The 56,931-nt window shown below is 65.5% G+C and carries 50 protein-coding genes (1 of these 50 running past the window's edge); 31 read left to right on the top strand and 19 right to left on the bottom strand.

All coding sequences use genetic code 11. From position 1 onward, the window contains the following. The first annotated feature begins 24 nt into the window (after positions 1–24). Positions 25–729 (top strand): hypothetical protein, encoded by a 705-nt coding sequence (locus KBW95_RS24845; protein WP_373888735.1) that lies wholly within the window; start codon positions 25–27, stop codon positions 727–729. A 389-nt stretch (positions 730–1,118) separates the two neighbouring features. On the opposite strand, the gene KBW95_RS01255 is transcribed toward KBW95_RS24845, so the two are convergent. Both KBW95_RS01255 and KBW95_RS01250 read right to left on the bottom strand, forming a co-directional pair. Further along, positions 1,119–2,288: a UxaA family hydrolase gene (locus KBW95_RS01255; RefSeq protein WP_211527305.1), complete on the bottom strand. Its 1,170-nt coding sequence runs from the start codon at positions 2,286–2,288 to the stop codon at positions 1,119–1,121. Positions 2,289–2,348: 60 nt separating this feature from the next. Further along, entirely contained in the window at positions 2,349–2,630 is a 282-nt protein-coding gene (locus tag KBW95_RS01250) for a UxaA family hydrolase (protein ID WP_020653945.1), read from the bottom strand. Between the two features lie 230 nt (positions 2,631–2,860). On the opposite strand from KBW95_RS01250, the gene pyrC reads away from it, so the two are divergent. From pyrC to KBW95_RS01230, 4 genes are read left to right on the top strand one after another with little or no spacing between them, the layout of a single operon-like run. Beyond that, positions 2,861–3,910, top strand: coding sequence for a dihydroorotase (gene pyrC / locus KBW95_RS01245; RefSeq protein WP_211525933.1), 1,050 nt, complete (start codon positions 2,861–2,863; stop codon positions 3,908–3,910). A gap of 7 nt (positions 3,911–3,917) precedes the next feature. Then, a complete protein-coding gene (locus tag KBW95_RS01240; RefSeq protein ID WP_211527304.1) occupies positions 3,918–4,730 on the top strand; it encodes a DUF3025 domain-containing protein in 813 nt (270 codons plus the stop codon). Continuing rightward, on the top strand, positions 4,723–5,715 hold the full coding sequence (locus tag KBW95_RS01235; RefSeq protein WP_211527303.1) for a Gfo/Idh/MocA family protein: 993 nt from the start codon (positions 4,723–4,725) through the stop codon (positions 5,713–5,715). The genes KBW95_RS01240 and KBW95_RS01235 overlap by 8 nt, the downstream gene beginning before the upstream one ends. A gap of 12 nt (positions 5,716–5,727) precedes the next feature. Next, positions 5,728–6,096, top strand: a complete 369-nt coding sequence (locus KBW95_RS01230) for a glyoxalase superfamily protein (protein ID WP_211527302.1) — start codon at positions 5,728–5,730, stop codon at positions 6,094–6,096. A gap of 101 nt (positions 6,097–6,197) precedes the next feature. Here the strand turns inward: KBW95_RS01230 and recG are convergent, their stop codons facing one another. Then, the gene (recG, locus tag KBW95_RS01225) at positions 6,198–8,258 is read right to left on the bottom strand and encodes an ATP-dependent DNA helicase RecG (RefSeq protein ID WP_211527301.1); all 2,061 of its coding nucleotides are present in this window, start codon (positions 8,256–8,258) and stop codon (positions 6,198–6,200) included. A 105-nt stretch (positions 8,259–8,363) separates the two neighbouring features. On the opposite strand from recG, the gene queA reads away from it, so the two are divergent. From queA to secF, 5 genes are all read left to right on the top strand, one after another. Then, positions 8,364–9,386 carry a tRNA preQ1(34) S-adenosylmethionine ribosyltransferase-isomerase QueA gene (gene queA / locus KBW95_RS01220; protein ID WP_211527300.1) on the top strand — a complete coding sequence of 341 codons (1,023 nt, stop codon included), beginning with the start codon at positions 8,364–8,366 and terminating at the stop codon, positions 9,384–9,386. Positions 9,387–9,394: 8 nt separating this feature from the next. After that, positions 9,395–10,534 (top strand): tRNA guanosine(34) transglycosylase Tgt, encoded by a 1,140-nt coding sequence (gene tgt, locus KBW95_RS01215; RefSeq protein WP_211525943.1) that lies wholly within the window; start codon positions 9,395–9,397, stop codon positions 10,532–10,534. A 340-nt stretch (positions 10,535–10,874) separates the two neighbouring features. Beyond that, entirely contained in the window at positions 10,875–11,207 is a 333-nt protein-coding gene (gene yajC / locus KBW95_RS01210) for a preprotein translocase subunit YajC (protein WP_211527299.1), read from the top strand. A gap of 51 nt (positions 11,208–11,258) precedes the next feature. Beyond that, a complete protein-coding gene (gene secD / locus KBW95_RS01205) occupies positions 11,259–13,148 on the top strand; it encodes a protein translocase subunit SecD (protein WP_211527298.1) in 1,890 nt (629 codons plus the stop codon). A 2-nt stretch (positions 13,149–13,150) separates the two neighbouring features. After that, a complete protein-coding gene (secF, locus tag KBW95_RS01200; protein WP_211525946.1) occupies positions 13,151–14,173 on the top strand; it encodes a protein translocase subunit SecF in 1,023 nt (340 codons plus the stop codon). A gap of 588 nt (positions 14,174–14,761) precedes the next feature. On the opposite strand, the gene KBW95_RS01195 is transcribed toward secF, so the two are convergent. From KBW95_RS01195 to KBW95_RS01185, 3 genes are all read right to left on the bottom strand, one after another. Next, positions 14,762–15,595, bottom strand: a complete 834-nt coding sequence (locus KBW95_RS01195) for an HDOD domain-containing protein (RefSeq protein ID WP_211526561.1) — start codon at positions 15,593–15,595, stop codon at positions 14,762–14,764. A 79-nt stretch (positions 15,596–15,674) separates the two neighbouring features. Further along, a complete protein-coding gene (locus tag KBW95_RS01190; protein WP_211526562.1) occupies positions 15,675–15,956 on the bottom strand; it encodes a hypothetical protein in 282 nt (93 codons plus the stop codon). Beyond that, positions 15,953–16,432 (bottom strand): MarR family winged helix-turn-helix transcriptional regulator, encoded by a 480-nt coding sequence (locus tag KBW95_RS01185; protein WP_211526563.1) that lies wholly within the window; start codon positions 16,430–16,432, stop codon positions 15,953–15,955. The genes KBW95_RS01190 and KBW95_RS01185 overlap by 4 nt, the downstream gene beginning before the upstream one ends. Before the next feature lie 136 nt (positions 16,433–16,568). Between KBW95_RS01185 and KBW95_RS01180 the strand changes: the two genes are divergently transcribed. The 10 genes from KBW95_RS01180 to KBW95_RS01135 all read left to right on the top strand — a co-directional run bounded on the left by KBW95_RS01180 (position 16,569) and on the right by KBW95_RS01135 (position 32,197). Beyond that, positions 16,569–17,510 (top strand): GlxA family transcriptional regulator, encoded by a 942-nt coding sequence (locus KBW95_RS01180; protein WP_211526564.1) that lies wholly within the window; start codon positions 16,569–16,571, stop codon positions 17,508–17,510. 356 nt (positions 17,511–17,866) lie between these two features. Next, entirely contained in the window at positions 17,867–19,108 is a 1,242-nt protein-coding gene (astC, locus tag KBW95_RS01175) for an acetylornithine/succinylornithine family transaminase (protein WP_211526565.1), read from the top strand. A 94-nt stretch (positions 19,109–19,202) separates the two neighbouring features. After that, complete coding sequence (locus KBW95_RS01170; RefSeq protein WP_211526566.1) at positions 19,203–20,231, top strand: arginine N-succinyltransferase; 1,029 nt, start codon at positions 19,203–19,205, stop codon at positions 20,229–20,231. Between the two features lie 11 nt (positions 20,232–20,242). Beyond that, on the top strand, positions 20,243–21,277 hold the full coding sequence (gene astA / locus KBW95_RS01165; RefSeq protein ID WP_211526567.1) for an arginine N-succinyltransferase: 1,035 nt from the start codon (positions 20,243–20,245) through the stop codon (positions 21,275–21,277). Continuing rightward, positions 21,270–22,739: a succinylglutamate-semialdehyde dehydrogenase gene (gene astD / locus KBW95_RS01160; RefSeq protein WP_211526568.1), complete on the top strand. Its 1,470-nt coding sequence runs from the start codon at positions 21,270–21,272 to the stop codon at positions 22,737–22,739. Before astA ends, astD begins: the two co-directional genes overlap by 8 nt. A gap of 3 nt (positions 22,740–22,742) precedes the next feature. Next, the gene (gene astB, locus KBW95_RS01155; protein WP_211527297.1) at positions 22,743–24,083 is read left to right on the top strand and encodes an N-succinylarginine dihydrolase; all 1,341 of its coding nucleotides are present in this window, start codon (positions 22,743–22,745) and stop codon (positions 24,081–24,083) included. A 190-nt stretch (positions 24,084–24,273) separates the two neighbouring features. Next, positions 24,274–28,977, top strand: coding sequence for an NAD-glutamate dehydrogenase domain-containing protein (locus KBW95_RS01150; RefSeq protein ID WP_211527296.1), 4,704 nt, complete (start codon positions 24,274–24,276; stop codon positions 28,975–28,977). A 3-nt stretch (positions 28,978–28,980) separates the two neighbouring features. Then, positions 28,981–29,982 (top strand): succinylglutamate desuccinylase, encoded by a 1,002-nt coding sequence (locus tag KBW95_RS01145; RefSeq protein ID WP_211526571.1) that lies wholly within the window; start codon positions 28,981–28,983, stop codon positions 29,980–29,982. Between the two features lie 107 nt (positions 29,983–30,089). Continuing rightward, positions 30,090–31,184: an NADH:flavin oxidoreductase/NADH oxidase gene (locus KBW95_RS01140; protein WP_211527295.1), complete on the top strand. Its 1,095-nt coding sequence runs from the start codon at positions 30,090–30,092 to the stop codon at positions 31,182–31,184. Positions 31,185–31,339: 155 nt separating this feature from the next. Next, a complete protein-coding gene (locus tag KBW95_RS01135; protein ID WP_211527294.1) occupies positions 31,340–32,197 on the top strand; it encodes a head GIN domain-containing protein in 858 nt (285 codons plus the stop codon). 25 nt (positions 32,198–32,222) lie between these two features. Here the strand turns inward: KBW95_RS01135 and KBW95_RS01130 are convergent, their stop codons facing one another. Next, positions 32,223–33,413 (bottom strand): globin domain-containing protein, encoded by a 1,191-nt coding sequence (locus KBW95_RS01130; protein WP_211526574.1) that lies wholly within the window; start codon positions 33,411–33,413, stop codon positions 32,223–32,225. A gap of 224 nt (positions 33,414–33,637) precedes the next feature. Here KBW95_RS01130 and KBW95_RS01125 point away from each other — a divergent pair, with 224 nt between their 5' ends. The 3 genes from KBW95_RS01125 (at position 33,638) to KBW95_RS01115 (ending at position 37,512) form a co-directional block, all read left to right on the top strand. Next, on the top strand, positions 33,638–35,119 hold the full coding sequence (locus KBW95_RS01125) for an amino acid permease (RefSeq protein WP_211526575.1): 1,482 nt from the start codon (positions 33,638–33,640) through the stop codon (positions 35,117–35,119). A 6-nt stretch (positions 35,120–35,125) separates the two neighbouring features. Continuing rightward, a complete protein-coding gene (locus tag KBW95_RS01120) occupies positions 35,126–35,764 on the top strand; it encodes a CatA-like O-acetyltransferase (protein WP_211526576.1) in 639 nt (212 codons plus the stop codon). A gap of 128 nt (positions 35,765–35,892) precedes the next feature. Further along, positions 35,893–37,512, top strand: a complete 1,620-nt coding sequence (locus KBW95_RS01115) for a hypothetical protein (RefSeq protein WP_211526577.1) — start codon at positions 35,893–35,895, stop codon at positions 37,510–37,512. Between the two features lie 79 nt (positions 37,513–37,591). Here KBW95_RS01115 and KBW95_RS01110 read toward each other — a convergent pair whose 3' ends face one another. The 4 genes from KBW95_RS01110 to KBW95_RS01095 form a co-directional block, all read right to left on the bottom strand. Further along, positions 37,592–38,686, bottom strand: coding sequence for an alpha/beta fold hydrolase (locus tag KBW95_RS01110; RefSeq protein WP_211526578.1), 1,095 nt, complete (start codon positions 38,684–38,686; stop codon positions 37,592–37,594). 98 nt (positions 38,687–38,784) lie between these two features. Beyond that, entirely contained in the window at positions 38,785–40,944 is a 2,160-nt protein-coding gene (locus tag KBW95_RS01105) for a S46 family peptidase (protein WP_211527293.1), read from the bottom strand. Between the two features lie 144 nt (positions 40,945–41,088). Then, on the bottom strand, positions 41,089–42,354 hold the full coding sequence (cls, locus tag KBW95_RS01100; RefSeq protein WP_211526580.1) for a cardiolipin synthase: 1,266 nt from the start codon (positions 42,352–42,354) through the stop codon (positions 41,089–41,091). 80 nt (positions 42,355–42,434) lie between these two features. Continuing rightward, the gene (locus tag KBW95_RS01095; RefSeq protein ID WP_211526581.1) at positions 42,435–42,704 is read right to left on the bottom strand and encodes a GlsB/YeaQ/YmgE family stress response membrane protein; all 270 of its coding nucleotides are present in this window, start codon (positions 42,702–42,704) and stop codon (positions 42,435–42,437) included. Between the two features lie 283 nt (positions 42,705–42,987). Here KBW95_RS01095 and KBW95_RS01090 point away from each other — a divergent pair, with 283 nt between their 5' ends. Then, a complete protein-coding gene (locus tag KBW95_RS01090; RefSeq protein ID WP_211527292.1) occupies positions 42,988–44,316 on the top strand; it encodes a hypothetical protein in 1,329 nt (442 codons plus the stop codon). A 73-nt stretch (positions 44,317–44,389) separates the two neighbouring features. Here KBW95_RS01090 and KBW95_RS01085 read toward each other — a convergent pair whose 3' ends face one another. From KBW95_RS01085 to KBW95_RS01075, 3 genes are read right to left on the bottom strand one after another with little or no spacing between them, the layout of a single operon-like run. Beyond that, a complete protein-coding gene (locus tag KBW95_RS01085) occupies positions 44,390–44,968 on the bottom strand; it encodes a YceI family protein (RefSeq protein ID WP_211527165.1) in 579 nt (192 codons plus the stop codon). Between the two features lie 24 nt (positions 44,969–44,992). Then, the gene (locus KBW95_RS01080; RefSeq protein ID WP_211527166.1) at positions 44,993–45,544 is read right to left on the bottom strand and encodes a YceI family protein; all 552 of its coding nucleotides are present in this window, start codon (positions 45,542–45,544) and stop codon (positions 44,993–44,995) included. Between the two features lie 3 nt (positions 45,545–45,547). Continuing rightward, the gene (locus tag KBW95_RS01075) at positions 45,548–46,105 is read right to left on the bottom strand and encodes a cytochrome b (protein WP_211527168.1); all 558 of its coding nucleotides are present in this window, start codon (positions 46,103–46,105) and stop codon (positions 45,548–45,550) included. 207 nt (positions 46,106–46,312) lie between these two features. On the opposite strand from KBW95_RS01075, the gene KBW95_RS01070 reads away from it, so the two are divergent. Beyond that, the gene (locus tag KBW95_RS01070; protein WP_229429465.1) at positions 46,313–48,277 is read left to right on the top strand and encodes a TonB-dependent siderophore receptor; all 1,965 of its coding nucleotides are present in this window, start codon (positions 46,313–46,315) and stop codon (positions 48,275–48,277) included. Between the two features lie 63 nt (positions 48,278–48,340). Here the strand turns inward: KBW95_RS01070 and purB are convergent, their stop codons facing one another. Beyond that, entirely contained in the window at positions 48,341–49,720 is a 1,380-nt protein-coding gene (gene purB / locus KBW95_RS01065; RefSeq protein WP_211525775.1) for an adenylosuccinate lyase, read from the bottom strand. Between the two features lie 147 nt (positions 49,721–49,867). Between purB and KBW95_RS01060 the strand changes: the two genes are divergently transcribed. Beyond that, a complete protein-coding gene (locus KBW95_RS01060) occupies positions 49,868–50,482 on the top strand; it encodes a glutathione S-transferase C-terminal domain-containing protein (RefSeq protein WP_211525774.1) in 615 nt (204 codons plus the stop codon). Next, complete coding sequence (locus tag KBW95_RS01055) at positions 50,482–51,411, top strand: PfkB family carbohydrate kinase (protein WP_211525773.1); 930 nt, start codon at positions 50,482–50,484, stop codon at positions 51,409–51,411. Before KBW95_RS01060 ends, KBW95_RS01055 begins: the two co-directional genes overlap by 1 nt. A gap of 215 nt (positions 51,412–51,626) precedes the next feature. Here the strand turns inward: KBW95_RS01055 and bfr are convergent, their stop codons facing one another. Both bfr and KBW95_RS01045 read right to left on the bottom strand, forming a co-directional pair. Continuing rightward, positions 51,627–52,100 carry a bacterioferritin gene (gene bfr / locus KBW95_RS01050; protein ID WP_211525772.1) on the bottom strand — a complete coding sequence of 158 codons (474 nt, stop codon included), beginning with the start codon at positions 52,098–52,100 and terminating at the stop codon, positions 51,627–51,629. Positions 52,101–52,206: 106 nt separating this feature from the next. Next, positions 52,207–52,416, bottom strand: a complete 210-nt coding sequence (locus KBW95_RS01045; RefSeq protein ID WP_211525771.1) for a bacterioferritin-associated ferredoxin — start codon at positions 52,414–52,416, stop codon at positions 52,207–52,209. Positions 52,417–52,675: 259 nt separating this feature from the next. On the opposite strand from KBW95_RS01045, the gene KBW95_RS01040 reads away from it, so the two are divergent. From KBW95_RS01040 to KBW95_RS01030, 3 genes are read left to right on the top strand one after another with little or no spacing between them, the layout of a single operon-like run. Further along, entirely contained in the window at positions 52,676–52,933 is a 258-nt protein-coding gene (locus tag KBW95_RS01040) for a FeoA family protein (protein WP_211525770.1), read from the top strand. A gap of 3 nt (positions 52,934–52,936) precedes the next feature. Beyond that, positions 52,937–54,814 carry a ferrous iron transporter B gene (locus KBW95_RS01035; protein WP_211525769.1) on the top strand — a complete coding sequence of 626 codons (1,878 nt, stop codon included), beginning with the start codon at positions 52,937–52,939 and terminating at the stop codon, positions 54,812–54,814. Positions 54,815–54,816: 2 nt separating this feature from the next. Further along, positions 54,817–55,065, top strand: a complete 249-nt coding sequence (locus KBW95_RS01030) for a DUF6587 family protein (protein WP_229429464.1) — start codon at positions 54,817–54,819, stop codon at positions 55,063–55,065. Between the two features lie 14 nt (positions 55,066–55,079). On the opposite strand, the gene KBW95_RS01025 is transcribed toward KBW95_RS01030, so the two are convergent. Both KBW95_RS01025 and KBW95_RS01020 read right to left on the bottom strand, forming a co-directional pair. Next, positions 55,080–55,466, bottom strand: coding sequence for a hypothetical protein (locus KBW95_RS01025; RefSeq protein ID WP_211525768.1), 387 nt, complete (start codon positions 55,464–55,466; stop codon positions 55,080–55,082). A gap of 74 nt (positions 55,467–55,540) precedes the next feature. Then, positions 55,541–56,413: a DUF72 domain-containing protein gene (locus KBW95_RS01020; RefSeq protein ID WP_211527291.1), complete on the bottom strand. Its 873-nt coding sequence runs from the start codon at positions 56,411–56,413 to the stop codon at positions 55,541–55,543. A 158-nt stretch (positions 56,414–56,571) separates the two neighbouring features. Between KBW95_RS01020 and KBW95_RS01015 the strand changes: the two genes are divergently transcribed. Next, a protein-coding gene (locus KBW95_RS01015) for a glutathione S-transferase family protein (protein WP_211525766.1) crosses the window boundary here: on the top strand, positions 56,572–56,931 show its 5' portion. The gene runs 312 nt beyond the window's last position; 360 of the gene's 672 nt are visible here — the first part of the coding sequence; it begins with the start codon at positions 56,572–56,574; its stop codon lies off the right edge, out of view.

Genomic DNA, 56,931 nt, shown 5'->3' with positions numbered 1-56,931 from the left:
CGGAAGTTTTGTCGTCGTAAAATAATGTTGGACCGCTGCGCGTTCCTGCAGCCAAGTACTTTCAAGTTAGGCATCATGAACACGTCAAAGCTCTATTCGTACGTGGTGGACCACGATCACGGTTTCGCGCCCAACCCGTCCGGGATGTACTGCACGCTGGTGCATTGCAAATTTGCGAAGCGCGGCCGCAAGCGGAATTTGGTCGAGATGGCCAATGTGGGCGACTGGGTCCTCGGAACCGGGGGACAGAGCTCAGACAGCGCTGGCAACGGACGCATCATTTATTTGATGCGTGTGGACGAGAAGCTGGACTTCGGTCGCTACCTGCGGGATACGCGCTTCGCAGGGAGGTTGGATCATTCTGATGAGGGGCAAGGGAACAAGTTCGCCCTGGTCTCGCGCCATTTTTTCTACTTTGGGCGTGAAGCCGTTGGACTATCCGAGCTTCCCTCGAGCTTGCGCAGTGCTGGCCTGGAGAAGCGCGGTCCCGGATTCCGGTCGGATCTACCGGGCCCTCTTGTGCAAGAACTCGTTAGCTGGTTCGAGAGAACGTTTGAACCTGGAAGACATGGCGAGGCCTGTTCTCCATTGTCACCAGCTTACGTTGAGGCGATTCGCCGGCGGAGTGTTCCCGGTGCCGGGTCTAAGTGCGTGCCCTTGCAGCCGTCCAGAGAAGCTGAATGCATTAGGTCGCGGAAGGCGGCCCTATGCCGCAAGGTGTGCGACTGATGGGTTCAGATGTTGCAGCCTGAATGCGAAGCGAAGGCGAACTTCCGCTTTGGGTCGAAACCTGCCGTAGGCTGGACGGCGGCAATCGACCAAGAGTGGGCATAGGCGCACGAGATGAAACTATGAAAAATACAAGCGTGTTGCGGACGCGCGCCCGGTAGCCAACGACGTCTTGGCGGGCTCGATAGGCATTGAGAGAGGAGCTGACATCCACCAGGGGTTCCTTTCGCTTGCCTCATTCTTCCTCTGTTGGAGGCAAGTCGAAGATCTTGTTGGGCGTCCTTGGGAGGGAAGCATAGCGGCACGCGCGCTGGCAAAATGGAAACGCCGTCCCCGCCGCCGTACGCGGCGAGGACGGTATTCAGTCGCCCTGCAGGAGCAGGCGGACCTTATGCGCTTTCGTACAAGCGGGTCAGCACGAACTCGCGGTGGCCCAGCGCTTCGGCTGCCGTCAGGCGGCCGTTGGCGGTGCGCAGCATGCACTCGAGCAGCTTGTCGCCCGCGCCATCCATGTTGATTTCGCGCTGCAGCAGGCCCGAGGTGTCGACGTCGATGTGCTCTTCCATCACGCGCACCGTTTTCGGGTTGGCGCAGATCTTGATGACGGGGACGATCGGGTTGCCGATCACGTTGCCCTGGCCGGTCGGGAAGAAGTGCACCGCATAGCCCGAGGCTGCGCACAGGGTCACCATCTCGGCGGCGGCCGAGGACGAGTCCATGAACCACAGTCCCGGACCGGTCGGGGTCTCGGCCTTGTCCAGCACCCCGTCGACACGGCATTTCTTGCCGATCTTCTGGATATTACCCAGCGCCTTTTCCTCGATCGTGGTCAGGCCGCCCGCGATATTGCCCTTGGTCGGCTGCGAATCGGACAGGTCCGAGGTCTTGTAGCGGTTGATCATGTCCTGGTAGCGGTTGAACATGGTCATGAACTTTTCCTTGACGTCCGGCGTGGCGCAGCGCGCGGCCACCAGGTGCTCGCCGCCCGTCAGTTCCGAGGTTTCGCCGAACACCAGGGTCGCGCCCAGGCCGTACAGCTTGTCGAAGGCATTGCCCACCGTCGGGTTGGCGCCGCAGCCGGAGGTGGTGTCGGACTCGCCGCACTTGGTCGAGACCCACAGGTCGCTGATCGGGCATTCCTCGCGCTGCTTTTCGGACGCCCACTGCACCATCTGGCGCGCCGCCTTCGAGGCGCGGTAGATCGTGTCGTGGTCGCCATGGCCCTCGATCGCGAAGCCCTGTACCGGCTTGCCGGTCTTGGCGATGCCGTCGACGATGAGCTGGGTCCACTGCGGCTCGATGCCGATCACGATCACGGCCGCCACGTTCGGATTGGCGCCGGTACCGATCATGGTGCGGAAGTGCAGCTCGAGGTCGGCGCCGAACTGCAGGCGGCCGTAGGGGTGGGGCAGGGCCATGGTGCCCTTGATGTTGTTGGCCACGGCCTCGGCGGCGGCGTTGGAAATATCGTCGACCGGCAGCACGATGACGTGGTTGCGCACGCCGACGCGGCCGTTTTCGCGGCGGTAGCCGAGGAAGGTGGTGTCCTGGTTGATCATGGGGTGTCTCCGTTCAATTCGCAGTTCGGTATTCGATGATGGCCGGGAAGGCAATGCGGCTTACCAGCGCTTGGTCTTGACGTTATGGACATGCAGGTGTTCGCCGGCCGCGATCGGGGCCACCACCTTGCCGATGTCGACGCCGTACTTCATCACCGTGTCCCCCGGCTGCAGCGCGTTCAGCGCGATCTTGTGGCCGATCGGGATATCGCTGACGGTGCGCACCTCGACCACCCGGTCCTGCTCCATCACCCAGCCGTTGAGCGTTGCGCCGGACTTCACACCCTCGACCACGACCGTACCGACCGAGTCACCATCTTCGTGCACCACAAAATGAATCATGTCTGTCTCCTTGTTCGTCCATCCAGGTTTGTTGGAACGTGAATCCATGCTAATCCACGAACTCATACGTGTCAACCACATCATCTATATGAATCGAGAAAAAAGTTTTCGGCTTTCCCGGCAAGAAATAGGGGTGTCATTAATGCAATTCACGGCATGGCGCCGCGCAAGCGCGTAACCCGGATGGCCGCTGCGGGTAAAATGTCGGCATCCGCAATCCGAGAACCGCCATGTCCACCATCGATACCCCAGATTCCATCACCATCGTCCGTCCCGACGACTGGCACCTGCACGTGCGCGACGGCGCCGCCATGGCCAGCGTGCTGCCGCACAGCGCGCGCCAGTTCGGCCGCGCGATCATCATGCCGAACCTGAAGCCGCCGGTCACCACGACCGCCGAGGCGCTGGCCTACCGCGAGCGCATCCTGGCCGCGATTCCGGAGGGCGTCCAGTTCGAGCCGCTGATGACCCTGTACCTGACCGACAATACGGACCCGGACGAGATCCGCCGCGCCCAGGACACCGGCTTCATCCACGCGGTCAAGCTCTACCCGGCCGGCGCCACCACCAACTCGGCGGCGGGCGTGACCGACCTGAAGAAGTGCTACAAGACCCTGGAAATGATGCAGGAAGTGGGCATGCCGCTGCTGGTGCACGGCGAAGTCACCGATCCCGAGATCGACATCTTCGACCGCGAAGCCGTGTTCATCGAGCGCGTGATGCGCCCGCTGCGCCGTGACATGCCGACCTTGAGCGTCGTGTTCGAGCACATCACCACCAAGGACGCGGCCCAGTACGTGGCCGAGGCCGAAGGCCCGATCGCGGCGACCATCACCGCCCATCACCTGCTCTACAATCGCAACGAGATCTTCCGCGGCGGCATCCGTCCGCACTATTACTGCCTGCCGGTGCTCAAGCGCGAGGAACACCGCCTGGCGCTGGTGACCGCCGCCACCAGCGGCGACGAGCGCTTCTTCCTCGGCACCGACTCGGCGCCGCACGCCGTGCACACCAAGTACGCCGCCTGCGGCTGCGCCGGCTGCTACACCGCGCTGCACGCGATGGAGATGTACACCGAAGCCTTCGCCCAGGCCGGCGCGCTCGACAAGCTCGAAGCCTTCGCCAGCCTGAACGGCCCGGCCTTCTACGGCCTGCCGCGCAACGAAGGCACCATCACCCTCAAGCGCGAAGCCTGGACCCTGCCGGAAAGCGTGGCGATGGGCGAACACCAGCTGGTGCCGCTGAACGCCGGCGAAACCATCAACTGGAAGATGGTGTAAATCCTTCATGCTGGCGCAGATCGACTGGGCGCGTCCGTGGTACGACGCGGTGCGCCCGGCCTTCGAACGGCTGGCGCTCGAAGGCGAGGACTTTTTGGACGCCTTCAACCGCAATGCGCAGGCGCTCGGCCTGCGCAACCACGCCGGCCTGCCGCTGCGCTTCGTACCCCAGGCCGCGCTCCCCGAAGGCAGCGCCTATGAGGAATTCATCGGCGCCACCGGGCAGGTGCCCTCGCGCGACAACCTGCACGATTTCTTCAACGGGCTGGTGTGGCAGACCTTCCCGCTCATCAAGCGCGAACTGAACGCCCTTCAGGCGGCCCAGATCGCGCAGGACGGCGTCGGCAAGTCGCGCGGTCCCGCGCGCGACGCGGCCACCATCTTCGACGAGAACGCCGCCTTGCTGGTGGTGCGCGAGGACGAAGCCGGACGCGCGCTGGTCGACGACCTGCGCGGCCACCGCTGGCTGGACGCCCTGTTTCACAAGCGCGCCATGTTCGGTCGCGACGCCCAGGTCTGGCTGTTCGGCCACGCGCTGATGGAAAAGCTGGTCGCACCGCGCAAGGCGATCACGGCGCATGTGCGCGTGGTGTTCGCCGATGATGCCTTCTTCGCACTCGGCCATGAGGCGCGGCGCGCCTGGCTGGACGAACATGTGGCTGACCAACTGGTCCGCGAAGGCTTGAGCACCGCCGCCTTCACGCCGCTGCAGGCGCTGGGTGTGCCGGGCTGGTGGCCGGGCCAGGACGCCGAATTTTATCTGGATACGACCGTATTCCGTCCCAAGCGGGCGGATCGACAAGGAGTACACAATGGCTGACGCAGTACGCTGGGGCATACTCGGCACCGGAAAGATCGCCAAGGCCTTCGCCAACGCATTGAAGGACGTGCCGGACGCCGTGCTGGCCGCCGTCGCGTCGCGCAGCCTGGACAAGGCCCAGGCCTTCGCCGGGGAGTTCGGCGCCGCTGCCGCCTTCGGCTCCTACGAGGAACTGGCGGCGGCGGACGGCATCGACCTGGTGTATATCGGCACCCCGCACCCGCAGCACGCGGACAACGCCCTGATGGCCCTGCGCGCCGGCAAGGGCGTGCTGTGCGAAAAGCCGTTCGCCATGAACCTGCGCGAAGCCGAGCAGATGGTCACCCTGGCGCGCTCGAAGCGCCTGTTCATGATGGAAGCGATGTGGACGCGCTACCTGCCGGCCTTCCTGGAGACCAAACGCATCGTCGAATCGGGCGAGATCGGCAAGGTGAGCCAGGTGGTGGCCGACTTCGGCTTCACTGCCAGCTTTGGGCCGGAGCACCGCGTGTTCAACCCCGAGCTGGGCGGCGGCGCGCTGCTCGACCTGGGCATCTACCCGCTGTCGATTGCGGCGGCGCTGCTCGGTCCAGTGGAAGAGATCAAGGCCCAGGCCGTGATGGGACCGACCGGCGTGGACGTACAGACCGGCTTCACGCTCAAGCATGCGGGCGGCGGCATGTCGGTGTGCAGCTGCTCCTTCCTGGCGCGCACGCCTTGCGAGCTGACCGTATCGGGCGAGAAGGGCAGCGTGCGCATGAACACCATGTTCCACCGCGCGAAGACGGTGACCGTTACCCTGGAAGACGGCAGGTCGCGCACCATCGACACGCCTTACCTCGGCAACGGCTACGTGCATGAAGTGATCGAGGCGCAGCGCTGCTGGCGCGAAGGGCTGATCGAAAGCCCGTCGATGAAGATGGAAGAGACCCTGGCGCTGATGGGCGTGATGGACGAGATCCGCCGCCAGATCGGATTGACCTACAAGGCGGACCAGGCACGTTAAAGGAGAGCCGGCATGCAGCTGACGAAGGCTACACCCATCCTGCGTATCTTCGACGAACGCAAGGCGCGCGAGTTCTATGTCGATTTCCTCGGCTTCCAGGTCGACTGGGAGCACCGCTTCGAGCCGGACCTGCCGCTGTACCTGCAGGTGTCGCGCGGCGAACTCGTGCTGCACCTGAGCGAGCATCATGGCGACTGCTGTCCGGGCGCGGCGATGCGCATCGAGACCAGCGACATCGACGCGCTGCACGCCGAGCTGGCGGGCAAGCGCTACGGCTATGCGCGGCCGCAGGTCGAGGAGATGCCCTGGGGCTCGCGCGATATGTCGGTCAAGGATCCTTTCGGCAACCGGCTGACCTTCACCAGCGCGATCAGTACGTAGGGTTGCAGCTTAGGTCGGCGTAGGGTGGACGGGTTTCCCGTCCACGCGTCCAGCGCATACATTCCCACCGGCGCCGGTATCGCCCCATGGGGCCGCCAACCCTACGCCTTCAGGAATTCCTCGCGTCCACCCAGCCAGCGCGTCAGGTGGGCATCCACGATCGCCATGTTCTCCGGCGTCTCGTGCTGCAGCAGATGCTGCGCCACGTCCCGCGCCCGCTCCACCAGCCACTGGTCGGTCTCCAGATCCGCAAAGCGCAGCATCGCCTGGCCCGACTGGCGCGCGCCTAAAAATTCGCCCGGTCCACGGATCTCCAGGTCGCGCCGCGCGATCTCGAAGCCGTCGGTGGTCTCGCGCATGGTCATCAGGCGCTGCTTGGCCACCTGGCCCAGCGGGCTCTGATACAGCAGCAGGCACACCGATGCCGCCGATCCCCGTCCCACACGCCCGCGCAGCTGGTGCAGCTGCGACAGACCGAAGCGCTCCGCATGCTCGATCACCATCAGCGAGGCATTCGGCACGTCCACGCCCACCTCGATCACGGTGGTCGCCACCAGCACGTGCACCTCGCCGGCCGAGAAGGCATCCATCACCACCTGCTTCTCAAGCGGCTTCATGCGCCCATGCACCAGGCCCACCTGCAAATCCGGCAGGGCCTCGGCCAGTGTCTCGTAGGTCTCGGTCGCGGTCTGCAGCTGCAAGGCTTCGGATTCCTCGATCAGCGGGCAGACCCAGTAGACCTGCCGTCCTTCCAGCGCCGCCGCGTGCACGCGCTCGATCACTTCGTCGCGCCGGTTCTGGTCGATGGCGCGCGTGACGATGGGGCTGCGGCCGGGAGGCAGCTCGTCGATCACCGACACTTCCAGGTCGGCGTAATACGTCATCGCCAGGGTGCGCGGGATCGGCGTGGCCGACATCATGAGCTGGTGCGGCACCAGGCCGTCGCTGCCCTTGTTGCGCAGGGTGAGGCGCTGGCCGACGCCGAAGCGGTGCTGCTCGTCGACGATCACCAGGCCCAGTTTCGCGAACTGCACCGTGTCCTGGATCAGCGCGTGGGTGCCGATGACCAGCTGCGCCTCGCCCGATTCGATCAGCTCGTTGGCGGCCGTCTTTTCCTTTTTCTTCAGGCTGCCGGTCAGCCACGCGACCTTCACCCCCAGCGGCTCCATCCACGAGGCGATCTTGCGGAAGTGCTGTTCGGCCAGGATCTCGGTCGGCGCCATCAGCGCCGCCTGGTAGCCGCTGTCGATGGCCTGTGCCGCCGCCAGCGCCGACACCACGGTCTTGCCGCTCCCGACATCGCCCTGCAGCAGGCGCTGCATAGGATAGCCTTCGCGCAGGTCGGCGCGGATTTCCTTGACCACGCGCTGCTGGGCGTTGGTCAGCTTGAAGGGCAGGGCCTGCAAAAAGGCTTCCGACAGGGCGCCCACCGCGCGCAGGTGGGGCGCGCCTTTCTCGCGCCGCGCCTGCTGCGCACGCTTCAGGGACAGCTGCTGGGCCAGCAGCTCGTCGAACTTCATGCGCTCCCAGGCCGGGTGCGAGCGTTCGATCAGGGCGTGTTCGTCGACGTCCTTGGGCGGGTAGTGCAGCAGCTTGACCGCTGGCGCGAAGTCCATCAGGCGCATGCGCGCGCGGATCGCTTCCGGAACGGTGTCGGTCCAGTCGATGCGGCGCATGGCGTCGGCGATGGCGCGCCGCAGGATGGTCTGCGACAGGCCCTCGCCCGAGGGATAGACCGGGGTGAGGGAAGTCGGCAGGGGCGCGCCTTCGTTGACGACCTTGTACGTCGGGTGCACCATTTCGGCGCCGAAGAAACCGTGCTTGAGTTCGCCACGCGCCCGCACCCTCACGCCTTCGGACAATTGCTTGACCTGGCTGCCGTAGAAATTCATGAAGCGCAGCATCAGGTCGCCCGAGTCGTCCTGGATCGTCACCAGCAGCTGGCGGCGCGGCTTGTAGGTAATTTCATTTTTGATCACAATCCCTTCGACCTGCCAGGTTTGCAGGCCGCGCATGCAGGCTTCGCGGATCGTGACGATCTTCGTCTCGTCCTCGTAGCGCATCGGCAGGTGCAGCACCAGGTCCATATCGGTGCGCAGCCCCAGCCGGGCTAGCTTGCTTTCTGTCGTTTTCGGGGCGGAAGGGGTCTTGGAAGCGGGCATATTGCGGCAAATTGGCGTTCGCTGGCGTAAAATAGAGGGTTCGCCGCACGCGCTGTAGCCTATATTGTAAGGCTGGCAGCGTCCATTTTCCCAGAATTGAGAACAATGTACTCGCTTTCCGATTTCGACTTCGACCTGCCGCCCGAGCGCATCGCCCAGCTGCCGCTGCCGGACCGCAGTGCGTCGCGCCTCCTGCAGCTCGATGGCGACCAGATCACCGACCGCCATTTCGCCGACATCGTCGACCAGCTCCAGCCGGGCGACCTGCTGGTGATGAACAATACGCGCGTGCTGAAGGCGCGCTTCTTCGGCGTCAAGGAAACCGGCGGCCAGGTCGAGGTGCTGGTCGAGCGCGTGCTCGACAACCGCACCGTGCTGGCCCAGGTGCGCGCCTCCAAGTCGCCCAAGCCGGGCAACCGCATCCGCCTGGCCGACGCTTTCGACGTCACCACCGGCGAGCGCGCGGGCGAATTCTTCACCCTGCACTTCGAAGGCGACGTGTTCGACCTGATCGAGGCCCATGGCCGCCTGCCGCTGCCGCCCTACATCGAGCACACCGCCGACGAATTCGACGAGCAGCGCTACCAGACCGTGTATTCGAAGGAGCCGGGCGCCGTCGCCGCGCCGACCGCCGGCCTGCACTTCGACCAGCCGCTGCTGGACCGCCTGGCCGCCAAGGGCATCAAGCTGGCCTATGTCACCCTGCACGTGGGCGCGGGCACCTTCCAGCCGGTGCGCGTGGAGAACCTGCAAGAGCACAAGATGCACACCGAGTGGTACACGATCCCGCAAGAGACCGTGGACGCGGTGCGCGCCGCCAGGGCGGCGGGCCGCGACGTGGTGGCGGTGGGCACGACCTCGCTGCGCGCGCTGGAATCGGCCTCGCAGTCCGGCGAACTGGCTGCGGGCAGCGGCGACACGGCGCTGTTCATCACCCCCGGCTATGTGTTCAAGACCGTGACGCGCCTGATCACCAACTTCCACCTGCCCAAGTCGACCCTGATGATGCTGGTGTCGGCCTTCGCCGGCTACCACGAGATCCGCAAGGCCTATGCCCACGCGATCGCCAACGAATACCGTTTCTTCAGCTATGGCGACGCCATGCTGCTGACGACTCACTCCCGTTAAGAATACCGATGCTCGAATTTACCCTCCTGAAGAAAGACACCAGCGGCCTGTCGCACGCGCGCCGCGGCCGCTTGAAGCTCAACCACGGCACCATCGAAACCCCGATCTTCATGCCGGTCGGGACCTACGGCTCGGTCAAGGCGATGTCGCCGGTCGAGCTGAAGGAAGTGGGCTCGCAAATCATCCTCGGTAATACCTTCCACCTGTGGCTGCGCCCGGGCGTGGACGTGATGAACAAATTCGGCGGCCTGCACCAGTTCATGGGCTGGGACAAGCCGATCCTGACCGACTCGGGCGGCTTCCAGGTGTTCTCGCTGGGCGCGATGCGCAAGATCACGGAAGAGGGCGTGAAGTTCGCCTCGCCGATCGACGGCTCGCGCCAGTTCCTGTCGCCGGAGATCTCGATGCAGATCCAGCGCGCGCTGAACTCGGACATCGTGATGCAGTTCGACGAATGCACCCCGTACGAGATCGACGGCCGTCCGGCCACCGCCGAGGAGGCGGCCAAGTCGATGCGCATGTCGCTGCGCTGGGCCCAGCGCTCGATGAACGAATTCAAGGGCGGCGAGAACCCGAACGCGCTGTTCGGCATCGTCCAGGGCGGCATGTACGAGCATCTGCGCGACGAGTCGCTGGCGGGGCTGGAAGACATCGACTTCCCGGGCCTGGCGATCGGCGGCCTGTCGGTGGGCGAGCCGAAGGAAGACATGCAGCGCATCCTGGCCCACGTGGGCCCGCGCCTGCCCGAGAACAAGCCGCACTACCTGATGGGCGTGGGCACGCCGGAAGACCTGGTGGAGGGCGTGGCCAACGGCGTCGACATGTTCGACTGCGTGATGCCGACCCGGAACGCGCGCAACGGCTGGCTGTTTACCCGCTTCGGCGACGTCAAGATCAAGAATGCGCGCTACAAGGACGACAAGGCGCCGCTGGACGAGAGCTGCGACTGCTACTGCTGCAAGAACTTCTCGCGCGCCTACCTGCACCACCTGCACCGCTCGAACGAGATCCTGGGGGCGCGGCTGAATACCATCCACAACCTGCATTTCTACCTGAAGCTGATGCAGGAGATGCGCGACGCGATCGACCAGGACCAGTTCCACGCCTTCCGCCTGAAGTTCGCGGCAGACCGCGCGCGGGGTGTATAAGAGGCAGGCCGCCACCCTTACTCTCCTCACCTAGCCGCAAAACCGTCATCCCGGCGCAGGCCGGGATCCAAGTCCCCAGCAAACCACTGAGCTCAAGCGCAGTGGGTAAGCGAACAAACTTGGATCCCGGCCTTCGCCGGGATGACGTTTTTATACGTACTGGGAGGAGAAAGGGGCGGCGACTTCGGTCAAATGTGTTTACGCGGCACCCAGAAATTAATTTTCCATCAACACTTGCAATTCTTTTTTGCAAGTCCTACATACCTCCAGATTGGCCCGCGCCAGTAAGCCGGTGCTAGAATACACCGCTTATTTTTTTAACTTCACAATCGGAGTTCTTGTGTTCATTTCCAACGCGTACGCGCAAACTGCCACCGCAGCCGACCCTGGCCTGATGGGCAGCCTGACTACCTTCCTGCCGCTGATCCTGATGTTCGTGGTCATGTACTTCCTCATGATCCGTCCTCAGCAGAAGCGCCAGCGCGAACTCAAGGCGATGATGGACGCGCTGACCAAGGGCGACGAAGTCGTGACCGCTGGCGGCATCGTGGGCCGCGTCAACAAGGTCACCGACACCTACGTGGCGATCGAAGTGGCAGCCGGCACCGAGATCATGGTGCAGAAGAACGCAGTAACCACCCTGCTGCCGAAAGGCACCCTGAAAGCCCTGTAAGCCAGCCGTGCGGCCCCGCGCCGCACTGCTCAACATGAATGCCGGAACACTATGAACCGCTATCCCGTCTGGAAATACTTACTGATCGCCATCGCGCTGCTGCTCGGCGCGCTGTACACGGCGCCTAACTACTTCGGCGAATCGCCGGCGTTGCAGGTGACGTCGGGCCGGTCGACCATCAACGTCACCAGCGCCACCACCACCCTGGTCGAGGATGCGCTCAAGCGCGCCGGCATTCCCACCACCGCCACCAGCCTCGAAGGCAGCGGCCACAGCACCTCGGTGCGCGCGCGCTTCGCCGGCACCGACGAGCAGTTCCGCGCCAAGCTCGCGCTCGAACGCGACCTGAACCGCGATCCGGCCAACCCCGATTACATCGTCACCGTCAACCTGGTGAAGAACACCCCGGCCTGGATGCAGAAGATCAACGCGCTGCCGATGAACCTGGGCCTGGACCTGCGCGGCGGCGTGCACTTCCTGCTGCAGGTCGATACCCGCGCCGTGCTCGACACCAAGGTCAAGGGCATCCAGGCCAGCGTACGCAGCCAGCTGCGCGACAACAACGTGCGCCACGCCGGCATCGAACGCGTGGGCAATAACATCGAAGTGCGTTTCCGCGACGCCGAAACCCGCGTCGCCGCGCGCAACGTCCTGGCCAAGCAGACCGACCTGACCCTGGCCGAGGCCGCCGACGGCGCCGACCTCAAGCTGGTCGTCACGCTCAAGCCGGAAGCGCTCAAGCGCACCGTGGAAGAGGGCGTGAAGCAGAACATCGTCACCCTGTCCAAGCGCATCAATGAACTGGGCACCACCGAACCGATCATCCAGCAGCAGGGCGCCGACCGCATCGTGGTCCAGCTGCCGGGCGTGCAGGACGTGGCGCGCGCCAAGGACATCATCGGCCGCACCGCCACCCTCGAGCTGCGCATGGTCGACTCCAGCGTGACCCCGGGCACCGAACTGTCGGCCGCCATCCCCCTGAACTCGGAACTGTTCACCGAAGGCCGCGGCGCCCCGATCGTCGTCTCGAAAGACGTGATCCTGACCGGCGACTACATCTCCAGCGCCGTCGCCAGCTTCGACCAGAACCAGCAGCCGGCCGTGTCGCTCGACCTGAACGGCGACGGCGGCCGCATCATCCGCCAGGCGACCCGCGACAACGTCGGCAAGCGCATGGCCATCCTGCTGAAGGAAAAGGGCAAGTACAGCGTGCTGTCGGCCCCGACCATCCAGAGCGAACTGGGTTCGACCTTCCAGATCACCAACATGGGCACTTCGGAAGACGCGAACGAGCTGGCGCTGCTGCTGCGCTCGGGCGCCCTGTCGGCCCCGATGGAATTCATCGAGGAACGCGTGATCGGCCCGCAGCTGGGCGCCGAGAACATCGAGCGCGGCCTGCACTCGACCGTCTGGGGCTTCGTGGCGATCGCGATCTTCATGATCCTCTACTACCACCTGGTCGGCTTCTTCAGCGCGCTGGCGCTGGCGGCCAACGTGCTGTTCCTGCTGGCGATCCTGTCGATGATGCAGATCACCCTGACCCTGCCGGGTATCGCCGCGATCGCGCTGGCGCTCGGTATGGCGATCGACGCGAACGTGCTGATCAACGAGCGCATCCGCGAGGAACTGCGCGCGGGCCAGCCGCCGCAGGCGGCGATCTCGGCCGGCTTCAAGCACGCCTGGGACACGATCTTCGACTCCAACGTCACCACCCTGATCGTGGGCCTGGCGCTGCTGGTGTTCGGTTCGGGCGCGGTGCGCGGCTTCGCCGTGGTGCACTGCCTGGGCATCCTGACCTCGATGTTCTCGGCGGTGTTCGTGGCGCGCGGCTTCGTCAACGCCTGGTACGGCCGCAAGAAGAAGCTGACCAAGATGTCGATCGGCACCGTGTGGGCGGAAGGCCTGGCCTCGCCTAACAAGAAACAAGCTACTCAGGATTAACGATGGAATTTTTCAAGATCAAACGGGACATCCCGTTCATGCGTCACGCCCTGATCCTCAACGTGATCTCGGCGCTGACCTTCCTGGCGGCGGTGTTCTTCCTGGCGACCAAGGGGCTGCATTACTCGGTGGAGTTCACCGGCGGCACCGTGATGGAGCTGCGTTACCCGCACGCGGCCGACCAGGAGAAGATCCGCACTACGCTGCGCGGCATCGGCTACGAAGCGCCTGAAGTGCAGAGCTTCGGCACCGCCCAGGACATCATGCTGCGCCTGCCGATCGTGCAGGGCGCGCCGGCGGCCGGCACCTCGGCCAAGGTGTTCAACGCGGTCTGCGCCTCCGAGCAGGGTACGCCGAAGCAGTTCCAGACCACCAGCGCCAAGGGCGAGCAGGTCAGCCGCACCAGCTGCGTGGATGCGGCCGGCAAGGAACTGGTCAGCCTGCAGCGCGTGGAATTCGTCGGTCCGCAGGTCGGCGACGAGCTGGCGCAGAACGGCCTGAACGCGCTGCTGATGGTGGTGTTCGGCGTGGTCGCCTACCTCGCGATCCGCTTCGAGTGGAAGTTCGCGGTCGCGGCCATCCTCGCGAACCTGCACGACGTGGTCATCATCCTGGGCTTCTTCGCCTTCTTCCAGTGGGAGTTCTCGCTCACGGTGCTGGCGGCGATCCTGGCGGTGCTGGGCTACTCGGTCAACGAATCGGTCGTGATCTTCGACCGTATCCGCGAGATGTTCCGCAAGCAGCGCAAGATGACGGTGACCCAGGTGATCGACCATGCGATCACCAGCACCATCTCGCGTACCATCATCACCCACGGTTCGACCCAGATGATGGTGCTGTCGATGCTGTTCTTCGGCGGCCATGCGCTGCACTACTTCGCCATCGCGCTGACCATCGGCATCTGCTTCGGTATCTATTCGTCGGTGTTCGTGGCCGCGGCGATCGCCATGTGGCTGGGCGTGAAGCGCGAAGACCTGATCAAGCCGGTCAAGGAAAAGGACGAGACCGACGGCGCCGTGGTCTGATTCCGAACTTTCCTATAGAAAATGCCGCCCAGCTTCGCTGCGGCGGCATTTTTATTGATCCATCCTGGTATGGATGAGAACCTGGGGATTTGTGTGCGACAGCGCACAGATCCCTTGCTAGCCCAAACTTATAGTGGACTCGTCTCTTTCAGGACATCCCTAGTTTTGGACTTTGCCCGCTCCGCAAGAGCGGGCATTTTTTTGTCCGGCGCCTCGACTATTGGCCGAACGCGTCTCCGATATATTCGTTCAGTTTGAAGACAACTATTTGACTGCTGTTGCCCGTAGAAGAGCATTGAGAAGGATGAAAAATAATTCCGCAGTGTGAAACACCGCACGGAGCATTCCCCAAGGGCGACCTATACTGAACTTGTCTCTTTCAGGACATCCCTAGTTTTGGACTTCACCCGCTCCCTCCTCGGAGCGGGTTTTTTTTCGCCTGATTGCGCAGAAGGTAGAAGAAACATACGCAATGTGAAGCAGCGCACGGAACGAAGGCTGTCGAACCCGTAAAGTGGACCTGTCTCTTTCAGGACATCCCTAGTTTTGGACTTTGCCCGCTTTTTAAGCGGGCATTTTTTTTGCTGCTTACATCAGCGCGGCGGTCAGGCTCTGCACTTCCTCGGCCGACTCCTCGAGCACTTGGGCCAGGGTGCCGGCGCCGATGGTGAAATCGATGGTGGCCGCGCTCTCGGGCGTGGTGGCGCCGGGGCGTTCGAGCAGGGGAGAGGCCACGGGCGTCAGGTCCTTGGCCAGCAGCAGGGTATCGCCGAGGGTCTCGGGCGGCAGGGCGCGCATGCCGTTCCACAGCGCTTCGATGGCGCCCATCACGGCCACCGGTACGCCGAGCTTGAGCAGCACGCCGCGGCCGATGGCCACTTCGCCGTGTTCGATCCACTCGTCCGCGCCGCCGTCCAGCAGGCCGGGATAGCTTTCCGCACGCGACAACAGGTAGAAACCGCCCACTTCGTGGACGATTCCGGCGAACATGGCCGTTTCCGGGTCGACGAAGGAGACGCGGCGCGCGATCACCTGGGCCAGCGCCGCCACGTGGGCCGAATGGGTCCACAGCTGGTCGGCCTTGGCGCGCAGGGCGGGGTCCTGGATCTCGCTGGCCAGCTGGCGCACGATGACGGAGGCCGCCAGCGCGCCCAGGGTGCGGAAACCGACGCGCTGGACGGCCGCGCGCACATTGGTGACATCGTTGCCGGAGCGGTTGTAGGCGACGGAATTGGCGATGGCGACGGTACGCGCCGCCAGCAGCGGCTCGGCCTGGACCAGGCGCGCCGCGTCGTCGATGTGGAAGTCGGGCTCGCCCAGCGCGCGCTGCAGCTTGAGCGTCGCGTTGACGCTGGTGGGGAAGCTCAGTTCGCCGCGCCCGGCCTCGGCGGCGATGCTCTTGAGTGCGGAGAGTCTGTCCATCGAAAAATTATACCCCTATCGCCATGGAAGACTGCCGAAAATTTTCCCTGCGGCATCTTTTTGCCACAGGGAAGGAGCATCAGGGTTCGCTGAAGATGGCGTCGCAGCCGTCCTTCGGCTCTTCGGTGTCCTGGAGTTCGTCGACCAGGCCCAGGTCGAACAATTCCTCGACCGCGTTCATGAAGCTGTTCAGCTTGGTCGCGCCGATGAGGCGGTAGATCTCGCCGGTCTCGTTGCGCACGCCGATCAGCATCTTTTCCTGTTTGACTTCATCCAGCGGGGCGACGTCGAGCAGCAGGTTGCCGATGATGTGCTTGTCGAAATGGGCAGGCTTCTTGCCTTCGATCAGGGAAGTTTTCAAGGGGAGTCCTTTAGTTGGGAAGGTAAGAGGGGCAGGCCGTCGGCATGGCTGCCCTGCGCGATGCTGGCGCGCAGGGTCGAGAGCGCCGCATCGAGGGCGTCGAAGTCGGCTTCGCTATAGGCCGAGAATAATTGTTTTCCATGGGCGACCACCTTGGGGAACACTTCGCAGAATACCCGATCCCCGGCTGGCGTGAGCCGTACGAAAAAGGAACGCTTGTCGTCCGTGCTGCGTTCGCGCATCACCAAGCCTTTGTGTTCGAGGCGTTCGATGACGCCGGTCAAGGTGCCCTTGGTGATCAGGGTCCGTTCGCCCAGCTCCTTGTAGCTCATGCCGGTGGTGTTGCCGAGCGTGGCGATGATGTCGAACTGGGCATGGGTCAGGCCGTGACGGCGTACCGATTCGCCCGAAAAGCGTTCGAAGCCCTGCATGCACTCGGCCAGCAGCCGGACGCTCTTTAAGTATCGTTCCCCCATGGAGAAGATTATAGCCGCCCGACCATGGTTTGCTTGCCAGGTTGTCACCGCCGGGGCCGCTACGGTGATCTCCGGTATGATAGTGGACTACGTTTTGTTTGCCCGGTTTTCTTCATGACACCGCCGACCCACCCCGATGCAGCCTGTTGACCTGTCCCGCCTGGCACAGGAGCGCCCCTTGCGCGTCCTGCTGGTCAATGCCGGCGAGCCGGATGCGCTGACCTGGTCGGCGCTGGTCCAGCCGCTGCGCCTGGCCGCCAAGGCGATGGGGCCGGAGCGGCTGCACGTCGACGTGCGCAGTCCCGACAAGTTCGTCGGCGACGCCCAGCGCCACTGGCACCTGGTGCTGCTGGTGGCGGACGAGTCCGAGGCGGCGCTCAAGCCCGCCAACTGCCGCGCCCTGATCGAACGCTGCCGCGCCGCGCCGTTCTGGGGCGGGGTGGGGGCGGGCGTGCTGTGGCTGGCCGACGCCGGCGCCTTGCACGGCGTGCGCACCGCGCTGCCTTGGGCGCTCTACCCGGACGTGAATGCGCTGGCCGAGCAGGCGCTGTTCACCCCCCATCTCTACGAGTTCGACGCCAACCGCCTGACCTGCTGCGGCGGGGCGGCCAGCCTCGACTTCGCGCTGACCCTGGTGGAGCTGCTGTGCGGCGCCACGGTGCAGGCCCAGGTCAAGGAAAGCCTGTGCGTGGACCGGGTGCGCGGGCCGGACGAGCGCCAGCGCGTGGCCTTGCAGGCGCGCTTCGGCGCCTTGCAGCCCAAGCTGACCGAGGCGGTGGCGCTGATGGAGGCGAATATCGAAGAGCCGCTGTCGACCGACGAGATCGCGCAGCTGTCGGGGATTTCGCGCAGGCAGCTGGAGAGGCTGTTCAAGCAGTACCTGGGTAGCTTGCCGTCGCGGTATTACCTCGAACTACGCTTGAAGCGGGCCAGGCAGCTGCTGCTGGATACCAATCACTCGATCGTTCAGGTGGGGCTGATGTGCGGGTTTTCGTCGGGCTCGCATTTTTCGACGGCGTTTGGGGCGCTGTTTGGGAATACGCCGCGGGAAGAGCGGCAGCGCAAGTTGGGGCAGTAAGTACTTCCTAACCGCGAAACTTGCATAGTTGCAGCATTTCACCCGCCTCTAGCCTAAAAACCGTCATCCCGGCGAAGGCCGGGACCCAAGTTCGCCCGCGTACCGGTCACGCGTGCATTCTCACTGTGCAAGGGAATTGGATCCCGGCCTACGCCGGGATGACGGTTTATAGGCCAGCAATTGTCGGGAAGCTAACGCTTTTCTCCCAGCGACGGCCCCCCATGTTGCTCCCCGACCAAAAATGAAAATCCCCGTCGCACTTCTGCAAGAACTTGTCAGACTGCGTTTCTATAATGGCTCGAACCTGCGGGATCCTGCCCGCGCTAACCCTTACATGATTGGATGAGGAAGAAGCCATGAACGCAAAGCTTGATTCGGGTGTCACCACGCGGCCTGTCACTCGGCAGACCTTCGACGAAGTCCTCGTCCCGACCTACGCCCCGGCCGCGATGGTGCCGGTGCGCGCTGCGGGCCTGGACGTGTGGGACCAGGAAGGCAAGCAATACCTGGACTTCACCTCCGGCATCGCCGTCTCGAGCCTCGGCCACGCCAACCCGGCCCTGGTCGACGCCCTGACCAAGCAGATCAACACCCTCTGGCACCTCGGCAACGGCTACACCAACGAGCCGGTGCTGCGCCTGGCCACGGCCCTGACCGAAGCCACCTTCGCCGACCGCGCCTTCTTCTGCAACTCGGGCGCCGAAGCCAATGAAGCGGCCCTGAAGCTGGCCCGCAAGTACGCGCACACCAAGTTCGGCCCGCACAAGTCGCGCATCGTGTCCTGCCTGTCGTCCTTCCACGGCCGCACCCTGTTCACCGTCTCGGTGGGCGGCCAGCCGAAGTACACCGAAGGCTTCGAGCCGCTGCCGCAGGACATCAACCACATCCCCTACAACGACATCGAAGCCGCACGCGCCGCCATCACCGACGACGTGGCCGCCGTGATCGTCGAGCCGATCCAGGGCGAGGGCGGCGTCATCCCGGGCAATCCGGAATACCTGAAGGCCCTGCGCGAGTTCTGCGACAAGACCGGTGCGCTGCTGGTGTTCGACGAAGTCCAGTCGGGCGTGGGCCGCACCGGCTCGCTGTACGCCTACATGCAGGTCGGCGTCACCCCGGACATCCTGACCTCGGCCAAGGCCCTGGGCAACGGCTACCCGATCGGCGCCATGCTGACCACCAACGAGATCGCCCAGCACTTCGGCGTCGGCTCGCACGGCACCACCTACGGCGGCAATCCGCTGGCGGCCACCGTCGGCCTGAAGGTCGTCGAGACCATCGGCCAGCCGGCCTTCCTGGAGCGCGTCAAGGAAGCCACCGCCAAGATCATGGGCAACCTGGAAAAGCTGGCTGCCGACTATCCGCAGCTGTTCGGCAAGGCGCGCGGCATGGGCCTGCTGATCGGCCTGCCGATGGCGGAAGGCTACAAGGGCCGCGCCAAGGACTACACCAAGGCCGCCGAGAAGCTCGGCCTGATGCTGCTGATCGCAGGCCCGGACGTGGTGCGCCTGGCGCCGGCCCTGGTCGTCTCCGACGCCCAGATCGCGGAAGCGGACCGCATCATGCGCGAAGCCGCCGACGCCTTCATCGCAGGCTAAGCCGCCGCCCGGTTCCGGCCGGCCCGCCTGTCCAAGGGCGCGCCGGCCGGTGCATGTTTCTGGCATCTCCACTGCACCTGGTTAGGGAGTTCACATGTATGTTGTCCGTCCGGTAGAAGTCGCGGATATCGGCGCCCTCGAGGCGATGGCCGCGGCCTCGATGCCCGGCGTGCACACGCTGCCGCGCACGCGCGAAGGCATCCATGCCTTCGTCGAGCGTTCCATCGCCTCGTTCGCCGCCCACGTCGACATTCCGAGCGAGGAGTCCTACCTGTTCGTGCTCGAAGACCTGCGCACGCGCGAGGTCGTCGGCACCGCCGCCATCCATGCGTCGGCAGGCTCGAACGGCACCTATTTCGCGTTCCGCAACGACGTCATCCAGCAGGTCTCGCGCGACCTGAATATCAGCCACAGCGTGCATGCGCTGACCCTGTGCTCGGAGCTGACCGCCTATTCCCAGCTGTCCGGCTTCTACCTGCGCGACCGCGACAACGCGGGCATCGAGGCCGCGCTACTGTCGCGCGCCCGCCTGCTGTACGCGGTGCTGGCGCCGCACCGCTTCGGCGACCGCTTCTTCGTGCCGCTGGCCGGCCGCACCGATCCTGACGGCCAGTCGGCCTTCTGGAACGCCCTGGGCCGCAAGTTCTTCAAGATGGACTTCCTGGACGCCGAGCGCGTCATCGGCGGCGCCCGCAACCGCACCCTGATCGTCGAGCTGATGCCGCACTATCCGGTCTATGTGCCGCTGCTGCCGGGCGACGCCCAGGCCGCGATGGGCCAGATCCACCCGAGCGGCCAGCTGGCCTTCAACTTGCTGACGCAGGAAGGCTTCGAGGCCGACGAATACATCGACATCTTCGACGGCGGCCCGATCCTGCAGGCGCACAAGGGCTCGCTGCGCTCCTTCAGCGGCTCGCAGGTCCGGCGCGTGGAAACCGCCGGTCCGGCCGCCGCGCCGGAATCGCTGGTGAACTACGCCGTGGCCAGCACCGAACAGCACTTCCGCGCCGTCACCGTGGCCTGCCCGCCGGCCGAGACCAGCCAGGTCGTGTGCCTGCCGCGCGAAGCCCAGCAGGCGCTCGGCGTGACGCAGGGCGACAACGTCATCTGCGTGCGCATCTAGGAGACCCACCCATGCTCGTAATCCGTTCCGCCAAGATGTCGGACCTGGACGCCCTGATCGTGATGGCGCGCCTGGCCGGCAGCGGCATGACCACGCTCAAGCCGGACCCGGACATGCTGGGCAAGCGCCTGCGCACCGCCGAGGCCTCGTTCGCCGAAACCATCCCGCCCGAAGAGCGCGACTACATGTTCGTGCTCGAGCACACCGAGGACAACAGCATCGCGGGCGTGTGCGCGATCAAGGGCGCGGTCGGCCTGACCGAACCCTTCTACAACTACCGCATCGGCACCCTGGTGCACTGCAGCCGCGAGCTGGACGTGTTCACCCGGATGGAAACCCTGTACCTGTCGAACGACCTGACCGGTTCCAGCGAACTGTGCTCGCTGTTCCTGCTGCCGCAGTACCGCGCGGGCTTCAACGGCAAGTGGCTGTCCAAGAGCCGCTTCCTGTTCATCGCCCAGTTCCAGCACCTGTTCACCGAAAAGATCATCGCCGAGATGCGCGGCTACCAGGACGAGAAGGGCGATTCGCCCTTCTACGAAGGCCTGGGCCGCCACTTCTTCAAGATGGACTTCGACCACGTCGACGGCCTGACCGCGCTGGGCAAGAAGTCCTTCATCGCCGAGCTGATGCCGCGCCAGCCGCTGTACGTCGACTACCTGCCGGATTCGGCGCGCGAGGTGATCGGCATGGTGCACACTTCGACCCAGCCGGCGCGCCGCCTGCTGGAGCAGGAAGGCATGCACTACGAAGGCTATGTCGACATCTTCGACGCCGGCCCGGTGCTGCAGGGCCGCGTGTCCGACCTGCGCGCGGTGCGCGAAAGCGTGCTGGCGGTGGCCGATGAAGGCGCGCCGGAAGGCGATACCGAACACATGCTGGTGTCGAACACCCAGCTCGACAATTTCCGCATGATCCTGACCCGCGCCGTGCCCGGCTCGGGCCGCGTGCTGCTGAGCGCCCAGGAGATGGCGCAGCTGCACCTGCGCGCCGGCGACACGGTGCGTACCCTGACCCTCACTCCAAGGAAAAACGTCAATGGCTAAGCTCTCGAATTACATCAACGGCGAATGGCTCGCCGGCAGTGGCGCCGAACTCGCTACCATCGACCCCTCGACCGGCCGCCAGACCTGGACCTCGAACCAGTCGACCGCGGACGACGTGGCGCGCGCCGCCCAGGCCGCACACGCCAGGTTCGAAGCATGGGCGTTGACGCCGCTGGAAGAACGCATCGCCGTCTGCACCCGTTTCCGCGACCTGCTCAAGGAGCACAGCGAGGAACTGGCCGCCATCATCGCCGAGGAGGTGGGCAAGCCGCTGTGGGAAGCGCGCACCGAAGTCGCGACCATGGCCAACAAGATCGACATCTCGGTCCAGTCCTACGGCGCGCGGACCGGCGAGACCGCCGCCAAGGTCGCCGACGGCAACGCCGTGCTGCGCCACCGCCCGCACGGCGTGTTCGCCGTCTACGGCCCCTACAACTTCCCCGGCCACCTGCCGAACGGCCATATCGTGCCGGCCCTGATCGCCGGTAACACGGTGGTGTTCAAGCCGAGCGAATATGCGCCGCGCACCGCGGTCAAGACCGTGCAGCTGTGGGAGCAGGCGGGCCTGCCGGCCGGCGTGCTGAACCTGGTCAACGGCGGCCGCGACACCGGCGTGGCCCTGGGCCAGAACCCGCTGATCGACGGCATCCTGTTCACCGGCAGCAGCCAGACCGGCGCCGCCCTGCACAAGCAGTTCGGCGGCCAGCCGGGCAAGATGCTGGCGCTGGAAATGGGCGGCAATAATCCGCTGGTGGTCTGGGATATCAAGGACATCGACGCCGCCGTGCACCACGCCGTGATGTCGGCCTTCATCTCGGCCGGCCAGCGCTGCACCTGCGCGCGCCGCCTCATCATCCAGGACAACGCGCAAGGCCAGGCCTTCCTCGACCGCCTGGTGGAAGTCGCGGCCAAGCTGCAGGTCGGCCCGTCGAACGCCGATCCGCAGCCCTTCATGGGCCCGGTCGTATCAAGCGCGGTCGCCGCGCGCCTGGTGCAGGCCCAGGCCGAAATGGCGGCCAAGGGCGGCAAGGTGCTGCTGCAGATGAAACAGCTCGATCCGAACGCGGGCTTCGTCACCGCCGGCATCGTCGACACCACCGACGCCCAGGGCATCGCGGACGAAGAGTGGTTCGGCCCGCTGCTGCAGGTGATCCGCGTGAAGGACTTCGACGCAGCCCTGCGCGCGGCCAACGCCACCGAATTCGGCCTGGCCGCGGCGCTGCTGTCGCCATCGGAAGAGCTGTGGAAGCGCTTCGCGGTGCGCGCCCGCGCCGGCATCGTCAACTGGAACCGTCCGACCACCGGCGCGGCCAGCTCGGCCCCGTTCGGCGGCGTGGGCAAGTCGGGCAACCATCGCCCGAGCGCCTACTACGCGGCGGACTACTGCGCCTATCCGGTCGCCTCGATCGAGACGGCCGAACTCGAAATGCCGGCCAAGCTGTCGCCGGGACTGGTGTTCTAAATCATGCGCATCGCACGCGAATTCAACTTCGACGGCCTGGTCGGGCCGTCGCACAACTACGCCGGCCTCTCGTTCGGCAACGTGGCCTCGTTCAACAACGTCCGCAGCGCCTCCAATCCGCGCCAGGCCGCCCTGCAGGGCCTGGCCAAGATGCGCGAGCTGGCCGCGCGCGGCTATGCGCAGGCGGTCATGCCGCCCCAGGGCCGCCCCAACTTCCGCCTGCTGCGCCGCCTGGGCTTCTCGGGCACCGATGCCGACGTGCTGGCGCGCGCCTACCGTGAAGCGCCGGTGATCCTGGCCTGCGCCTACTCGGCCGCGCCGATGTGGACCGCCAACGCCGCCACCGTCAGCCCTTCGGCCGACTCGCAGGACGGCCGCGTGCACTTCACCGCCGCCAACCTGAACAACAAGCTGCACCGCTCGGAAGAGCATGTCCAGGCGACCCGCACCCTGCGCGCGATCTTCAAGGACAGCAGCCGCTTCATGGTGCACGATCCGCTGCCGCCGGTGCCGGCCTTCGGCGACGAGGGCGCGGCCAACCACACGCGCTTCGCCAGCAGCCATGGCGCCGCCGGCGTCGAGTTCTTCGTCTACGGCCGCGTCGAGTTCGACCCGTCGGCCCCGGCGCCCAAGAAATACCCGGCGCGCCAGACCCTGGAAGCCTCGCAGGCCGTCGCGCGCCTGCATGGCCTGGACCCGGCGCGCACCGTGTTCGCCTCGCAGAACCCGGACGTGATCGACCAGGGCGTGTTCCATAACGACGTGATCGCGGTCGGCAACGGCAACGTGCTGTTCTACCATGAGCAGGCCTTCGCCGACGAAGCGGGCACCCTGGACGCGCTGCGCCGCGCCCTGGCCGGCGTCGGCAGCGACCTGGTGCCGGTGCGCGTGGCGGCCGCACAGGTGCCGGTGGCCGACGCGGTGGCCAGCTATCTGTTCAACAGCCAGCTCCTGACCCGCGCCGACGGCAAGATGGCCCTGGTGGTGCCGCACGAATGCCGCGAAAACGCTGCCGTGTCGTCCTACCTGGGCGGCGTGGTGGGCCGCGGCGGTCCGATCGACGAGCTGATCGAGTTCGACCTGCGCCAGAGCATGCGCAACGGCGGCGGCCCCGCCTGCCTGCGCCTGCGCGTGGCGCTGACCGACGAGGAAGCGGCGGCCATGCACCAGGGCGTGATCATGACCGAGACCCTGTATGCGCAGCTGGTGGCCTGGGTCGAGAAGCACTATCGCGACCGCGTCGAGCCGAAGGACCTGGCCGACCCGCAGCTGGCGATCGAATGCACCGCGGCGCTCGAAGAGCTGACCCGCATCCTCGGCTTGCCGGGCTTGTACGACCTGTAAAGACATACAACAGCGGCCATGCGGGAGGGATGACCCGGCCCGTACGGCATGTTCTAATAATGGATTGACGAGTCTGCGGAAAGACGGACCGCCAACGGAATTCGGACGGGACACCCCCGTCCCATACAGCAGGGCGATGCAAGAGCCACAAGCCGGAGCGCGCCGGGCACACAAACTTTGGAGAAGTAAGATGAATGACATGTCGAAAGACCTGCGTAACCAGACGCTCTCGCTGGTCAACGCAAACCACGCAGCCGCCGCCACCGGACAGGTGGGCGCACTGATCGGCGCGTGGCTCGGATCGCTGGATGACGAAGACCTGGCCGGCACCGCGCCCGCGAGCCTGGCGCCCGTGCTGTGGGAAGGATTCTCGCAGCTGGCCCAGCGCACCGGCCCCGGCTGCCAGATCGCCACGATGGGCTATTCCGACGGCCGTGGCGGCAAGGCGACCGCCCTGCTGATCCTGAATGACGACATGCCTTACCTGGTCGACTCGTTTGTGATCGCCCTGCGCAAGGAGCGCCAGACCGCCGCCGGCGTGATGAACGCCGTGCTGCCGGTGCGCCGCGACGCCAATGGCGCCGCCGTCTCGGTCGGCGAAGCCGGCGCGCCGCTGGAATCGATCGTCCTGATCCTGATGAGCGACGAACTCGAATTCGGCGAACTGGACGCGCTGACCGCGCGCATCCGCATGGTCGCCAACGACGCCGCCGTCGTGCACCGCGACGCCCTGGCGCTGGGCGACCGCCTGACCGCCGTGGCTGCCGCCGCCGCATCCGCCGGTACCCCGGAAGGCCAGGAAGTGGCCGCCTTCCTGGAATGGGCCAAGAACGAAGGCTTCGAGCCCTTCGGCTACGCCTACTACGTGGTCAAGCCGGACGCGCGCGAACTCGAGCGCGACATCCCGAGCCGCATCGGCGTCCTGAAGGATACCGCGCACCCGGTCTACGGCAGCTGCCTGGCCAACATCCCGGGCGACTTCGAGACCCTGTCGCGCCGCGCCGACACCCTGTCGATCGTCAAGGCCGACGTCGAAGGCACCCTGCACCGCGACCAGCCGCTGGACTTCATCGGCGTGCGCGACACCGACGCCCAGGGCAAGATCCTCGGCGAGCACTGCTTCATCGGCCTGTTCACCCGCGCCGCCACCCTGACCCCGCTGGCGCGCCTGCCGTTCGCGCGCGGCCGCGTCGCCAAGGTGCTGTCGATCGCCGGCGTGCGCCAGGAAGGCTTCCGCGCCGAGAAGTTCGTCGAGATCCTCGAATCGCTGCCGCGCACCGAAGCCCTGGAAGCCGAGCCGGAATGGCTGGCCCAGGTGTGCAGCTCGGTCGTGTCGCTGTACAAGCAGCCGCGCCCGAAGGTCTTCGCGCGCCGCGACGTCTACCGCCGCCATTTGAACGTGCTGGTCTACCTGCCGCGCGAGCGCTACAGCGCCGCCGTGGGTTCGAGCCTGGCCCAGGCGTTGCAGGAAAGCTCGGGCGCGGTTGAGGTGCGCGTGCAGCCGCTGATCGCCGACGGCCCGCTGGCCCGGGTCTACCTGATCGCCCACGCCGCCCGCTATCCGCTGGACCTGGAAACCGACATCCAGCAGCCGCTGCTGAACGTGCTGGACGGCTGGCATGACCGCTTCGCGGCCCTGACCAACGGCATGGACGACAACGCCCAGCGCAGCACCCTGCGCAAGCTCGGCGCCAACCTGCCGGTCAGCTTCGTCACAGCCACCGCGCCGGAAACCGCCTTCCGCGACCTGCAGGCCGTGCTGAAGAACGGCCACGCCGGCCGCGTCACCGTGCGCATCGAAACCGGCGGCGGCAACGGCGAAGACGCCTCGATCCGCCTGTACTCGAGCGACGACGTGCCTTCGCTGTCGCGCATCCTGCCGGCCCTGCAGAACGCCGGCATCGCGGTCGACCGCGAACAGACCTGGGCGATCAAGACCGCCGACGGCGCCCGCCACAACGTGACCGCGCTGGCCGTGGACGACGAAAGCGGCGCCAAGCTGATCAAGCCGGGCATCGTGGAAGTGGCCGAAGAGCTGTTCACCGCGCTGTTCAACAACGAAGCCGAAGACGGCCGCATGAACGGCCTGACCATCGAAGGCGGCCTGTCGCTGCGCGAAGTGCAGCTGGTGCGCGCCTACATCAGCTACTGGCGCCAGCTGGGCTCCAAGTTCTCGGTGCGCTACATGGCCGAGACCCTGCGCACCCAGCCGGCCCTGGTGAAGGAATTCGTCACCGGCTTCCTGCTGCGCTTCGATCCGAAGCTGGGCGAGTCCGAGCGCGCCGCGGGCACCGCCAAGCTGGCCGCGCTGAAGGCCGGCCTGTCGAGCGTGAACCACGCCGACACCGAAGAGATCATGGCTGCCCTGGTCGACCTGTGCATGGCGACCGTGCGCACCAACTACTTCCAGAACGACGGTGAGAAGATCATCTTCAAGGTCGACACCAGCAACCTGGCGCTGGCGCCGGAACCGCGTCCGTACCGCGAGATCTACGTGTTCTCGCGCCGCTTCGAAGGCGTGCACCTGCGCGGCGGCCCGGTCGCCCGCGGCGGCCTGCGCTGGTCGGACCGCATGGAAGACTACCGCACCGAGGTGCTGGGCCTGGTGAAGGCGCAGATGGTCAAGAACGCCGTCATCGTGCCGGCCGGCTCGAAGGGCGGCTTCGTCTGCAAGCAGATGCCGCAAGGCGCCCCGCGTGAAGTGGTGGCGGCCGAAGGCGAAGCAGTCTACCGCCTGTTCATCGCCAGCCTGCTGGAAGTGACCGACAACCGCGTGCGCGGCGCCATCGTGCCGCCGGAGAACACCGTGCGCTTCGACCAGGACGATCCTTACCTGGTGGTGGCGGCCGACAAGGGCACCGCGACCTTCTCCGACATCGCCAACAGCATCGCCGTGCAGCGCGGCTTCTGGCTGGGCGATGCCTTCGCGTCGGGCGGCTCGAACGGCTACGACCACAAGAAGATGGGCATCACCGCCAAGGGCGCGTTCGAAGCCGTCAAGCGCCACTTCTACGAACTGGGCCACGACATGAACACCACCCCGATCACCGTGGTCGGCGTGGGCGACATGTCGGGCGACGTGTTCGGCAACGGCGTGCTGCTGTCGCGCCAGCTGAAGCTGGTGGCCGCTTTCGATCACCGCCACATCTTCCTGGATCCGGCACCGGACGTCGAAGTCTCGTTCAAGGAACGCCAGCGCATGTTCGCGCTGCCGCGCTCCTCGTGGGAAGACTACGACAAGGGCCTGATCTCGAAGGGCGGCGGCGTGTTCCCGCGCTCGGCCCGTTCGATCGAGCTCTCGCCCGAGATCCGTGCCGTCCTCGATATCGAGGAAAGCTCGCTGGCGCCTGAAGAACTGATGCACCGCATCCTGAAGGCCCCGGTCGACCTGTTCTACAACGGCGGCATCGGCACCTACATCAAGTCGTCGAACGAGACCCACGCGCAAGTGAAGGACCGCGCCAACGACCGCATCCGCGTCAGCGGCAACGAACTGCGCTGCAAGGTGGTGGCCGAAGGCGGCAACCTGGGCGCGACCCAGGCCGGCCGCATCGAGTTCGCGCTCAGCGGCGGCCGCATCTTCACCGATGCGATCGACAACTCGGCCGGCGTGGACTGCTCGGACCACGAGGTGAACATCAAGATCTGGCTGGACACCGAAGTCAATGCAGGCAAGCTGCCGGAAGCCGACCGCAACCGCGTGCTGAACGAGATGACCGGCGCCGTGGAAGACCTGGTCCTGCGCGACAACACGCTGCAGACCCACCTGCTGACCCGCGAAGCGCAGGCCCAGGCCAGCGCCTCGGTGGTGGACGGCTACGCCGCCCTGATCACCAACCTGGAGTCGGAAGGCGCGGTCAACCGCGACCTGGAGCAGCTGCCGAGCGACGCCGAACTGCAGCGCCGCAAGGCCCTGGGCCAGGGCCTCACCGCGCCGGAACTGGCGGTGGTGGTGGCGAACGTGAAGAACCGCTTCAAGCGCACCCTGTCGGCGCTCGACCTGACCTCCGAGTCCTGGGCCGATTCCCTGCTGCGTCCTTACTTCCCGGCGCAGCTGGTCGCCACCCGCGACCCGCTGGATCACCCGCTGGCCAACGCCATCCTGGCGACCGTGCTGGCCAACGAAGCGGTCAACCGCTGCGGTCCGCTGATGCTGCGCGACCTGGCCGCCGAGCACCGTGTCGACGAGACCGACGTGGTGAAGGCCTGGGCCCGCGCCTGGTCCTCGCTGCACCTGGCGCCGGTGTTCGACGCCCTGGACGCCGACGCGCTGAACGTGCCGCGTGACGTCTCGGTGGCGGTCGACAGCCGCACCCGCGGCCTGATGCGCGCCGTGATCGAAGGCGTGCTGTCCCTGCCGGCAGGCGCCGACGGCATGTCGGAACTGTCGTCGCTGTTCGGCCAGGCCGACCAGCTGCGCAGCCTGACCCCGCAGCGTTCGGAAGCCGACGGCCACACCGGCCTGCCGGCCCCGTTCACCGCGGCCTGGAAGGCGGTCGAGACCATCGAGTCGCTGGCGACTTTCCTCTTCGCGGCGGTGTCGGTGCAGCGTCCGGGCGGCATGAGCCTGGCCCAGTTCCTGCAGGTCGGCATGGCGCTGCGCCAGCAGGCCGGCATCGACACGCTGGAACGCGGCCTCAAGCTGCCGGCGCAGACCAAGTCGCAGGAGCAGCTGCGCAACTACGCGATGCAGTCGCTGCGCCGCGCCCAGCAGCGCCTGCTGCTGCAGGTGATCGAACGTGCCGGCAAGGGTGGCGACGCCCTGGCGGCAGTCGGCGAAGTCACCCGCGAGCACGGCCTGACGGGCTACGCCCAGCCGCTCGACCTCGAGCAGGCGATGCTGGACGTGTGGGCGCTGTCGGAAGGCTCGAATCCCGAGCGCCTGGCTGCCTGAGCGATGAGCACAGCAGGCATTCCTGCGCTGCCGGAAGCGGTGCGCGCCCTGGCCGAAGCGGATTTCGGCCCGGTCGCGCAGCGCTTCTCGGAAGCCGGTTTCCAGGTCGGCTTGCCGGCGCCCGGCATCCTCACGGTGAAGGGCGCCGCGGCTGACGCGGCGCGCCCCAGCGTGCTGGTGTCGGTCGGCGTGCATGGCGACGAGACCGGGCCGATCGAAATGACGGCCTATGTCATCGAAGCGCTGTCGCGCGCGCCGCGCGAGCTGGCGGTGGACCTGATGCTGTGCGTCGGGAACATCGACGCGATCGCGGCGGGCAAGCGTTTCATCGATGCGGACCTCAACCGCATGTTCCGTACCGAGCGCGGTTCGCTGGCCGGTACCGCGGAAGCAGGGCGGGCCGATGTGCTGATCGCCGCCACGGTCGCCTTCTTCGAAGGGGCGGGGCCGCAGCGCTGGCACCTGGACCTGCACACGGCGATTCGTCCCTCGCACTATCCGATGTTCGCGATCGTGCCCGAGCTGATCGCGGACGAGCCGCGCAATGCGCTGATCGAGTGGCTGGGCGAGGCGGGGATCGAGGCTGTCATCATGAACCCGAAGTCTGCCGGCACCTACAGCTACTACACCTCGGAGCACCACGGCGCGGCCGGCAGCACGGTCGAGCTGGGACGGGTGGGCACCTTGGGCAGCAACGACCTGTCGCAGTTCGCCGATGCGTCGGCGGCGCTGGAACGCCTGCTGCGCGGACAGCCTGCTGGTCCGACGCAGCGCTCGCCGCGTGTGTTCAAGCAGGTGCAGGAAGTGGTCAAGCTGTCGGACCAGTTCAGCATGAATGTCGGGCGCGAGACATGGAATTTCACCGCGCTCAAGAAGGGTGATGTAATTGCGGCCGATGGCGACACCGTGTACACCGTGAAGCATGACGAGGAGCTGGTCGTGTTTCCCAATCCGGACGTGCGAGTAGGGCTGCGCGCTGGATTGATGGTGGTGCAGGTGGACTGACCAAAGCCGTAATACTCACTAAGCCCACGCAACAAAACGACGTCGTCCCCGCCTGCGCGGGGATGACGTTTTAGGGCTAGACTGGTGCCTTTGCCTCCGGAGCCACCATGAGCAAGCTGTTCTCCCCCACCGCACTCGGCCCCCTGCAACTCTCCAACCGCATCGCTATCGCCCCGATGTGCCAGTACTCCGCCATCGAAGGCATGGCCACCGACTGGCACATGATCCACCTCGGCAGCCTGGCCTTGTCCGGCGCGGCGCTGCTCATCATCGAAGCCACCGCCGTCGTCCCCGAAGGCCGCATCTCGCCCGACGACCTGGGCCTGTGGTCCGACGCCCATGCCGAGGCCCTCGACCCCGTCGTCTGCGCGATGCGCCGCCATTCGCCGATCAAGATCGCGATCCAGCTCGCCCACGCGGGCCGCAAGGCCTCGAGCCAGGTTCCTTGGGAGGGAGGCGCCAACATTCCCCCTGACCAGCCGCGCGGCTGGAAAACCGTGGCCCCGTCGAGCGTGCCGCACGCCGAAGGCGAACCGGCGCCGCTCGAACTGGACGACGAAGGCCTGGCGCGCATCCGCGACGGCTTCGTGTCCGCCGCCAAACGCGCCCATGCGCTGGGCCTGGACGCTATCGAACTGCACGGCGCCCATGGCTACCTGCTGCACCAATTCCTCTCGCCCCTGTCCAACCTGCGCCAGGACCAGTACGGCGGCTCGCTGGACAACCGCATGCGCTTCCCGCTCGAGATCTTCGACGCCGTGCGCGCCGCCGTCCCACGCAAGATGGCGGTCGGCATGCGCATCTCGGCCACCGACTGGGTCGAGGGCGGCTGGGAGATCGGGCAGAGCCTGCGCTTCGCCCAGGAGCTCAAAGCGCGCGGCTGCGATTTCATCCACGTCTCCACCGGAGGCCTGTCGCCAGCCCAGAAAATCGCCCTGGAACCGGGCTACCAGATCGCCTATGCGCAGCGCATCAAGCGCGAGACCGGGATGCCGACCATCGGCGTGGGCCTGATCACGGAATCCGAGCACGCCGAGCAGATCCTGCAGAACGGGGAAGCCGACGTCATCGGCCTGGCGCGCGCCATGCTGTACGACCCGCGCTGGCCCTGGCACGCGGCGGCGAAGCTGGGCGACCAGGTTGTCGCGCCGCCCCAGTACTGGCGTTCGCAGCCGCGCGAGCACATGTCCTTGTTTGGCTGAGCATCGGCTGAACGTTCGCGTCGCAGCGCCGCAGTTCAACCCGCGTTTTTTGCAGCCTGTCGCATCCAGGCCGCGGGGGAAGGGATGGGTTGCTAGAGTGGCATGGTTGGCGCTTCGCGCCGGAAGAACGACAACCATACCCACAAAGGATAGCCATGCGTAAGCTTCTTGCCCTCGCCGTACTTGCCACCCTCGGCGGCTGCGCCATCATCGTCACGCCCAACGAGGGGACCCATGTCCAGACCATGTGGAGCAAGGGCGCCGAGAACGGCAATGGCATCGCCGCGCGCGACCAGCGCGCCGTGGCGGCGCTCCCCGGCCTGGACGTGAGCGGCTCGCTGCCGGTCGAAGTGCGCGTTGGCCCGGCGGCCTCGCTGCTGGTGGAGGCGGACAGCAACCTGCTGCCCCTGATCCGCACCGAACCGAATGGCCATACCCTGCGCGTCTGGACCGAACAGGAGCTGCGCAGCAAGACCCCGATCCGCATCGTCTATACCACGCCGCGCCTGAGCGAAGTGCGCGCCTCCGGCTCGAGCCGGGTAGAGGTAAGCGACCTGAATGGCGCGCCGCTGGACGTGCGCAAGAGCGGTTCCGGCGAAGTGCGCCTGGCGGGGAGGGTGGAGAGCCTGAACGCGCGCGCCAGCGGCTCCGGCGTCATCGACGCCGCCCAGCTGCACAGCGCCAGCGCCGACCTGGACCTCTCGGGGTCGGGCCGCATGACGGTGGGGGACGTGCACGGCGACTATGCGCGCGTGAACGTGAGCGGTTCTGGAAGGCTGGAAGCGAGCGGCGCGGTGCGCTCGCTGAATGCGCGCGTGAGCGGTTCGGCCAGCGTCGACCTGGCTGGCCTGAACACGCAGGACGCCGACCTGGGCACCAGCGGTTCGGGCGGTATCCGCGCCACGGTGAAGCAGTCGCTGATCGCCCGCACCAGCGGCTCGGGCGGCATCCGCGTCTATGGCCAGCCGGCCCAGCGCAGCCTCAGCGGAGACAGGATCCACCTGCTCGATTGAGAACCGCGAAGGCCGGCCTTGAGGATTACAGCAGGTTGTCCAGCAGGTCCGGCCCGAACACTTCGCGGTGCAGGCGGCTTGCCGGTGCGCCGGCGGCCAGCAGCGCGTTCCACTGCGCCTGCATGAAGGGCAGCGGGCCGCACAGGTAGACGTCGGTCTCGCCCTTCGGCCACGACGGCAGGCGCGCCAGCTCCATCTTGCCCGGCAGCGCCTCGCCGGCGGCGCCGTCTTCATAGAAATTCACCACGTGCAGGTAAGGCATGCGCGCCGCAGCAAGCGCGATGTCGGCCTGGTGCGCATGATGCTGCGCGTTGCGCGCGGCATGCGCGAAGATCACGCGGCGCTCCGGGTTGACCTGGGCGATGCGGTTCAGGGTGGCGATCATCGGGGTGATGCCCACGCCCGCGGACAGCAGCACCACCGGTTCGTTCGACTCGGTATCCGGCTGGAAGTCGCCGAACGGGTGGCTCACGTTCAGCACGTCGCCCACCTTCACGTTCTGGTGCAGCCAGGTCGACACCGCGCCGGCCGGCGTCGCGCCTTCCGCATCTTCGCGCTTGACCGAGATGCGCAGGCTGTCCTTGCCGAAGGTATCGGACAGGCTGTACTGGCGCAGCTGGCGGCGGCCATCCTCGAACACCACTTCCACGCTCACGTACTGACCGGCCTTGAACGCGGGCAGGACCATGCCTTCCTGCGGCGCCAGGCGGATCGCAATGACGTTGTCGCTCTCGCGCGACACCTCGGTGACGCGCATGGCGCTCAGCTGGCCCGGCTCGATGCCTGCGTCCGCATACATCTTGGCTTCCGCGTCGATCAGCACGCGCGCCAGCGAGCCGTAGGCTTCTTCCCAGGCCTTGAGCAGCGGTTCGGTGGCGGCGTCGCCCAGCACGGTCTTGATCGCGCCCAGCAGGTGGAAACCGACGATCGGATAGTGGTCGGCGCGGATACCGACTGCCGCATGCTTGTGCACGATGCGGCTGACCACCGGGCCCAGGGCCGCGGCGTTGTCGATGTTGGCCGCGTAGGCGAAGACCGCCGAGGCCAGGGATTGCTGCTGCACGCCGCTCGCCTGGTTGCCCATATTGAAGAGGTTGGTCAGTTCCGGGTGCGCCGCGAACATGCTGGCGTAGAAGGTGCGGGTGATGGTCAGGCCATGCTCGCGCAGGACAGGGACGGACGCGTCGATGTAGGGACGGGAAGCGGCGGAGATCATGTTTTTTCCTTATTGATGCATGCTCAATGCATATTTAGGTTCTAAAAAATGCGCCTTGAATGGCGACGGCAGAGATCAGACGGGATCATTCTAACAAAGATGCACTTTCAGTGCATCATTTAAGAAAACAATTTTATTGCTGCGTTGCAGACTCCCCTATAATCCCTGCTTTTACACCCGCGGCTGCCGAGCCGCTCCATGCCTCAAGCACCAAAGGACACGCCGTGAATCTGACCCTGGGCCAAAAGCTGTTCCGTACCAAATCGGCAGAACGCCATACTGAAAGCCATAGCGGCGCCGAGGTGGGCCTGCAACGCTCCCTGGGCCTGTTCCCGCTGACGATGATCGGCGTCGGCGCCACCATCGGCACCGGCATCTTCTTCACCATGGTGGAAGCGGTGCCCAAGGCCGGTCCCGCCGTGGTGCTGTCTTTCCTGATCGCGGCCATCACGGCCGGCCTGACCGCGCTGTGCTACGCCGAGCTGGCGGGCCGCGTGCCGGCCGCCGGTTCCTCGTATTCCTTCGCCTACGCCACCGTGGGCGAGTTCGCCGCCTTCGTGGTGGCGGCCTGCCTGCTGCTCGAATACGGCCTGGCGGCCAGCGCGACGGCGATCGGGTGGTCCGACTACCTCAATAACTTCCTGCAGAACGCCTTCGGCTGGCAGATTCCGCCGGAGCTGCGTTCGCCGATGTTCGTGTCGGACCATAACAACGTCCATTTCAACCCCGGCCACTTCAACCTGCCGCCGGTGCTGCTGGTGATCATGTGCTGCATCCTGCTGGTGCGCGGCACCAAGGAATCGGCCACCACCAACGCCATCATGGTGCTGGTGAAGCTGGCGATCCTGGTGTTCTTCGCGGTGATCGCCTTCAGCGGCTTCGACGCCGCCAACTTCCAGCCTTTCTTCAATACGGACAACAGCAAGGGCTTCGCCGGCATGGCCGGCGTGACCGCCGCCGCCGGCACCGTGTTCTTCTCCTTCATCGGCCTGGACACCATCGCCACCGCCGGCGAGGAAGTGCGCGACCCGCGCCGCAACGTCCCGATCGGCATCCTGGCCGCGCTCCTGATCGTCACGGCCTTCTATTTGATGGTCGCTTTCGCCGCCATGGGCGCCCAGCCGGCCCACCTGTTCGAAGGCCAGCAGGCCGGCCTGTCGGTGATCCTGCAGAACGTCACCGGCAAGGCCTGGCCGGCGCTGGTGCTGTCGGCCGGCGCGGTGGTGTCGGTGTTCTCGGTGACCCTGGTGACCATCTACGGCCAGACCCGCATCCTGTACGCCATCAGCCGCGACGGCCTGATCCCGAAGACCTTCCAGAAGGTCAGCCCGCGCACCCAGGCGCCGGTCAGCAATACCGTGATCGTGTCGATCGCCGTGGGCCTGGTGGCCGGCCTGGTCGACTCCACCTTCCTGTGGGACATGGTGAGCATGGGTACCCTGACCGCCTTCATCGTGGTGTCGATCGCCGTCCCGGTGATCCGCGCCAAGCAGGGCGACGCGCCGCCGGCTGACGGGTCGAAGCGGGGCTTCCGCGTGCCTTTCGGTCCTTACCTGATTCCGGGCCTGTCGATCTTCGCCTGCCTGTACATCATGAAGGACTTATCAAGCACCACCTTCCGCGTGTTCGCGATCTGGATGGCGGTGGCCGTCGCCACCTACTTCCTTTACAGCGTGCGCCACAGCCGCCTGAACAAGGCGCAGTAAAGCAGCATGGAGAAGTTCGAGCTGCGGCGCGACCGCTTCGCGCTGTTCGACAGCATGGACAGCCCGGCGGTCAACATCTGCTTCAGCCTGGACTTGCCGGACTTCCGGCCCTGGTGCAAGGAGCAAGGCCTGGCGCCCTTCCACGTGCTGCTGTGCGCGGTGCTGCGCTCGATCCTGAAGATCGAGCATTTCCGCTACCGGATCCTTGACGGCGAAGTATTCCGCATCGATCGCCTGACGCCGTCATTCACCGTGATCAACCAGCACCAGGACCTGAACTTCGCCCAGTTCGCGTGGACGGACGACCTGCGCGAATTCGTCGCCCGCGGCCTCGCGGCGCGCGAGGAAGCCAGCAGCATGGCGGAACTGAACGACAAGTACCGCAGCATGTCGCCGCGCGAGGCCAAGGAGCAGGTCTTCATCACCTGCATTCCCTGGCTCGACTTCACCTCGATCCAGCACCCGACCGCCAAGCTCGGTTCGCCCGATATTCCGGCGCTGGCCTGGGGACGCTTCCGCGACGCGCCGAACGGCCGCCTGCAGCTGCCCTTTGCGGTGCAGGGACATCACGGTTTCATCGACGGCTTCCACATCCATCAGCTGGCGCAGCAGATCGAGGCCGAGCTGTCGGACATGATGCGCTGACAGGCGGACGCAGCCTGATTTAACGCCAGCGACCGCTCGCCCCCTCGTTTCTGCAGCCTGTCGCAATCGGCGCGGCATGCCATCCGTCGCCCGTTAGGATCTTCCGGACAGCATACGGGGAGTACATCATGTGGAAATGGATCATGGCGGCGGCCCTCCTGGCGGCCGGCGCCGCAGCCCAGGCGCAGCCGCGCGAACTGAGTCCGCAGCAGTGGCATGAAGACCTGCGGGTGCTGGCCGAGAGCATGCCGGCGCGTCACCGTAATCTTTACCATACGATGACGCGCGAGCAATTCGCCGCCGCCGTCGCCAGCCTCGACGCCCGCATCGACACCCTGCCGCGCCACAAGATCATCGTCGAGATGGCGCGTATCGCCGCCATGGCGGGCGACGGCCATACCAATGTCGCGCCCACGCGCGATCCGCAGATCGGCTTCCGCGCCTTCCCGCTGGCGCTGTATTTCTTCGAGGACGGCCTGTACGTGCGCGCGGCGGCGCAGCAGTACCGCGACCTGGTCGGCGCCAGAGTGGTCGGCATCGGTCCGTACTCCACGGCCCAGGCCTATGCGGGGGTGCGCGAGATCATCGGCCGCGACAACGAGCAGAACGCTCTGTTTTTCGCGCCCCACCTGCTGGTGATGCCGGAAATCCTGGATGCGCTCGGGATGGGCGAAGGCCCGGACCGCGCGCGCCTGATTGTCGAGCAGGACGGCAAGCGCCGGGTAGCCGACTTGCGCGATCCGCTGCCCGCCGAGATGATGCCGCCCGATACCGACCTGAGTTTCATGCCGCGCCAGGGATGGACCGATGCGCGCGCGACGACGCCGCTATGGCTGCGCGACGCCCGCAGCAAGTTCCGGATGGAGCATCTCGCTGCCGGGAAGATCCTGTACGTGCAGCTCAACCAGGTGGGCGACGAAAAGAACGACACCCTGGCGGCGTTCGCGCGCCGCATCGAGGATGCGGCGGCCAGGCACAAGGACGCAAAGATCGTGCTCGACCTGCGCCTGGACCGCGGCGGCAACGGTGCACTGGTACCGCCCCTGATCGCGAGCCTGGTCCGGGCCACGCCGCCGGGCGGCGAACCGCGCCTGTTCGCGATCACGGGCCGCGCCACCTTCTCGGCGGCGCAGTTCGTGGTCAACGACCTGGAACGCTACACGGATGCGGTGCTGGTCGGCGAGCCGACCGGCGGCAAGGCGAATTCGTACAGCGATTCGCGCAAGATCGTGCTGCCGCACAGCGGGATCACGGTGCGCGTGTCGACCGTGTGGTGGCAGGTGGACGAGCGTGACCGGCGCGAGTGGTCGGCGCCGGTGCTGTCGGTGGCCCAGAGTTTCGAGGATTATCGCAAGGGTGTCGATCCGGCGCTGGCGGCGATCCAGGCTTATCGTCCAGGACCGCCGCTGGCGGGCATCCTGTCGAAGGCGGAGACGGCGGCGGCGGTGCGCTCTGGCTACTCCGGCTGGCGCGCCCAGCCTGCCAACCGCTATGCCGATGCGCAGGCCGCTTTCCAGGAGGCGGGCTACGCGCTCCTCAAGCAGGGGAAGGCGGATGCGGCGCTGGCGGTCTTCGAGCTGTGGACGACGGCGCATCCGGCTGTGGGCTGGGGTTACGAAGGGCAGGGGGCGGCTTATCTTGCCAAGGGAGATCGGGAGCGGGCGGTCGAGGCTTACCGGCGTGCGTTGAAGCTCGAGCCGAGTTCGGGGGCGTCCGCCGACGCGCTGGCGAAATTGCAGGCCCGCTAAAGCACCGTCGTTCCGGCCTTCGCCGGAAGTCGTAGCTGCCAGTGGCAGCTACGACGGTTTTGGGGCTAACAAAACACCGTTATTTTGCCAACGGCCTTACATACTCTAGCAGGCTGACCAGCGTCTTGCCCGGCTCCTCCCACGGCATCATGTGCGCCGAGCGCTCGAACCACACCGCCCGCTTGGACGGCGCCTTCACCTGCTTCAGCCAGGCCTCGGTCGGCGCGGTCGGCGTGGTGTAGTCGTGCCGTCCCAGGAACATCACGACCGGGATCGGAAAGCGCGTCACCCTCGAATAGTCCACCTGGACGAATTCCGGCAGCAGCCGTCCCAGGGTCAGTATGCTGCCCTGGTCGATCGCCTTGACCTGCTCCAGGTTGTATTCGGGCGACAGCAGCGGCCCCTTGAAGAAGTAATCGGACTGGCTGCGGAAGGCGCTCAGGCCGCCGTAGTGCTGCGGCCATTTGCGGGCCAGGACAATGCGCTCGCGCGTGATCGGCTGGTCGCCAGGATAAGGTGCGATCGACTGCAGCTCGCGCAGCGCTTCCTCGTTCTTGTGCAGCTTCGCCTGCTCCAGCGCGTATTCAAAGCTGATGCGCTCGTTCTCGCGCGTGCTGATCACCTGGCCGATACCCACATAGGCGTGGAACAGGTCCGGCCGCTTGAGCGAGGCGGCCATCGAGGGAATCGTGCCCCAGCTGTGCGCCATCAGGATCAGCTTGCGCTTGCCATAGCGCCGGCGCAGGTGTTCCGCCACTTCGATCAGGTCCTCGGTGTAGCGCTCGATGCGGATGGTCTCGCCCACGATTGCCGGATCGGTCTCGCCATAGGTCTTGCCGGCGCCGCGCTGGTCGTAGTTCGCCACCGTGAAGTATTCCTCGATGGGGCGCTGGAACTGCCACATGGTCGGCGTGATGGGCGAAGCCGGGCCGCCGTGCACGAACAGGATGATCGGATTCGCGCGGTCCTGGCCGCGCACGCTGATCCACTGCTCGATGCCGCCGATCCTGGTCTTGTACGAGTCCTGCACCCCGCCGGGTGCGACGATGCGCTCGAGGTCTTCGACGGCCAGGCGCGCGCGGGCATAGGCCCTGGTGTCGGGATGTTCCTGGGCCTGGGCGCCTGCGAAGGCCAGCGCCAGCACGACGGCGCTCCACTTGCTGCGGTTCTTCATGCGGTCTCCTCCTGTTGTGCCAAAAGTGTACAACGGACGGGACGAAAAAAAGCCACGCGGCCCGGAGGCGGCGTGGCTCCATGAAGGAATGGGCGCGATTACAGCGCGTTCATTTCCTTCAGCAGGTTGTCGGCCTTGTCGACGTGCTGCATGTTCCACAGGATGTAGCGGATGTCGACCTGGATGTCGCGGGTCATGGCCTTGTTGAAGTCCCAGTCCGAGATGATCGAATCCAGGGTGCCGTCGAAGGCCAGGCCGATCAGCTCGGCCTTCGAGTTCAGCGCGGCCGAACCCGAGTTACCACCGGTGATGTCCAGGGTCGCCAGGTAGTTGACCGGCACGGTCTTCAGCTTCGGATCGACGTACTTGCCGAAGTCCTTCTTGCGGATCGCTTCCAGCTGGGCCGCCGGGGCGTTGAATTCGCCTTCGCCGGTGTGCTTGGCGACCACGCCGTTCACCGTGGTGAAGGCGGTCCAGCCGGTGGTGCCGTCGGCGCCGACCGGACGGCCGGCGATCTTGCCGAAGGTGGCGCGCAGGGTGCCGTTGGCGTCCGGGTAGACGGCCTGGCCCTTGCTGTTCATGTAGGCGATCTTGGCCTTCATGTAGTTGCCGTAGGCTTGCTGGATCTTGCCGCCCAGTTCCTCTTCCTTGGCTTCATCGCGCATGCCCGCGTCGTACATCGCGACGGCGGCCTTGATGAAGCTGTCGTTCGAGGCCTGGAACTCCTGCGGCGACTTGTTCAGCCATGCCAGGCGCTCTTCCTTGTTGGCCAGCTTCGAACCCGCGTAGATGCGGTCCAGCGCGGCCTTCAGCTCGGCCTCGCCCATGCCCGGCTTGATGCCCAGGGCGGCGTCGAAGGCGGCGTCGTGCTCGGCGGCTGGCTGCGCGTTGTACTTGGTCAGGAAGTTCAGCACCAGCGCCTTGTCGACCTTTTCGTCGTAGGTACGGTCCTGGCCGGTGATGACCGAGGTCAGTCGCGGCATGTCGCGTTCCTGGTAGCCGGCCTTGCGCTCGGCGTCCGGCTTGGTGCGCTCGTTGGCCAGGCGGTACAGGGCGCGCGCCGAGCTCAGGAACTTCGGCTGCGAGTAGCTCAGGAAGAAGCTCTTCCTGGTGCCGGCGTCGCGCTCGGCGATCAGCTTCTCGGCCGCTTCGATGTCGGCGGCGAACTGGGCCTTGCGGGCCGGGTTGGCGTTGACCCAGGCCTTCAGGGCGTTGTGCTCGGCGGTCTTGCGCTGCAGGAAGTCGCTGTTCTGGTAGGAAGTCAGCATCCCCTTGCGGTTCTTGTAGTAGTTGTTGACGCTGGCGATCTGGCCGGCGTACTTCAGCTTGGCGGCCGGGTCGTTCTTGGTCTCGCGCTCGATGATCGCCAGGGTCTCGCCCGAGGCCTGGACGAAGGCCGGGTAGTTCCAGTCGAAGGTGAAGGCGACTTCCGACGGCAGGCGGTGGCGGTTGGTGCGGCCCGGATAGCCCAGGACCATGATGAAGTCGCCTTCCTTCGAGCCTTCCTTGGCGATCTTCAGGTGGTGCTTCGGCTGGTAGGGGACGTTATCCTTCGAGAACTCGGCGGCCTTGCCGTCCTTGCTCACGTAAGCGCGGTAGAAGCCGTAGTCGCCGGTGTGGCGCGGCCACATCCAGTTGTCGGTGTCGCCGCCGAACTTGCCCACGCCGGCAGGCGGCGCGTGCACCAGGCGCACGTCGCGGATCTCGAGCTGCTTGAGGCGATAGAACTCCAGGCCGCCGTAGTAGCTGGCCACGGTGCAGCGGTAGCCGGCGTCTTTTTCGCACTCGGCCTGCAGCGTCTTCTGGTTCTTTTCGATGGCGTCCAGGCGCGCCTTGCCGCTCAGCTTGGCGACTTCCGGGGTGATGATCTTGTCGGTGACATTGGCCACTTCCTCGGTCACGTAGACGCGGCTGCCCGGCGCGGCCGGCAGTTCCTCGCCCAGCGTCTTGGCCAGGAAACCGTTGGCCAGCAGGTCGCGTTCAGGGGTCGAGTTGACCGCCACGCTGTTGTACACGCAGTGGTGGTTGGTCACGACCAGGCCCTGCGGCGAGACGAAGGACGCCGAGCAACCGCCCAGGCTCACGATCGCGCCCATCGGGAATTCGGTCAGTTTGGTCAGGGTCGCCGGGTCCAGCTTGAGGCCGGCGGCTTTCAGTTGCTTGGCTACTTGTGGCAGCTGCTGCGGCATCCACATGCCTTCGTCGGCGTGTGCGGCGAAGCTGCTCAGGATGGCGAGCGAGAGGAGGGTTTTTTTCATTCGCGTCAGTCTTGGGTGGGTAAGAAACAATGTCTCCGTGGAGCACCCAAGAGTATCTGTATGTGACGTGTGAACGTCAACCAATATTTCGACGCGTGAATGAGCACCTCAGCAAAACCTTTTCTGCTGGAAACTCCTCCGTCATTACAATTGTTTGCCGACCAAGGACACCGCCCAGGTGGCGAAACGCTGGTACCAGGGCCGCTTGGCGAACTTGTGCTGGGACACCGGCGTGGCGCGCGCCCAGTCGGCTTCGAAGATGGCGATGTGCTTGCGCGCGAATTCCTCGTCCATCACGTTCAGGTTGGCTTCGTCGTTGATGCTGAACGAGCGGTTGTCGAAGTTGGTGGAACCGACCGACACCAGGAGCGAATCCACCACCAGCGACTTCACATGGAACATGGTCGGGTCGTACTCGGAAATCTGCACCCCGGCCGCCAGCAGTTCTGGCCAGCGTTCGCGCGAGGCCGCTTTCACCAGGTCGGAGTCGATGATCTTGCCTGGCGTAATCAAGCGCACGCGCACGCCGCGCTTGGCGGCCGCGATCAGGGTGCGGATGGTCAGGTCGTCCGGCACGAAATAGGAGGCCGACAGGTCGATGGTCTTGCGCGCGGCGGTAATGGCCATCAGGTACATCAGGTGCATCGACTCGCTGCCGCCGGTAGGCGAGCTGGCGAACATCTGGGCCGGCTGCGTGCCTTTCGGCTCCAGCGCAGGGAAATAGTCCGGGCCGTCGAGGACCATGCCGGTGGCCTTGGTCCAGTTGTCGATGAACACCGCCTGGATCTGGCCGACCACGGGGCCTTCGACGCGGTAATGGTTATCGCGCCAGTGCTTCTCGTCCTCGGCATTGCCGCGCCACTGGTCGGCGATGCCGACGCCGCCGGTGAAGCCGACTTTGCCGTCGACCACCAGCAGCTTGCGGTGGGTGCGGTTGTTCATGCGCGCCAGCTTCCACCAGACCGGCTTGTGGTAGCGCTGCACCTGCACGCCGGCATCCTTCATTTCCTGCAGCAGCTCGTCGTTCATCTTGATGCTGCCCATGAAGTCGAGCATCAGGTGGACTTTGACGCCGGCGCGCGCTCGCTCGGACAGCGCGTCGGAAAATTCGCGGCCGATCGATTCGGCCCAATAAATATAGGTTTCGAGGGTGATGGTTTCCTTGGCGCCGCGAATCGCTTCCAGCATCGCGGGGAAGATCTCGTTGCCGTTGACAAGTACCTCGATCTTGTTGCCTTCGAGAATAGGGGGACCCAGCAGCACGCCGAGGGAACGGCGGAACTGCGGGTCGTGCGTATCGTATTGGCGGGTCAGTTGTCGCTCGATCTGCTTTTCGCTCGGCATGAAATTCAGCGCGAGGAAGCCGGCGATCAGCGTGACCACGCACGTGATCAAGACTGTCCAGAACATTTTTGAGCTCATCAGTCGAACCGCAGGGACAAAAAAACCAACGCGCGCGGCGTTGGTTTATAAGGCGCTACTCACTGTTATTAGCGTACACGGCCACGGCGCAGCAGATTCACGATGGCCAGCAGGATCACGGCGCCCAGGAACGAAACCAGGAGCGACGAGACACTGAAGTCATCCGAATTGATGGTGCCGGAACCAAACAGCGGGGAAAGCAGCCAACCGCCCAGGAAGGCGCCGACGATGCCGACCACGATATTGAGAATCATGCCTTGCTCAGCGTCAGTTTTCATGACCATGCTGGCCAGCCAGCCCAAGATACCACCGACAACGATCCAGATAATGAATAACATGTTGATTCCTCCTCGTAGTGGAAAAACATACCCCAGGCCACAGCTGCGGCCATGGAACAAAGTCTATTGACCTGCACCCCATCAGGTCGGTGCGGCAACGAACGTTAGATGCCGATTTTGCGGGGCTGTTCGCTCATCTGTAAAAAGTCCGGTGCAGGGTGCGTCAGCGAACAGAAGGGGGCATGGACGAGGCATAAGGTTTCAGAACTTGCAACACATTCTTGCAACCTGCCTTTGCTGCAGTACCAACGCTTCGGCACCATCACCTAGAAAGGGATTTTCCATGAGCAGCTACGATACGACGAATCAGAATTCGAATTCGCGCATGGTGACCGGTCTGTTCCCGGACCGTGCCAGCGCCGAGCGCGCCTACGGCTCGATCTCTGACCGCGGCTATGGCCGCGACGACGTCAACCTGATGATGTCGGATTCCACCCGCAAGACCCACTTCTCCGATACCGATACCGAGCTGGGCAGCAAAGCAGCCGAAGGCGCCGGCATCGGCGCCGGCATCGGCGGCACCATCGGCGCCGTCCTGGCAGGCATTGCCGCCGTCGGCACCACCCTGGTCCTGCCGGGCCTGGGCGTGGTCGTGGCCGGCCCGCTGGCGGCAGCCCTGGCCGGCGCCGGCGCAGGCGGCATCACCGGCGGCCTGATCGGTGCACTGATCGGCGCCGGCATTCCGGAAGAGCGCGCCAAGCACTATGAGGAAGGCATCAAGAGCGGCGGCATCGTGATGGGCGTGAACGCCCGCTCGCAAGAGGATGCGGCTCACTTCGAGCGCAGCTTCACCGAGCACGGCGCTTCGCACGTGATCGGCACCGGCCTGGGCGCCGCCGGCGGCGCCGCGCTGGGCGCAGGCATCGGCGCGGCAGCCGGCCCGGTGGGCATGGCGGCTGGCGCTGCGATCGGCGGCATTGCGGGCGGCATCGCCGGCAAGGGCGCGGCCGAAGTCGTGAACCCGAAAGCGGGCGACGACCTGCCCGAACACCACCTGGCCAAGGGCGTGGGCGCCGGCACCGGCGCGGCGCTGGGCGCGGCGGCTGGTACCGCGGCCGGCCCGATCGGCATGGCGGCGGGCGCGATCGTCGGCGGCCTGGCTGGCGGCGCAGCCGGCAAGGGCGCGGGCGAAGTCGTGAACCCGAAACCGGGCGACGAACTGCACGACCATAACCTGGCCAAGGGCGTGGGCGCGGCAGGCGGCGCAGTGGCCGGCGGCGCGACCATCGGCGCGGCGATCGGCGGCCCGGTCGGCATGGTGGCCGGCGCAGGCATCGGCGCTGCTGTCGGCGGCATGGCAGGCAAGGGCGTGGGCGGCATGGTCAACCCGCAGGCGGAAAACGAGCACTGGCGCAATTCGTACCAGACTCAGCCGTACTACACCCCGGGCTACACCTATGACGACTACGAGCCGGCCTATGCGCTGGGCTACAACAGCTACGGCAAGTATCCGGGCGACTACGACGCCAACGAGGCTCACCTGGCCGGCGAATGGGACCGTGTGAAGGGCAATTCGCGCCTGAGCTGGGACCAGGCCAAGTCGGCTTCGCGCGCCGCATGGCACAAGGTCGAGCGCGCCATTCCAGGCGACGCCGACCGCGACGGCCGCTGATCCTTACCCGACAGCAGTCAAACAAAAAGCCCCGCTGCTCGCGCAGCGGGGCTTTTTCTTGGGAACGGCAGGTTTACTGCTTGACCGCTTCCACCTGAATCGCCAGCTTCACTTCCGGCGAGAAGCGCGGCAGGCCGGCGTTGATGCCAAAATCGCTGCGCTGGAACTGGCCGGTCACGTCCGCGCCGCAGACTTCGCGCTTGTGCATCGGATGGACGATGCACTTGAACTTGTTGATGGTCAGGGTCAGCGGCTTGGTCACGCCGCGCAGGGTCAGCTCGCCATCGACCGAGGTCGGCACATCGCCGGTGAAGTTGACCCTGGTCGACTTGAAAGTCGCGGTCGGGAATTTCGCGGCGTCGAAGATGTCTTCCTTCTTGGCGTGCTCGTTCATCTTCTCGTGGCCGAAGTCGATGCTGTTGATGTCCACCACGATGTCGAGCGAGCCGGCCTTGGCGGCCGGATCCAGCACAATGGTGCCGTCGCTCTTGTTGAACTTGCCGCGCCATACCGAGATGCCCATGTGGTCGGCTTCGAAGCTCGGGTAGGTGTGGTTCGGATCGATCTTGTAGGTGTTGGCTGCGAAGGCTGCGCTGGTGCCGAGGGCGGCCAGGGCCGCACTCAGCGACATGAACATAAGCTTCATTTTCATCTGCAAAATCCCTTGTTGATGTTATTACGGAGCCGCGGTGACGCGGAATTTGATGACGACTTCATCGGCGACCATGCTCGTGTCTTTCCACTCGCCTTCGCCAATGTTGAAGGCCAGGCGCCGGATTGGCAACTGTCCCTCGAACACCTGTTTGCCGCCCTCGGTCTTCACCGTCAGGGGGAAGCTCACGTTGGCGGCCTTGCCCTTGATGCTCAGCTTGCCCGCGACATTGAACTTGCCCGCGCCGGCAGGGGTGATGCTGGAAGATACGAAGCTTGCCTTCGGGAATTGGGCCGCGTTGAACCATTCTTTCTTGGCGACTTCCTTGTTCATGTCCGGATCGCCCACGTCCAGGCTGGCGGTCACGATGTCGACACTGGCTTTCGACGCAGCCGGCTTGGCCGGGTCGTAGTCGATCTGGGCGGTAAATTGCTTGAACGGCGCCTCGACCGGCACGTTCATCTGCTTGAACACGGCTGACACGCTGCTCTTGGCAGGATCGGTCTTGAGCGGGGCGGCGCCCACGATGGCGCTGGCGAACAGGCTGGCCAGCAGCAGGCCTTTGATCGGTTTCATTCTTTACTCCTGGGAGGTGCGGGAAGAGAGAAAAATACGAGGAAGCATGCGCTGCATCACGCCGTCGCGGTCGACGAGCAAATGCTTGAACGCGGCCAGCACGTGCAGGCCGACGAGGGCGGCCAGCAGCATGTTGAGCCAGTAATGCGTGCCCTTGAGGACGGCCTTCAGCGCGGGATCGGGGCCGATCAGCACCGGCAGCTCCACGACACCAAAGTAGACGACAGGGATGCCGGACGCAAGGCTGTAGAAGTAGCCCGACAGCGGCACGGCGAACATCAGGAGGTAGAGCAGCCAGTGCAGGCCGTGGGCGGCGCCGCGCTGCCAGTTGGGCATGGCGTCGGCGTAGGCGGGCGGGTGGTTCGCCAGGCGCCACAGCAAGCGCAGCATGGCCAGGCCGAGCACCGTCACGCCGGCCCACTTGTGCCAGGAGTAGTACTTGAGCTTGGTCGGCGTCAGGCCGGGAATGTCGGTCATCACCAGGCCCATGGTGAAAGCGCCGATGATCAGGATGGCCAGCAGCCAGTGCAGCACGATGGCCGGGGTGGTGTAACGTTGCATAATGTTTCTTATTGGAAATCTGTCCGCGTTAGAACCAACTATACCGGAAAACGTTTTTCGCTGCCTGTGGGCTGCATTTTTTGCCAGGACACACTAGCACGGTATTGCACAGAACGCACGGCAAGGCGGGGTGGAATGTAAAATCGGAGTAAAGCATAATGAATTAATATTTATTGAAGACCACTAATGTTGGCCAAGGGTAAAAAGATGAATGATATGAGCCGGCCTTGCTGGAAGAATGCGCCGCGCCTGCTGGCGGCCTGCCTGGCCGTGGGACTGGCGCTGCCGGCCTGGGCGGCCGACGTCGAGCGGGTGGTGGTGCAGCCGGACGAACTGGCCGACCTGTCGATCGAGGAACTGGCCAATATCCAGGTGACCTCGGTCTCCAAGCGTCCCGAGCGCCTGCAGAACGCGGCCGCCTCGGTGTTCCTGATCACCGCCGACGACATCCGCCGCTCCGGCGCCGATTCCCTGCCCGAAGTGCTGCGCCTGGCGCCCAATCTCTACGTCGCACGCACCAGCAGCTACGGCTATTCGATCAGTGCGCGCGGCATGAACACCAGTGGCAACAGCGTTTCGAACAAGCTGCTGGTCCTGATCGACGGGCGAAGCGTATATTCGCCCCTGTTCGCCGGCGTGTTCTGGGATGCGCAGGACATCGTGCTGGGCGATATCGAACGCATCGAAGTGATCAGCGGCCCGGGCGGCGTGCTGTGGGGCCTGAACGCCGTCAATGCCGTCATCAACATCAGCACCCGTTCGGCGCGCGAGACCGGCGGCACCCGGGCCACCTTGCGCGCCGCCACCGATGGCGCCGGCGCGATGCTGCGCCACGGCGAGGCCGGCGGAGCGCTCTCCTGGCGCGCCTTTGCCCGGGTCAGCGGACGCAAGGACAGCGAGTTGGCGAGCGGCGCGCCCGTCAATGACAGCTACCGCCGTTGGCTGGCTGGCTTCCGGGCCGACTGGGAAGGGGGCGCCGATCGCGTGACAGTGCTGGGCAATCTGTTGCGAGCGCGGCTCGACCAGCCTGAGCCGGGTGCACTCACGGTGTCGGGCTTCGATCCCGACCTGGGAAGAGTACGTTCCGACGGCGCCAACCTGTCGGTGCGCTGGGATCGCCGGCTCGAAGGCGGCGGCGGTATCGGCGTGCAGGCCTATTTCGACCATACCTTGCGCGACGTTAAGCCTCTGTACGGCGAGCGACTGTACACCACCGACCTGCAGTTCCAGCACACGCTGCCCGCCAGCGGTGCGCACAGCATTGTCTGGGGCGCCAGCTATCGCCACAGCCGCGACCGCATCACCAATGGCGAGGTGGTCGCCTTCCTGCCCGAGCGCGTCACCCAGCAATGGGGCAGCCTGTTCATGCAGGACGAGATCGCCCTGCGCGACGACTGGCGCCTGACCCTGGGCAACCGCTTCGAGTACAACGAATACACGAAGGTCGAATGGCTGCCGAGCGCTCGTCTTGCCTGGCGCCTGTCGCCGCGCCACGCCGTCTGGACTGGATTATCGCGTACGGTGCGCGCGCCTTCGCGCCTGGACGTGGACACCTACATCCCGGCGCGCCCGCCGCACCTCCTGCGCGGCGGCCCGCAAGTGCGTGGCGAAGTGTCGAATGTGTTCGAACTGGGCTACCGCGGCCAGCCGGTGCCGTCACTTTCCTACTCGGTCACCCTGTTCCACCACGACTACGACGATTTGCGCACCCAGGAAGTCGACCCGAGCGGCACTTTCCTGACATTCGCCAGCATGATGGAAGGACGCTCGACCGGGATCGAGGCCTGGGGCAACTGGCAGGCGGCGCGCAACTGGCGCCTGTCGGCGGGCTGGACCGCGATGCACCAGCACCTGCGTCTTAAGCCGGGCAGCAACGACATCAACGGGCCGCGAATGGCCGAGCGCGATCCGCGCAACACCTGGCAGCTGCGCTCGGGCTATGCCTTCGACGACAGGCGCGAGTTGGACCTGATGCTCCGCCACGTCGGCGCGACTTCGGATGTGCCGTCCTATACGGCCTTCGATGCGCGCCTTGGCTGGCGCCTGCGGCCGGGGCTGGAAGTGTCGGTGTTCGGCGAGAACCTGAATGGCGGACACCCAGAGTACGGCTCAGTGCAATATCGGGCCGAGGTGGAACGCCGGATTGGGGTGAAGGCGGTGTGGGAGTATTGAGGCATCATTCACCGCTGTGTGCGAATGAATGTAGGGTGGGCGGCTACGCCGTCCACCCTACGATTAGATCGCCGCAGCCAGCTGCGCAGCCAGGCCGGTGTAGTTCGCCGGCGTCATTTGCAGCAGCAGATCCTTGGCTTCCTGCGGAATCGCCAGCTTGCCGATGAACTCCTGCAGCGCTTCGCGGGTGATGCCCTTGCCGCGGGTGAGTTCCTTCAGCTGCTCGTACGGATTCTCGATGCCGTAGCGGCGCATCACGGTCTGCACCGGCTCGGCCAGTACTTCCCAGCTCGCGTCCAGGTCCTGCTCCAGGCGCGCCGCGTTCACTTCCAGCTTGTTCAGGCCGCGCAGGCAGCTGTCGTAGGCCAGCAGCGCGTAGCCGAAGCCGACGCCGATGTTGCGCAGCACGGTCGAATCGGTCAGGTCGCGCTGCATGCGCGAGACCGGCAGCTTCTCGGCCATGTGGCGCAGCACCGCGTTGGCCAGGCCCAGGTTGCCTTCCGAATTCTCGAAATCGATCGGGTTGACCTTGTGCGGCATGGTCGACGAACCGATTTCGCCGGCCTTCAGCTTCTGCTTGAAGTAGCCCAGCGAGACATAGGTCCAGATGTCGCGGTTCAGGTCCAGCAGGATGGTGTTGGTGCGCGCGATCGCGTCGAACAGCTCGGCCATGTAGTCGTGCGGTTCGATCTGGATGGTGTAGGGGTTGAAGGTGAGGCCCAGGCGCTGCTCGATCACGTCCTTCGAGAACGACTGCCAGTCGAAGCCCGGGTAGGCCGACAGGTGGGCGTTGTAGTTGCCGACCGCGCCGTTCATCTTGCCCAGGATTTCCACGTCCGCGATGCGCTTGACGGCGCGCTGCAGGCGCGCGACCACGTTGGCGAATTCCTTGCCCAAGGTGGTCGGGCTGGCGGTCTGGCCGTGGGTGCGCGACAGCATCGGCAGGTTCGCGTTGGTGTGCGCGATCTCGGTCAGCTTGGCGATGATGGTCTGCAGCGAGGGCAGCAGCACGCCGTCGCGCGCGGCCTTCAGCATCATGCCGTGCGAGGTGTTGTTGATGTCTTCCGAGGTGCAGCCGAAGTGGATGAACTCGCTGGCCGCGACCAGTTCCGGCACGTCCTTGACCTGTTCCTTCAGCCAGTACTCGACCGCCTTGACGTCGTGGTTGGTGACCGCTTCGATTTCCTTGATGCGGGCGGCATCAGCCTCGCCGAACTGCGCGGCCATCTTGTCGAGGTGAGCGTTCGCTTCCGCGGAGAACGGCTTGATCTCGGCGAAGCCGGCCTGCGACAGGGCCTGCAGCCAGGCGATCTCGACCTTCACGCGGTGGTGCATGAAGCCCGCTTCCGACAGAATCGGGCGCAGCTTGTCGGTTTTGGAAGCGTAACGCCCGTCCAGGGGGGACAAGGCCGACAGGGTAGGGGAGAGGGAGGTAGAGGTCATGGCGGCGGGGGAGTGTGCAAAAACGCGGATTTTACCACCGGCCGCCTGTCAATACCTTGTGGCGGGTGCATCTGCCATGCGGCGGGGCGCAGGGTTTTCGCCGGAGGGCGATGCTATACTGTTTCCTCTCCCATTCTCTGAGCGTGTATGAAACTCATCGGTTCTGTCACCAGCCCCTTTGTCCGCAAAGTCCGTGTCGTGATGGCGGAGAAGAAGCTCGACTTCACCTTTGTCCAGGAAAACGTCTGGGCGCCGGACACCACCATCCAGCAGACCAATCCGCTGGGCAAGGTGCCGTGCCTGGTGATGGAAGACGGCAGCACGATCTACGATTCGCGCGTGATCGCCGAATACCTGGATACGCTCACACCCGTGTGCAAGCTGCTGCCGCCGAACGGCCGCGAGCGCGCCGAGGTCAAGGTCTGGGAAGCGCTGGCCGACGGCGTGCTCGATGCCGCCGTGCTGGTGCGCCTGGAAAAGACCCTGCGTCCCGAGCAGCAGCAGAGCCAGGACTGGATCGACCGCCAGTGGGCCAAGGTGCACGCCGGCCTGCGCGCGATGTCCGAGGGCCTGGGCGAAGCGCCTTTCTGCATGGGCAACCACTACAGCCTGGCCGACGTCGCCGTCGGCTGCGCCCTGGGCTGGATCGCCTTCCGCTTCCCTGAAGTGGCGTGGCGCGGCGACTATCCGAACCTGGCGCGCCTGTTCGACAAGCTCTCCGAGCGCCCGTCCTTCAAGGACACCATTCCTTTCCTCGCATAATGGCTGCGCCGGTCACCGTCGTCTTTGGCGAGGCGCTGGTCGACGACTTCAGCACCGAGCAGGTGGTCGGCGGCGCCCCCTTCAACGTGGCGCGCCACCTGGCCGCCTTCATGGCGCCGCAGCTGATGGTCACCCGCATCGGCAACGACCGCCTGGGGCAGCTGGTGCGCGCCGAGTTCGAACGCTTCGCCATGAGCGAGGCCGGCCTGCAGGTCGATGCGATGGAAGAGACCGGCCGCGTGCTGGTCGAGCGCGGCGCACGCGGCGGCCACCGCTTCACCATCCTGCCGAACCAGGCCTACGATTTCATCGACCGCCAGCAGGCCGTGGCGGCCGTGGAAAGCGCCCAGCCCGGCATCCTATATTTCGGCACCCTGGCCCAGCGCAACGAGCACTCGCGCGCGACGCTCACGGCGGTGCTGGAAGCCAGCCCGGCGCTGCGCTTCCTCGACCTCAACCTGCGCGACGGCCAGGTGGAAGAGCGCTGCGTGACGCGCTCGCTGCAGGCGGCGCATGTCGCCAAGGTCAACGAAGAGGAACTGCAGGCGCTGTTCCAGTGGTATTTCCAGATTCGTCCGGAAGATCCGCCGCTGTCGGCCGAAGAGGTGCATGCCTCCTGCCAGGCGCTGCTGCAGATGTTCTCGCTGGACGCGCTGATCGTCACCCTGGGACACCGCGGGTCGGTGTACTTCGGGTCGGATGGGCAGGTGATCAACCACCGCGACAATCCGGCGCCGCCTTTCGTCATCGATACGGTGGGGGCGGGGGATGCGTTTTCGGCGATTTTCCTCCTGGGGAAGATGCGGGGATGGGAGCTGGAACAGACCCTGGCGCGGGCGAACGAGTTTGCCGGGGCGATCTGCGCGGTGCCGGGGGCGGTGCCGAGGGATTTGGGGTTTTACGATAAGTGGATGACGCGCTGGAGGTAGCGGTCATTCATGCAAACTTGGGTTCCGGCCGAGGGGGACGCCGAGTCCCGGAACGACGTGCTTAGGCAGGCTGAGTACGAGACACGCTAACACTGTTCTCAGTGTTAGCCTAAAAACCGTCATACGCGCCACTGGCGCCTATGACTCCCGGCGAAGGCCGGGATCCAAGTCCGTCGCGCCGCCACGGGCATCAGCCGTAGCGGCAATCAGAACACTTACTCCGCGTTCATCTGGCTCTGCAGATAATTCTGAATCCCGATCTTCACGATCAGATCCAGCTGCGTCTCCAGCCACTCGATATGCTCCTCGGTATCCTCCAGGATCTCCAGCAGCAGATCACGCGATACGTAATCCTGCGCTGCCTCGGCCGCGGCGATGCCTTCCTTGACCGTGACTTGCGCGCCACGCTCCAGCTTGAGGTCGCACTCGAGCATTTCCTGGGTCGACTCGCCGATCAGGAGCTTGTGCAGCGCCTGCAGGTTGGGCAGGCCGTCGAGCATCAGGATGCGGTCGATCAGCTTGTCCGCATGCTTCATCTCGCCGATCGACTCGTCGTATTCCTTCTTCGCCAGGCGCTCGAAGCCCCAGTGGCGGTACATGCGCGCATGCAGGAAATACTGGTTGATCGCGGTCAGTTCGTTGGTCAGCTGTGCGTTCAGCAGACGGATGATGTTGGGATCGCCCTTCATGGAATGCCTTTGTTGATGTGATGTTCACATCATAGCAAACCGTCAGGGCAGGGCGGCGAAAAAAAGCCCCGTGGGGAACGGGGCGAGGAGAGAGATCAGTTCAGTTTCAGGCGGCTTGCGCCACGCGGCGCAGCTCGGTCACAACCGTCTTGCTTTCCAGATGTTCGTTCAGCACTTCGCGCGCATAGCTCACGCACTTGCCGCACATGGTGCCCACACCCAGTTCGCGGTGCAGTTCGGCAACCGACGAGATGCCCAGGTCCACAGCCTGGCGGATTTCACGGTCGGAGATGTTGTTGCAGACACAGACGATCATGGCGGTTCGGTTCCTGGCGGTGTGGGTGAAAATGCTTCTTGAAAATTCGTCTACAAAATACGAATCATTCTCATTTGCGTTGCCATTCTCCGTAAACTCGACCGCCAACGCAAGCAAAATCTGCAGGGTGTGGCTGTTGTGTTGCTGCCTTTCTTTTACGCAATATCAGTCTGCAAATAGAAATAATTCGCATTTAGGTTTATGATGCTAGTATCTGTCTCATCAGCGCTACGTATATATACCCGCACCGGACGCGACCATGACCCTTGTTCCCACCCTCACCACGCTCGACTCGCTGAAAGCCGGCCAGAGCGCCACCGTGATCCACCTGGCTCCGCATGCGCAGCAGGGCGGGGTCGACGTCCAGCGCCGCCTGATGGAACTCGGCTTCGTGCCGGGCGAGCGCATCCGCGTGCTCAAGCGCGTGCTGGGCGGTCCGCTGGCCGTCAAGGTCGGCCAGTCCACCTTCGCGCTGCGCCGCTTCGAAGCGGCCCTGGTGTCGATCCAGCCGGAATAAACGATGGGTGTCATGGAACAACAGGTGGCGTCGCGCACGCCCCTGATCGCATTGCTCGGCAATCCCAACTGCGGCAAGACCGCCCTGTTCAACCGCCTCACCGGCTCGCGCCAGAAGGTCGCCAACTACGCGGGCGTGACCATCGAACGCAAGGAAGGCAGCTTCACTTCGCCCCAGGGCCGGCCTTTTCGTGTGCTCGACCTGCCGGGCGCCTACAGCCTGAACGCCCAGACCCCTGACGAAGTCATCACCCGCGACGTGGTGGGCGGCCTGCGCGCCGGCGAACAGACTCCCGACGCCATCCTGTGCGTCGTCAACGCGACAAATTTGCGCCTGAACCTGCGCCTGGTGCTGGAACTGCGCCGCCTCGGCCTGCCGATGGTGCTGGCGCTGAACATGGTGGACGTCGCCAAGAAGCGCGGCATCGCCATCGACACCGCCAGGCTCTCGCAGGAACTGGGCATGCCCGTGGTCGAGACCGTGGCCGTGCAGGCCGGCGGCGAGCAGAACCTGCTGGCAGCGCTCGACAAGATGCCATTCGACACCGCGGTCACGCCCAATCCGCTGTCCGCCATCGACGAAGTGCCGGTCGAGCAGACCCAGCGCGAAGTGCGCCGCATCCTCGACCTGACGGTCTCGGAAGCCCACGACAAGGGCAACTTCACCGAACAGATCGACCACGTGGTGCTGCACCCGGTCGCCGGCCCGGCGATCCTGGCCCTCTTGATGTTCCTGGTGTTCCAGGCCGTGTTCACCTGGGCCGCCGCGCCGATGGACATGATCGACGCCGGCGTCGCCTCGCTCGGCCAGACGGTGGGCGGCTGGATGAGCGAAGGCCCGCTGCGCAGCCTGCTGGTGGACGGCGTCATCGCCGGCGCCGGCAGCGTGCTGGTGTTCCTGCCGCAGATCCTGATCCTGTTCTTCTTCATCCTGATCCTGGAAGACTGCGGCTACCTGCCGCGCGCGGCCTTCCTGCTCGACCGCCTGATGGGCAGCGTCGGCCTGTCGGGACGCGCCTTCATTCCGCTGCTGTCGTCCTTCGCCTGCGCGATTCCGGGCGTGATGGCGGCGCGCACCATCCAGAACCCGCGCGACCGCCTGACCACGATCATGATCGCGCCGCTGATGACCTGCTCGGCGCGCCTGCCGGTGTATGCCCTCCTGATCGCGGCCTTCATTCCGGACCGCGAAGTGGCCGGTTTCCTGAACCTGCAGGGCCTGGTGCTGTTCGTGCTGTACTTCGCCGGCATCGTGAGCGCGATGGCGGTGGCCTGGTTCCTCAAGCGCCGCAGCAGCTATACCCAGCAGCCGCTGATGATGGAATTGCCGTCCTACCACTGGCCGCACCTGGGCACCCTGGCGATCGGCCTGTGGGAACGCGCCAAGATCTTCCTGATGCGCGTTGGCACCGTGATCCTGACCATGATGGTCCTGCTCTGGTTCCTGTCGAGCTTCCCGGGCGCGCCGGACAACGCCACCCATCCGCCGATCTACTACAGCGTGGCCGGCATGCTGGGCCGTGCGCTGTCGGTGATCCTGGAGCCGATCGGCTTCGGCTGGGAAATCGCGATCGCCCTGATCCCGGGCATGGCCGCGCGCGAAGTCGCGGTGGCCGCGCTGGGCACCGTGTACGCCCTGTCGGGCGGCGACGAAGTGGGCGACACCCTGGCGCCGATGATCAAGCAGGCCTGGTCGCTGGCCACCGGCCTGTCGCTGCTGGCCTGGTACGTGTATGCGCCGCAGTGCATCGCCACCCTGGCCACGGTGCGCCGCGAAACCGGCAGCCGCCGCTACGCCTTCATCATGGCGGGCTACATGTTCGCGCTGGCCTACGCGGCCTCCTTCATCACCTACCGCGTGGCCCTGGCCCTGGGAGGCTGAGCATGCAGGAACTCCTTGTGGGGATCATCGTTCTGCTGGCCGCGCTCTACCTGGGCGCGCGCTACCTGCCGGCGACCTGGCGCCGCTGGCTGGTGCAGCGCCTGACGCGCGGCGGCATGAAGCGCTCCAGGCTGGCGGGCTGGCTCGACACCTCGGGCAGCTGTGGCGGCTGCAACACCTGCGAGACTTCCGCTCCCCAGCCGCCGGCCGGCAACAAGCACCGCGTCATCAAGCTGCACGAGCGCCGCTGAACGGCGCCTTCTCCTTATTTCGTCTTGGCATCGGTAACGACGTGCCAGACGCCGCCGACACCGTCTCCGGTACGGTCACCTTCCTTCTTGTCCTTGATAAAGGTGTATAGCGGTTTGCCGTCGTGTGCGAGCTGTTTGCTGCCGTCATCGCGCGTGATTGCGGAATAGGGCGGATCCAGGCGCATGTCGCCGGCCACGACCGGCGGCCAGTTCCTGGCGCACATCTCGACGCAGGCGCTCTTGCCGCTGGCAGCAGTGTCCTTGTCGTAGGTGTAGACGGTCATTCCCTTGGCGTCGACCAGCACGCCGTTTGCCTTGCGCAGGGGCGTTCCATCTTCCGCCAGCACGGGGCCGGCCAACAGCAGGGAAAGCAGGGCAGTACCAATTTGCACGGTCTTCATCGCAAGCTCCTAGAGTTGGAAAGGACAGCCGATCCATTCTAGCGCGCTGCGCGCCGATTGGATGCCCCGCTTGACTATTCTGCAACAGCCTCGATCAGGCGCCGTGCGTCGTAGGGGGCGTGGACCTTGATGTCGTTGTCGAAGTAGCAGTAGACGTCGCGCGCGGCCAGCTTCGGCGGCGCTTCGCCCGAGATCAGCCGCGCCTGTGCCGGCTGGCCGCCATCGCGCCAGGCGCGGATGCGCGCGGCCCAGCGCTCCGTCGCCTCGTCGTCGTAGCCGCTGGCGTAGAGCTCCTTGTCGCCGTGCAGGCGCACGTAGACGAAATCGGCGGTGACGTCCTCGTACTGCGGCCAGCGGCCGGCGGTGTCGGCCACCACCAGGGCCACGTTATGCCGGCGCAGCATGGCGATGAAGGCGGGATCGATGAAGCTTTCGTGGCGGATCTCGACCGCGTGGCGCATCGGGCGTTTGGGCCCGGCCTCGAGCGAGACCCGGCCTTCCATGCGCGGCTCGTAGCGCCGCGCCAGGGCCAGGGCGGCGTCGGTGTCGTGCGGCAGCAGCGAGAGGAAGCGCTCGAAGCGGTCCGGCTCGAAGGGAAAGTTGGGCGGGAACTGCCACAGGAAGGGGCCGAGCTTTTCGCGCAGCTCGAACACGCCGGAGGCCAGCACGTTGGCCATCGGTCCCTCGACGTCGCGCAGGCGCAGCATATGGGTCAGGAAGCGGTTGCCCTTGACCGCGAACACGAAGCCGGGCGGCGTGGCGGCGTACCAGGCGGCGTAGCTTTCGGGGCGCTGCAGCGAATAGAAGGAGCCGTTGATCTCGATGGTGGGCAGCTGGCGCGAGGCGTATTCCAGCTCGCGGTGCTGGGCCAGGCCGGGAGGATAGAACTTGCCGCGCCAGGGCACGTAGCGCCAGCCGGAGATGCCGATGTAGGTTGCGCCGCTCATTCGTGCACCATACACCCGGGCGGGCGCGGGCGTCGTGCGGTGGCGCACTGAGGATCGCGGACGTTACGGGCTTCCGGTTGGCTGTAGAAGCATCTCTCGCTTTTTACAAGCACACAACAATGTTAAGCTGTCGCCCGTTCCCACCCACGCCCATCGCCATGATCCTCGTCCACCACCTGAACAATTCGCGCTCGCAGCGCATCCTGTGGCTGCTCGAGGAACTCGGCCTGGACTACGAGATCAAGAAATACCAGCGCGATCCCAAGACCATGCTGGCCCCGCCGGAGCTGAAAGCCGTGCACCCGCTCGGCAAGTCGCCGGTGATCAGCGACGGCGACACCGTGGTGGCCGAATCCGGCGCCATCGTCGAGTACCTGGTCCAGCGCTACGGCAACGGGCGCCTGATCCCGCCGGCGGACACGCCCGAGCGCCTGCGCTGGACCTACTTCCTGCATTTCGCCGAAGGCTCGGCCATGCCGCCGCTGCTGCTCAAGTTGATCTTCGACCGCATCGAGCAC

This window comes from Massilia sp. ZL223, from assembly GCF_018119395.1.
Lineage (GTDB): Bacteria > Pseudomonadota > Gammaproteobacteria > Burkholderiales > Burkholderiaceae_D > Telluria.
Note: the sequence above shows the minus strand (reverse complement) of the source record. Positions and strands in the feature narration are given on the sequence as shown.

Excerpts from the sequence above, each read along its gene's own strand:
- KBW95_RS01055 (WP_211525773.1), top strand. The coding sequence starts at position 50,482 with ATGGCTGCGCCGGTCACCGTCGTCTTTGGCGAGGCGCTGGTCGACGAC.
- KBW95_RS01105 (WP_211527293.1), bottom strand. The coding sequence starts at position 40,944 with ATGAAAAAAACCCTCCTCTCGCTCGCCATCCTGAGCAGCTTCGCCGCA.
- KBW95_RS01240 (WP_211527304.1), top strand. The coding sequence starts at position 3,918 with ATGCTGGCGCAGATCGACTGGGCGCGTCCGTGGTACGACGCGGTGCGC.
- KBW95_RS01085 (WP_211527165.1), bottom strand. The coding sequence starts at position 44,968 with ATGAAAATGAAGCTTATGTTCATGTCGCTGAGTGCGGCCCTGGCCGCC.
- bfr (WP_211525772.1), bottom strand. The coding sequence starts at position 52,100 with ATGAAGGGCGATCCCAACATCATCCGTCTGCTGAACGCACAGCTGACC.
- KBW95_RS01035 (WP_211525769.1), top strand. The coding sequence starts at position 52,937 with ATGGGTGTCATGGAACAACAGGTGGCGTCGCGCACGCCCCTGATCGCA.
- KBW95_RS01120 (WP_211526576.1), top strand. The coding sequence starts at position 35,126 with ATGGAGAAGTTCGAGCTGCGGCGCGACCGCTTCGCGCTGTTCGACAGC.
- KBW95_RS01140 (WP_211527295.1), top strand. The coding sequence starts at position 30,090 with ATGAGCAAGCTGTTCTCCCCCACCGCACTCGGCCCCCTGCAACTCTCC.
- KBW95_RS01250 (WP_020653945.1), bottom strand. The coding sequence starts at position 2,630 with ATGATTCATTTTGTGGTGCACGAAGATGGTGACTCGGTCGGTACGGTC.
- recG (WP_211527301.1), bottom strand. The coding sequence starts at position 8,258 with ATGCCCGCTTCCAAGACCCCTTCCGCCCCGAAAACGACAGAAAGCAAG.
- KBW95_RS01045 (WP_211525771.1), bottom strand. The coding sequence starts at position 52,416 with ATGATCGTCTGTGTCTGCAACAACATCTCCGACCGTGAAATCCGCCAG.
- KBW95_RS01025 (WP_211525768.1), bottom strand. The coding sequence starts at position 55,466 with ATGAAGACCGTGCAAATTGGTACTGCCCTGCTTTCCCTGCTGTTGGCC.
- astD (WP_211526568.1), top strand. The coding sequence starts at position 21,270 with ATGGCTAAGCTCTCGAATTACATCAACGGCGAATGGCTCGCCGGCAGT.
- KBW95_RS01070 (WP_229429465.1), top strand. The coding sequence starts at position 46,313 with ATGAATGATATGAGCCGGCCTTGCTGGAAGAATGCGCCGCGCCTGCTG.
- KBW95_RS01150 (WP_211527296.1), top strand. The coding sequence starts at position 24,274 with ATGAATGACATGTCGAAAGACCTGCGTAACCAGACGCTCTCGCTGGTC.
- KBW95_RS01180 (WP_211526564.1), top strand. The coding sequence starts at position 16,569 with ATGCAGCCTGTTGACCTGTCCCGCCTGGCACAGGAGCGCCCCTTGCGC.
- KBW95_RS01090 (WP_211527292.1), top strand. The coding sequence starts at position 42,988 with ATGAGCAGCTACGATACGACGAATCAGAATTCGAATTCGCGCATGGTG.
- secF (WP_211525946.1), top strand. The coding sequence starts at position 13,151 with ATGGAATTTTTCAAGATCAAACGGGACATCCCGTTCATGCGTCACGCC.
- astA (WP_211526567.1), top strand. The coding sequence starts at position 20,243 with ATGCTCGTAATCCGTTCCGCCAAGATGTCGGACCTGGACGCCCTGATC.
- KBW95_RS01060 (WP_211525774.1), top strand. The coding sequence starts at position 49,868 with ATGAAACTCATCGGTTCTGTCACCAGCCCCTTTGTCCGCAAAGTCCGT.
- purB (WP_211525775.1), bottom strand. The coding sequence starts at position 49,720 with ATGACCTCTACCTCCCTCTCCCCTACCCTGTCGGCCTTGTCCCCCCTG.
- KBW95_RS01230 (WP_211527302.1), top strand. The coding sequence starts at position 5,728 with ATGCAGCTGACGAAGGCTACACCCATCCTGCGTATCTTCGACGAACGC.
- KBW95_RS01235 (WP_211527303.1), top strand. The coding sequence starts at position 4,723 with ATGGCTGACGCAGTACGCTGGGGCATACTCGGCACCGGAAAGATCGCC.
- KBW95_RS01170 (WP_211526566.1), top strand. The coding sequence starts at position 19,203 with ATGTATGTTGTCCGTCCGGTAGAAGTCGCGGATATCGGCGCCCTCGAG.
- secD (WP_211527298.1), top strand. The coding sequence starts at position 11,259 with ATGAACCGCTATCCCGTCTGGAAATACTTACTGATCGCCATCGCGCTG.
- astB (WP_211527297.1), top strand. The coding sequence starts at position 22,743 with ATGCGCATCGCACGCGAATTCAACTTCGACGGCCTGGTCGGGCCGTCG.
- KBW95_RS01110 (WP_211526578.1), bottom strand. The coding sequence starts at position 38,686 with ATGAAGAACCGCAGCAAGTGGAGCGCCGTCGTGCTGGCGCTGGCCTTC.
- KBW95_RS01075 (WP_211527168.1), bottom strand. The coding sequence starts at position 46,105 with ATGCAACGTTACACCACCCCGGCCATCGTGCTGCACTGGCTGCTGGCC.
- KBW95_RS01040 (WP_211525770.1), top strand. The coding sequence starts at position 52,676 with ATGACCCTTGTTCCCACCCTCACCACGCTCGACTCGCTGAAAGCCGGC.
- KBW95_RS01145 (WP_211526571.1), top strand. The coding sequence starts at position 28,981 with ATGAGCACAGCAGGCATTCCTGCGCTGCCGGAAGCGGTGCGCGCCCTG.
- KBW95_RS01030 (WP_229429464.1), top strand. The coding sequence starts at position 54,817 with ATGCAGGAACTCCTTGTGGGGATCATCGTTCTGCTGGCCGCGCTCTAC.
- KBW95_RS01130 (WP_211526574.1), bottom strand. The coding sequence starts at position 33,413 with ATGATCTCCGCCGCTTCCCGTCCCTACATCGACGCGTCCGTCCCTGTC.
- KBW95_RS01185 (WP_211526563.1), bottom strand. The coding sequence starts at position 16,432 with ATGGGGGAACGATACTTAAAGAGCGTCCGGCTGCTGGCCGAGTGCATG.
- KBW95_RS24845 (WP_373888735.1), top strand. The coding sequence starts at position 25 with ATGTTGGACCGCTGCGCGTTCCTGCAGCCAAGTACTTTCAAGTTAGGC.
- KBW95_RS01195 (WP_211526561.1), bottom strand. The coding sequence starts at position 15,595 with ATGGACAGACTCTCCGCACTCAAGAGCATCGCCGCCGAGGCCGGGCGC.
- cls (WP_211526580.1), bottom strand. The coding sequence starts at position 42,354 with ATGTTCTGGACAGTCTTGATCACGTGCGTGGTCACGCTGATCGCCGGC.
- KBW95_RS01020 (WP_211527291.1), bottom strand. The coding sequence starts at position 56,413 with ATGAGCGGCGCAACCTACATCGGCATCTCCGGCTGGCGCTACGTGCCC.
- KBW95_RS01255 (WP_211527305.1), bottom strand. The coding sequence starts at position 2,288 with ATGATCAACCAGGACACCACCTTCCTCGGCTACCGCCGCGAAAACGGC.
- pyrC (WP_211525933.1), top strand. The coding sequence starts at position 2,861 with ATGTCCACCATCGATACCCCAGATTCCATCACCATCGTCCGTCCCGAC.
- KBW95_RS01080 (WP_211527166.1), bottom strand. The coding sequence starts at position 45,544 with ATGAAACCGATCAAAGGCCTGCTGCTGGCCAGCCTGTTCGCCAGCGCC.
- tgt (WP_211525943.1), top strand. The coding sequence starts at position 9,395 with ATGCTCGAATTTACCCTCCTGAAGAAAGACACCAGCGGCCTGTCGCAC.
- KBW95_RS01115 (WP_211526577.1), top strand. The coding sequence starts at position 35,893 with ATGTGGAAATGGATCATGGCGGCGGCCCTCCTGGCGGCCGGCGCCGCA.
- KBW95_RS01135 (WP_211527294.1), top strand. The coding sequence starts at position 31,340 with ATGCGTAAGCTTCTTGCCCTCGCCGTACTTGCCACCCTCGGCGGCTGC.
- KBW95_RS01095 (WP_211526581.1), bottom strand. The coding sequence starts at position 42,704 with ATGTTATTCATTATCTGGATCGTTGTCGGTGGTATCTTGGGCTGGCTG.
- astC (WP_211526565.1), top strand. The coding sequence starts at position 17,867 with ATGAACGCAAAGCTTGATTCGGGTGTCACCACGCGGCCTGTCACTCGG.
- queA (WP_211527300.1), top strand. The coding sequence starts at position 8,364 with ATGTACTCGCTTTCCGATTTCGACTTCGACCTGCCGCCCGAGCGCATC.